This is a genomic window from Desulfobacterales bacterium (assembly GCA_034003325.1).
GTDB lineage: Bacteria > Desulfobacterota > Desulfobacteria > Desulfobacterales > JAFDDL01 > JAVEYW01.
In genome coordinates, this window is sequence record JAVEYW010000016.1 from 1 (window position 1) to 57,671 (window position 57,671).

The 57,671-nt window shown below is 50.8% G+C and carries 53 protein-coding genes and 2 tRNA genes (1 of these 55 running past the window's edge); 18 read left to right on the forward strand and 37 right to left on the reverse strand.

Features of this window, described 5'->3' with window-relative positions:
- From RBT11_15750 to RBT11_15765, 4 genes are all read left to right on the forward strand, one after another.
- The coding region (locus tag RBT11_15750) for a hypothetical protein (protein MDX9788234.1) at window positions 1–384 on the forward strand (384 nt) is incomplete at its 5' end.
- A gap of 87 nt (window positions 385–471) precedes the next feature.
- Window positions 472–2,109, forward strand: a complete 1,638-nt coding sequence (gene hisF, locus RBT11_15755; GenBank protein MDX9788235.1) for an imidazole glycerol phosphate synthase subunit HisF — start codon at window positions 472–474, stop codon at window positions 2,107–2,109.
- Between the two features lie 275 nt (window positions 2,110–2,384).
- On the forward strand, window positions 2,385–3,059 hold the full coding sequence (locus RBT11_15760) for a PTS sugar transporter subunit IIA (protein MDX9788236.1): 675 nt from the start codon (window positions 2,385–2,387) through the stop codon (window positions 3,057–3,059).
- Window positions 3,059–4,798, forward strand: coding sequence for a chloride channel protein (locus tag RBT11_15765; protein MDX9788237.1), 1,740 nt, complete (start codon window positions 3,059–3,061; stop codon window positions 4,796–4,798). Before RBT11_15760 ends, RBT11_15765 begins: the two co-directional genes overlap by 1 nt.
- A gap of 40 nt (window positions 4,799–4,838) precedes the next feature.
- On the opposite strand, the gene murI is transcribed toward RBT11_15765, so the two are convergent.
- From murI to RBT11_15800, 7 genes are all read right to left on the reverse strand, one after another.
- Complete coding sequence (murI, locus tag RBT11_15770; GenBank protein MDX9788238.1) at window positions 4,839–5,618, reverse strand: glutamate racemase; 780 nt, start codon at window positions 5,616–5,618, stop codon at window positions 4,839–4,841.
- Window positions 5,615–6,052 carry a YkgJ family cysteine cluster protein gene (locus RBT11_15775; protein ID MDX9788239.1) on the reverse strand — a complete coding sequence of 146 codons (438 nt, stop codon included), beginning with the start codon at window positions 6,050–6,052 and terminating at the stop codon, window positions 5,615–5,617. Before RBT11_15775 ends, murI begins: the two co-directional genes overlap by 4 nt.
- The gene (gene recR / locus RBT11_15780; GenBank protein MDX9788240.1) at window positions 6,042–6,641 is read right to left on the reverse strand and encodes a recombination mediator RecR; all 600 of its coding nucleotides are present in this window, start codon (window positions 6,639–6,641) and stop codon (window positions 6,042–6,044) included. The genes RBT11_15775 and recR overlap by 11 nt, the downstream gene beginning before the upstream one ends.
- A gap of 75 nt (window positions 6,642–6,716) precedes the next feature.
- On the reverse strand, window positions 6,717–7,031 hold the full coding sequence (locus RBT11_15785) for a YbaB/EbfC family nucleoid-associated protein (protein ID MDX9788241.1): 315 nt from the start codon (window positions 7,029–7,031) through the stop codon (window positions 6,717–6,719).
- A gap of 50 nt (window positions 7,032–7,081) precedes the next feature.
- Entirely contained in the window at window positions 7,082–8,773 is a 1,692-nt protein-coding gene (gene dnaX, locus RBT11_15790) for a DNA polymerase III subunit gamma/tau (GenBank protein MDX9788242.1), read from the reverse strand.
- Between the two features lie 174 nt (window positions 8,774–8,947).
- Window positions 8,948–9,041: transfer RNA gene (locus RBT11_15795), tRNA-Ser, on the reverse strand.
- 38 nt (window positions 9,042–9,079) lie between these two features.
- A tRNA-Ser gene (locus RBT11_15800) sits at window positions 9,080–9,172 on the reverse strand.
- Window positions 9,173–9,418: 246 nt separating this feature from the next.
- On the opposite strand from RBT11_15800, the gene RBT11_15805 reads away from it, so the two are divergent.
- Window positions 9,419–10,735 carry a DUF1015 domain-containing protein gene (locus RBT11_15805; protein ID MDX9788243.1) on the forward strand — a complete coding sequence of 439 codons (1,317 nt, stop codon included), beginning with the start codon at window positions 9,419–9,421 and terminating at the stop codon, window positions 10,733–10,735.
- 132 nt (window positions 10,736–10,867) lie between these two features.
- Here RBT11_15805 and RBT11_15810 read toward each other — a convergent pair whose 3' ends face one another.
- Window positions 10,868–11,593, reverse strand: a complete 726-nt coding sequence (locus RBT11_15810) for a tRNA1(Val) (adenine(37)-N6)-methyltransferase (protein MDX9788244.1) — start codon at window positions 11,591–11,593, stop codon at window positions 10,868–10,870.
- Between the two features lie 99 nt (window positions 11,594–11,692).
- Complete coding sequence (locus RBT11_15815; protein ID MDX9788245.1) at window positions 11,693–12,010, reverse strand: DUF721 domain-containing protein; 318 nt, start codon at window positions 12,008–12,010, stop codon at window positions 11,693–11,695.
- Window positions 12,011–12,456: 446 nt separating this feature from the next.
- Between RBT11_15815 and hflK the strand changes: the two genes are divergently transcribed.
- Window positions 12,457–13,494 carry an FtsH protease activity modulator HflK gene (gene hflK, locus RBT11_15820; GenBank protein ID MDX9788246.1) on the forward strand — a complete coding sequence of 346 codons (1,038 nt, stop codon included), beginning with the start codon at window positions 12,457–12,459 and terminating at the stop codon, window positions 13,492–13,494.
- Window positions 13,491–14,480 carry a protease modulator HflC gene (gene hflC, locus RBT11_15825; GenBank protein ID MDX9788247.1) on the forward strand — a complete coding sequence of 330 codons (990 nt, stop codon included), beginning with the start codon at window positions 13,491–13,493 and terminating at the stop codon, window positions 14,478–14,480. The genes hflK and hflC overlap by 4 nt, the downstream gene beginning before the upstream one ends.
- A gap of 101 nt (window positions 14,481–14,581) precedes the next feature.
- Here the strand turns inward: hflC and RBT11_15830 are convergent, their stop codons facing one another.
- On the reverse strand, window positions 14,582–14,680 hold the full coding sequence (locus RBT11_15830) for an AURKAIP1/COX24 domain-containing protein (GenBank protein MDX9788248.1): 99 nt from the start codon (window positions 14,678–14,680) through the stop codon (window positions 14,582–14,584).
- 131 nt (window positions 14,681–14,811) lie between these two features.
- Here RBT11_15830 and RBT11_15835 point away from each other — a divergent pair, with 131 nt between their 5' ends.
- The 6 genes from RBT11_15835 (at window position 14,812) to RBT11_15860 (ending at window position 20,681) form a co-directional block, all read left to right on the forward strand.
- Window positions 14,812–15,360 carry a hypothetical protein gene (locus RBT11_15835; GenBank protein MDX9788249.1) on the forward strand — a complete coding sequence of 183 codons (549 nt, stop codon included), beginning with the start codon at window positions 14,812–14,814 and terminating at the stop codon, window positions 15,358–15,360.
- A 109-nt stretch (window positions 15,361–15,469) separates the two neighbouring features.
- Window positions 15,470–15,751 carry a zinc ribbon domain-containing protein gene (locus RBT11_15840; GenBank protein MDX9788250.1) on the forward strand — a complete coding sequence of 94 codons (282 nt, stop codon included), beginning with the start codon at window positions 15,470–15,472 and terminating at the stop codon, window positions 15,749–15,751.
- A gap of 257 nt (window positions 15,752–16,008) precedes the next feature.
- Window positions 16,009–16,296: a co-chaperone GroES gene (gene groES / locus RBT11_15845; GenBank protein ID MDX9788251.1), complete on the forward strand. Its 288-nt coding sequence runs from the start codon at window positions 16,009–16,011 to the stop codon at window positions 16,294–16,296.
- Window positions 16,297–16,334: 38 nt separating this feature from the next.
- The gene (gene groL, locus RBT11_15850; GenBank protein MDX9788252.1) at window positions 16,335–17,984 is read left to right on the forward strand and encodes a chaperonin GroEL; all 1,650 of its coding nucleotides are present in this window, start codon (window positions 16,335–16,337) and stop codon (window positions 17,982–17,984) included.
- A 449-nt stretch (window positions 17,985–18,433) separates the two neighbouring features.
- On the forward strand, window positions 18,434–19,345 hold the full coding sequence (locus RBT11_15855; GenBank protein ID MDX9788253.1) for a transporter: 912 nt from the start codon (window positions 18,434–18,436) through the stop codon (window positions 19,343–19,345).
- Window positions 19,346–19,643: 298 nt separating this feature from the next.
- On the forward strand, window positions 19,644–20,681 hold the full coding sequence (locus RBT11_15860; protein MDX9788254.1) for a LysM domain-containing protein: 1,038 nt from the start codon (window positions 19,644–19,646) through the stop codon (window positions 20,679–20,681).
- 117 nt (window positions 20,682–20,798) lie between these two features.
- On the opposite strand, the gene RBT11_15865 is transcribed toward RBT11_15860, so the two are convergent.
- The 21 genes from RBT11_15865 to RBT11_15965 all read right to left on the reverse strand — a co-directional run bounded on the left by RBT11_15865 (window position 20,799) and on the right by RBT11_15965 (window position 48,392).
- Window positions 20,799–21,668, reverse strand: a complete 870-nt coding sequence (locus RBT11_15865) for a thioredoxin domain-containing protein (protein MDX9788255.1) — start codon at window positions 21,666–21,668, stop codon at window positions 20,799–20,801.
- Complete coding sequence (locus RBT11_15870) at window positions 21,661–26,493, reverse strand: PilC/PilY family type IV pilus protein (GenBank protein MDX9788256.1); 4,833 nt, start codon at window positions 26,491–26,493, stop codon at window positions 21,661–21,663. The genes RBT11_15865 and RBT11_15870 overlap by 8 nt, the downstream gene beginning before the upstream one ends.
- A 42-nt stretch (window positions 26,494–26,535) precedes the next feature.
- The gene (locus RBT11_15875; protein MDX9788257.1) at window positions 26,536–27,180 is read right to left on the reverse strand and encodes a pilus assembly PilX N-terminal domain-containing protein; all 645 of its coding nucleotides are present in this window, start codon (window positions 27,178–27,180) and stop codon (window positions 26,536–26,538) included.
- Entirely contained in the window at window positions 27,152–27,559 is a 408-nt protein-coding gene (locus RBT11_15880) for a prepilin-type N-terminal cleavage/methylation domain-containing protein (GenBank protein ID MDX9788258.1), read from the reverse strand. Before RBT11_15880 ends, RBT11_15875 begins: the two co-directional genes overlap by 29 nt.
- Before the next feature lie 52 nt (window positions 27,560–27,611).
- On the reverse strand, window positions 27,612–28,436 hold the full coding sequence (locus tag RBT11_15885) for a prepilin-type N-terminal cleavage/methylation domain-containing protein (GenBank protein ID MDX9788259.1): 825 nt from the start codon (window positions 28,434–28,436) through the stop codon (window positions 27,612–27,614).
- A gap of 125 nt (window positions 28,437–28,561) precedes the next feature.
- Window positions 28,562–29,101, reverse strand: a complete 540-nt coding sequence (locus tag RBT11_15890) for a GspH/FimT family pseudopilin (GenBank protein ID MDX9788260.1) — start codon at window positions 29,099–29,101, stop codon at window positions 28,562–28,564.
- 846 nt (window positions 29,102–29,947) lie between these two features.
- Window positions 29,948–30,601, reverse strand: coding sequence for a response regulator transcription factor (locus RBT11_15895; GenBank protein MDX9788261.1), 654 nt, complete (start codon window positions 30,599–30,601; stop codon window positions 29,948–29,950).
- Window positions 30,598–32,388: a CHASE4 domain-containing protein gene (locus tag RBT11_15900; GenBank protein ID MDX9788262.1), complete on the reverse strand. Its 1,791-nt coding sequence runs from the start codon at window positions 32,386–32,388 to the stop codon at window positions 30,598–30,600. The genes RBT11_15895 and RBT11_15900 overlap by 4 nt, the downstream gene beginning before the upstream one ends.
- Window positions 32,389–32,410: 22 nt before the next feature.
- A complete protein-coding gene (locus tag RBT11_15905) occupies window positions 32,411–34,219 on the reverse strand; it encodes a GspE/PulE family protein (GenBank protein ID MDX9788263.1) in 1,809 nt (602 codons plus the stop codon).
- Between the two features lie 276 nt (window positions 34,220–34,495).
- Window positions 34,496–39,397: a PilC/PilY family type IV pilus protein gene (locus RBT11_15910; protein ID MDX9788264.1), complete on the reverse strand. Its 4,902-nt coding sequence runs from the start codon at window positions 39,395–39,397 to the stop codon at window positions 34,496–34,498.
- Between the two features lies 1 nt (window position 39,398).
- Window positions 39,399–40,031, reverse strand: a complete 633-nt coding sequence (locus tag RBT11_15915; GenBank protein MDX9788265.1) for a pilus assembly PilX N-terminal domain-containing protein — start codon at window positions 40,029–40,031, stop codon at window positions 39,399–39,401.
- A gap of 5 nt (window positions 40,032–40,036) precedes the next feature.
- Entirely contained in the window at window positions 40,037–40,534 is a 498-nt protein-coding gene (locus RBT11_15920) for a prepilin-type N-terminal cleavage/methylation domain-containing protein (protein MDX9788266.1), read from the reverse strand.
- Window positions 40,535–40,540: 6 nt separating this feature from the next.
- Entirely contained in the window at window positions 40,541–41,482 is a 942-nt protein-coding gene (locus RBT11_15925) for a prepilin-type N-terminal cleavage/methylation domain-containing protein (GenBank protein MDX9788267.1), read from the reverse strand.
- A 49-nt stretch (window positions 41,483–41,531) separates the two neighbouring features.
- Window positions 41,532–42,053, reverse strand: a complete 522-nt coding sequence (locus tag RBT11_15930) for a GspH/FimT family pseudopilin (GenBank protein ID MDX9788268.1) — start codon at window positions 42,051–42,053, stop codon at window positions 41,532–41,534.
- Window positions 42,054–42,457: 404 nt separating this feature from the next.
- Entirely contained in the window at window positions 42,458–43,501 is a 1,044-nt protein-coding gene (locus tag RBT11_15935; protein ID MDX9788269.1) for a hypothetical protein, read from the reverse strand.
- Entirely contained in the window at window positions 43,498–45,069 is a 1,572-nt protein-coding gene (locus RBT11_15940) for a prepilin-type N-terminal cleavage/methylation domain-containing protein (protein MDX9788270.1), read from the reverse strand. The genes RBT11_15935 and RBT11_15940 overlap by 4 nt, the downstream gene beginning before the upstream one ends.
- Before the next feature lie 66 nt (window positions 45,070–45,135).
- Entirely contained in the window at window positions 45,136–45,519 is a 384-nt protein-coding gene (locus RBT11_15945) for a hypothetical protein (protein ID MDX9788271.1), read from the reverse strand.
- The gene (locus RBT11_15950) at window positions 45,519–46,019 is read right to left on the reverse strand and encodes a type II secretion system protein (GenBank protein MDX9788272.1); all 501 of its coding nucleotides are present in this window, start codon (window positions 46,017–46,019) and stop codon (window positions 45,519–45,521) included. Before RBT11_15950 ends, RBT11_15945 begins: the two co-directional genes overlap by 1 nt.
- Before the next feature lie 32 nt (window positions 46,020–46,051).
- Complete coding sequence (locus RBT11_15955) at window positions 46,052–46,546, reverse strand: hypothetical protein (protein ID MDX9788273.1); 495 nt, start codon at window positions 46,544–46,546, stop codon at window positions 46,052–46,054.
- A complete protein-coding gene (locus RBT11_15960; GenBank protein MDX9788274.1) occupies window positions 46,533–47,216 on the reverse strand; it encodes a LysM domain-containing protein in 684 nt (227 codons plus the stop codon). The genes RBT11_15955 and RBT11_15960 overlap by 14 nt, the downstream gene beginning before the upstream one ends.
- A 261-nt stretch (window positions 47,217–47,477) precedes the next feature.
- Window positions 47,478–48,392, reverse strand: a complete 915-nt coding sequence (locus tag RBT11_15965) for an alpha/beta hydrolase (protein ID MDX9788275.1) — start codon at window positions 48,390–48,392, stop codon at window positions 47,478–47,480.
- Between the two features lie 232 nt (window positions 48,393–48,624).
- Between RBT11_15965 and RBT11_15970 the strand changes: the two genes are divergently transcribed.
- Complete coding sequence (locus RBT11_15970) at window positions 48,625–48,879, forward strand: cytoplasmic protein (protein MDX9788276.1); 255 nt, start codon at window positions 48,625–48,627, stop codon at window positions 48,877–48,879.
- A gap of 92 nt (window positions 48,880–48,971) precedes the next feature.
- Window positions 48,972–50,168: an aminopeptidase gene (locus RBT11_15975; protein MDX9788277.1), complete on the forward strand. Its 1,197-nt coding sequence runs from the start codon at window positions 48,972–48,974 to the stop codon at window positions 50,166–50,168.
- Here the strand turns inward: RBT11_15975 and RBT11_15980 are convergent.
- Complete coding sequence (locus RBT11_15980; protein ID MDX9788278.1) at window positions 50,165–50,365, reverse strand: hypothetical protein; 201 nt, start codon at window positions 50,363–50,365, stop codon at window positions 50,165–50,167. The genes RBT11_15975 and RBT11_15980 overlap by 4 nt on opposite strands.
- A gap of 305 nt (window positions 50,366–50,670) precedes the next feature.
- Here RBT11_15980 and RBT11_15985 point away from each other — a divergent pair, with 305 nt between their 5' ends.
- Window positions 50,671–51,645 carry a GDP-mannose 4,6-dehydratase gene (locus tag RBT11_15985; GenBank protein ID MDX9788279.1) on the forward strand — a complete coding sequence of 325 codons (975 nt, stop codon included), beginning with the start codon at window positions 50,671–50,673 and terminating at the stop codon, window positions 51,643–51,645.
- Here RBT11_15985 and RBT11_15990 read toward each other — a convergent pair.
- The 4 genes from RBT11_15990 to RBT11_16005 form a co-directional block, all read right to left on the reverse strand.
- Window positions 51,623–52,000: a response regulator gene (locus RBT11_15990; protein ID MDX9788280.1), complete on the reverse strand. Its 378-nt coding sequence runs from the start codon at window positions 51,998–52,000 to the stop codon at window positions 51,623–51,625. The two genes, RBT11_15985 and RBT11_15990, sit on opposite strands and share 23 nt — an antisense overlap.
- A gap of 164 nt (window positions 52,001–52,164) precedes the next feature.
- Window positions 52,165–52,662 (reverse strand): bifunctional nuclease family protein, encoded by a 498-nt coding sequence (locus RBT11_15995; protein ID MDX9788281.1) that lies wholly within the window; start codon window positions 52,660–52,662, stop codon window positions 52,165–52,167.
- Window positions 52,652–54,067: a tRNA (N6-isopentenyl adenosine(37)-C2)-methylthiotransferase MiaB gene (gene miaB / locus RBT11_16000; GenBank protein MDX9788282.1), complete on the reverse strand. Its 1,416-nt coding sequence runs from the start codon at window positions 54,065–54,067 to the stop codon at window positions 52,652–52,654. Before miaB ends, RBT11_15995 begins: the two co-directional genes overlap by 11 nt.
- Window positions 54,064–54,342, reverse strand: a complete 279-nt coding sequence (locus tag RBT11_16005) for a DUF4911 domain-containing protein (protein MDX9788283.1) — start codon at window positions 54,340–54,342, stop codon at window positions 54,064–54,066. The genes miaB and RBT11_16005 overlap by 4 nt, the downstream gene beginning before the upstream one ends.
- A gap of 150 nt (window positions 54,343–54,492) precedes the next feature.
- Here RBT11_16005 and recJ point away from each other — a divergent pair, with 150 nt between their 5' ends.
- A complete protein-coding gene (recJ, locus tag RBT11_16010; protein ID MDX9788284.1) occupies window positions 54,493–56,229 on the forward strand; it encodes a single-stranded-DNA-specific exonuclease RecJ in 1,737 nt (578 codons plus the stop codon).
- Window positions 56,226–57,401: a DUF1343 domain-containing protein gene (locus tag RBT11_16015; protein MDX9788285.1), complete on the forward strand. Its 1,176-nt coding sequence runs from the start codon at window positions 56,226–56,228 to the stop codon at window positions 57,399–57,401. Before recJ ends, RBT11_16015 begins: the two co-directional genes overlap by 4 nt.
- Before the next feature lie 107 nt (window positions 57,402–57,508).
- Here RBT11_16015 and RBT11_16020 read toward each other — a convergent pair whose 3' ends face one another.
- Window positions 57,509–57,671, reverse strand: partial view of a hypothetical protein gene (locus tag RBT11_16020; protein ID MDX9788286.1) — the 3' portion only. The gene runs 116 nt beyond the window's last position; only the last 163 of its 279 coding nucleotides appear in the window; the start codon falls outside the window, past its right edge — the gene reads right to left on this strand; the stop codon is at window positions 57,509–57,511.

Here is a 57,671-nt window from a genome sequence, read left to right on the forward strand (position 1 = left end):
GGGAAAATCCCTCCGGATATTTTGGGCCTACGGGATTTCCCAGCTACTTTGGTTAGTTTCCTATATACATTGCAAAGTGGACAGTTTACTTGCTACAAAAGCGGACATTTCTATTTGTTGCTAACATTAATTTTTCCACACCAACCCATGGATGGCGACATCACCATGAAGCCGCAATGGCTCCTTTTCGCGAATACCGCAACAGGCTTAAAGCAGTGTGAGAGAATGACTATTTCCAAAATCCTGAACCCCCTTACATACGATCACCCCCGCCTTCTCTTGCACACCATTCGGCAAATCCATATCCAGTTGCAGGCCGCTGAAGCCGTGAAGCAAAATCTCAAATCTCCCAACTCTTGTTTTGTTCCCATGAGTGATATATGAAGTCCGGGTTGAGCGGTAGGTCGGGAACAGCCCGCTCAGTGTATTTTGGTTTGAAATTATTGATGATAAAAGAAATAGGGGCACAAAATGATCACCCTTTTGGATTACGGCGCCGGCAATGTCCGCAGTGTCATTAATGCCATCGAAAGCCTTGGCGAACAGGTTAAGATCGTCTCCTCCGCTCAAGATATTGTATCGGCTGAAAAACTGGTATTTCCAGGCGTTGGGGCTTTTGGGAATATGATGCGGATACTGGGGGAAAAAAATTACACGGCGCCGCTGACAGACTATCTGAAATCGGATCGGCCGTTTCTGGGCATCTGCCTGGGCCTTCAAGCCCTTTTTGAAAGCAGCGAGGAAGCCCCGGGGGTTCGGGGATTGGGCATTCTGACAGGCATGGTCAAACGGTTTGCCGTAAATCTGGCCGTTCCTCATATCGGCTGGAACGGGCTCGGTATTCAACAACCCTCACGGCTTTTTAACGGCCTCAATGGAAATGAAAAATTTTATTTTGTGCATTCCTTTCATGTCGTGCCACGGGACGATGCCGTCATATTAACCACTACGGATTACGGAATCCGCTTCGTCAGCGCTGTTCAGCGAAATAATATCATTGCCACCCAGTTTCATCCCGAAAAAAGCGGGGAACCCGGCCTTCAAATCCTGAAAAATTTTATCGAAACCGGCGCCGAAGCCTTCATGCCTGTTCAGGCCGCCACGGAAACCCGGCTGGCCAAACGGGTTATCGCCTGCCTGGATGTGCGGGCCACCGATCAGGGGGATCTGGTGGTTACCAAGGGCGATCAATATGATGTTCGGGAAGGCGGATCCGTACGAAACCTCGGAAAACCGGTGGAACTGGCCAGCCGATATTACCGGGAAGGCGCTGATGAAATCACCTTTTTGAATATCACCGGATTCAGAGATTTTCCGCTAAAAGACATGCCGATGCTTCAGGTATTGGCGCAAACGTCCAAACATGTGTTTGTCCCTCTAACCATCGGCGGGGGTATACGCGATTTCACCGACAAGGAAGGGCGCAAATACACGGCCCTGGAGGTAGCCACGGAATATTTCAGATCCGGTGCGGATAAAATTTCCATCGGCAGCGACGCGGTATATATTGTGGAGCAATATCTGAAAACAGGTAAAAAAACGGGTAAAAGCCCCATTGAAGAGATCTCGCGCGTTTACGGCGCCCAAGCCGTGGTCATTTCCATCGACCCCCGGCGGGTCTATGTCGATACGCCCAAAGCGGTTCCATACAAAATCATTCACACCGATGTGCCGGGCCCCAACGGCGAGCGCTATTGCTGGTATCAGTGCACCGTAAGGGGCGGCCGCGAAGGCCGGAATGTGGATGCCGTCACCCTTGCCCAGGTTTGCGAGACGCTCGGTGCCGGCGAAATTCTGCTGAATTGCATAGACCGTGACGGCACCAACTCGGGCTTTGATATTGAACTGATTAACGCGGTGAAGGCCGCCGTTACCATTCCGGTGATCGCTTCCAGCGGGGCCGGATGCGCCGCGCATTTTCTTGAAGTGTTTATGAAGACAAAGGCTGAATCCGCCCTGGCGGCAGGCATTTTTCACCGTCAGGAAGTTCCCATCAGCGAGGTAAAGGCGTATCTGGCGGGAAAAGTGGAAATTAGAATATCGCCTAACCCGGCAGAGCCGGAAGCTGGGCGGCTGGGCTGCCTGGCAGCTAACGACCTTCTCCAATGATACACGCTTTTTCGTGTATGTTTCTGGTATAGGGTCTAACCCGGCCTAACCGAAAATCGGCAACAGCGGGGTAGGATAACCTCTTGCTTCGATGCGACGCCGTTGCGTGGCGGTTTCGATGAGAAGGACCGATTTGTTCATTTAGTTGCCAATTCAGTTTTTTAACCCCAAAAAATAAGCCGGCCGCCTTGTTTCATCGGGTTAAATAATCTATAGTAATTGCTTTATGAATTAATAAAATTAGGTGTAAGCTAATTATCAATATGAAATTATCTTTGACACAATTGGCGCGCTGCCTGGACTTATCGCCGAGTACCATCGAACGATGGGTATCGCAGGGCCGCATTCCCGTACACATTTCAAATAAGGATTGCATTTTTAATCCATCCGCATTGGGCAAATGGTCTGCTGCTCACAAGGTGAAATTTACGCCACCCCAGGCGTTGCAAGGCGAACCGGTTATTGAGCCAGTTGAAACCTTGATAGGGGCCATGGGTCGCGGCGGCGTTTTTAAAAATATAGAGGGCGATTCGATAGCGTCCATCCTTCAGGCAGCGGTAAACCGGTTGACCGGAATACCTGAAAAATCAAAAGAAGACCTCTTTCAAAAGCTTCTGGAACGGGAACAGTTGACCTCCACCGGTATCGGAAAGGGGGTGGCTATTCCCCATCCCCGCTCGCCCATTGCAGCCATTGAGCACAAATCAATGATCGCCACCTGTTTTTTAAAAACACCTGTGGACTTCAACGCCGTTGACGGCAAACCGGTCTTTGCGCTGTTTGTGCTCATAAGCCAGACCGTTCAACAGCATTTGCATTTATTATCCCGTCTCTCGTTTTGCATTCGAAACGATGCCTTTATCTCTTTTTTGAAAACCCGGCCGGCACCGGAGGCTCTTTTCCCCAAAATCACGGAGCTTGAAATTGAGATGGACCGGACAAACCGCTGATGGACCGCTCTTTCATTAACTTTTTGAATAAATGGCGGTATCCGGCCAGTTGGGCGATTTTCCGTTTCGATGATAGAATCCTGATGATCTTATTGGCCGTTATCGTCGGAACCTGTGCCGGCCTGGCCGCCGTTGCACTCAACCGCTCGCTGCTTTTTCTGTTTGAGCAGCTGAATCACCTGAGGCACTTCTGGTGGGGATTCATTCTGCCGGCTATCGGCGCAGTCCTGTCGACAATCGTCCTTGAAAATATTTTCAAGGAGAGCGCAGGCTATGGTGTGCCGGAGGTCATCTACAGCGTCTCCCGATTCGGCGGTCTGCTGAGACTCCGGTCGAGCTTTTCCCGCCTGATTTCAAGTTGTCTGACTATCGGTAGCGGCGGTTCAGCCGGTCCCGAAGCACCGGTCGTCATCAGCGGCTCCGCCATCGGGTCTAATATCGCCACGTTATTTTCCTTAAACGACCGCCAACGGATCACACTGGTCGGATGCGGCACCGCCGCTGCCATTGGTTCCATTTTTAATGCTCCCATAGCGGGCATGGTCTTTGCGATTGAAGTGATCCTCGGTGACTGGAAGGCCCCAAGCATCATCCCCATTGCCATCGCTTCGGTGGCGGGCACGGAATTAAGCCGCCTGCTGCAGGGCAATCAGATCGCTTTTTCCCATCGCGTCTTTCATTTGGATATGATCGAAAACCTATCCTGCTTCGGTCTTGGCATCTTCTGCGCCGCCGCATCGATTCTGTTGACCCGCGCGCTGGGCATCATGCACCACCGGGCGGAAAAGGTTCAACTCCCCTCATGGTTAAAAGCCGCTGTCGGCGGTTGCGCCGTCGGCCTCATCGGCATTTTTATGCCGCCCGTTCTGGGGGAAGGATACCATTCCATTCGAAGCATGATCATCGGCGCGTTTGAACCGGGGTTGATGTTCGCAGCCATTGCAGTCGGCGCAAAAATCGCCGCAACAAGCTTGACCCTCGGCTCGGGCGGTTCAGGCGGTATTTTCGCCCCCGGCCTTGTCATCGGCAGCATGGTCGGGTTGACTTATCATCGCGCCCTAACCTTTTTATGGCCCTCAGCCGAATGGGTCAATGAAGGCAGTTTTGCACTGCTCGGCATGGCGGGGCTCATCAGCGGAATTTTGCAGGCACCGTTGACGGGAATTTTTCTGATCATCGAAATCACCGGCGGCTATGATGTCATCCTGCCTCTGATCATCGTATCCGCTATTTCAACCTCGCTTTGCCACTATATCGAACCGGCATCCATCTATTTAAAAGGTCTAATCGAAAAGGGGCAATTGTTGCGGCTCGGCACCGATGCCCGCGTGTTGCAGGATTTAAGCATCACCGAGCTGATTGAAAAAGACTGCACCGTGGTCACACCAAACCTGTTACTCAGGGATTTCATTAAAATCATCGAACGGTCTCACCGAAATTATTTTCCGGTCCAAGAAGAAGACACCGGCCTATTTGTCGGTTTGATTCATCTGGACGATATTCGACCCTACCTGTTTAACCGGGGAATGTATGATGTGGTATTGCTAGGGCAAATCATGAGAACGGAGGTGGAGGTGATCAATCCGAATGATGATCTGCCGAATGTATTGAACATTATGGATGAAAAACGCTATTTTTCCATGCCCGTCGTGAAAAACGGGCGTTTTATCGGCATGATTTCAAAGGCCACCCTTCTGGATCAATACCGCAAGGAATTGCGAATACAAACCATCGTTTGATACTTTTTTCATATTTCAACGCGATGGCCAAGGCATCGCATTAAGCCACATCGAGTACCACATGGCCGCCAAAAAAGATCCGGGCGGTTTTTTCATAATGTGCGGTTTTTTCAGACACCATTACCCGCAGGGCGCCTTTTCGATCTGCAGGCTGATTCAATTCGCTTGATGCGTCGATAATTTGTTTTACCTGTAAGGCCAACGGCATGATTCCTGTTACTATTTTAATCCGGGCGCCGGCTTTTCGTGCGAAGGCCCTTTGTAAAAGGGAAAAATGGTTGCACCCCAGGATAAGGGTATCGATTTGCCGGGTAATCAGCGGGTGAAGATGTTTTTTGACCATCATGTGAGTCTCCGGCTTTTGGATCCACCCTTCCTCTACGAGTGCGACGAGCAATGGCGCTGCAACAGCATACACCCGAGCACTGTCACATCTTTTTTGAATCGTTTCCTCAAAAAACCGGCTTTCCACCGTGGCGCGGGTTGCGATCAGACCAAATCCGTTTTTGGAGGAGTCTGCCATCGCCGCGGTTATTGTTGCCTCAGACACGGATAAAACGGGCGTGGCAAAAGTATCTTCAAGGTGCGGCCCTGCCACGCAGGCCACGGTGTGGCCGGCAAGCACCAACAGGTTGGCCCCTGCCTTCAATAAAAACTCGGCGCTTCGCAGTGTATAATCCCGTATTACTGCCGCGGGGCGCGCACCATACGGCATGTGGGCGGTATCTCCGAAATACAACAAATCCTGATTCGGCAGCAACCGTCTGATTTCCCGCGCCACCGTTAACCCGCCGAGCCCCGAATCGATCAACCCAATCATGGTGTCACATCTCTTTGCGCCAGCACCCGCGATACGCAAGCAACAATGGCCTCGTCGGAAAAATCGGTACGCATGCCGGGGCAAGCGCCGGCCATGATCCGCCAGTTTTCCGGCGCCCTGAGGACACTTTCGATAAACGGCCACGCACGGCACATTTTCGGTTTGACGGGGTGTATGCCGCACCCGTCCGCCGTGAGAAATACGCAATACCCGTCTTTCCCTTGCGCAATTACCGGTTTTTTGCCTGAAAAGCGGCAGTATGCGTCGACAAACCGTTCCGGCGGAACGCCGATATATTCGGATATAGCCTGAATGTCTTTTTCCGTGACAAAGGTGCCGCCATAGCCCTTGCAACAGTCGTTACACCGTTGACATTCAAAAATATCCGCCGGGTCCGGCACCTTTTTCTCGAATTCGGGTGCATCAGAAACCATGCCGGGCCTCCATCGCTTTTTTAAGCGTCATCTGATCCACATATTTTAGATCCCCGCCCACCGGAACCCCCGTGGCAATCCGTGTCATCTTGACCGGATACGGCGCCAGCTTTTCAGCAATAAACGTTGCGGTCGTTTCCCCCTCAAGGTTGGTGCCCGTAGCCAGCACGACCTCCCGGACGCCGCCCTCGCGAACCCGATCGATTAATTCCCGAATGCGAATATCATCCGGTCCGACCCCGTCCATGGGCGATAAAACGCCGCACAGCACATGGTACAAACCGCCAAAAGCGCCCGCCTTTTCAATAGAAGCCATGTCCCCTTGTTGTTCCACCACACACAAAAGACCGGCATCGCGACCCGTATCACTGCAAATGCGACATTGCTCGGCATCGCTAAGAGAAAAACACTTTCGACAAAGCCGGATGCGATCCTTTACATCCATGATGCTCTGTGACAGCGCCTCGGCCGCCTCCCTGGAGGAACGAAGGATATGCACGGCCAGCCGCTCGGCCGTTTTTTCGCCGATGCCGGGCAATTTGGAAAAATTTTTGATCAACGCAATCATGGATGGCGGATAATGATTCATTCACCTGCTCCGATAATCATGATAGTTACCCCACGCACGGTTCACCCGCACGCTCTTCGCGCCTAACGATTGGCCTCACATGAGGCCGGGAATATTCAACCCGCCGGTGAGCTGGCTCATCTTCTCAGAAACCATTTCCTGGGACTTCGTCAATGCATCGTTGACCGCCGAGAGAATAAGATCCTGAAGCATTTCAACGTCCTCGGGATCAACCACTTCCTTTTCAATATGGATCGAAACAATCTGCTGGCGCCCATTGGCCACAACTTTGACCATACCGCCGCCGGAAGTTGTTTCCACCGTCATTTGCCCCGCCTCTTCCTGCATTTTAAGCATCTTGGCCTGAAGTTGCTGGGCTTGTTTCATCATTTTTCCCATACCACCCTTCATGAATCCACCTCCTTGTCCCGGCGTTATCCGGGAAATCTATATGCTTCCATCTAACTCATCTTCACATCAACAACCTTGCCGTCAAATATCTCGATCACATCCTGAACCAGTGGGTGACGAAGCGCCTCATTCTTTCGTTGCTGCTCCTCTTCTTTTCCTTCCCGATGGTCCGAAATCTCAATGGCCCCGGAATGAATCGTCACTTGCAAGGGCCGGCCAAAATAGTCGCTGCAAACCTGCGCCAGCGCGCCGCGGCTTTTTTCCCGCTGCACCATATTCAAATTGAATTTGCTGCCCGACACCTCAATCTCAATCGTTGACTTGGAAAGCGTTTTGGCCGCACTGAGGGTCAAATTGGGCGCCAGCATAGGATAATCAATTGAAATCCGACTTAAAATATCCTGCCAAGCCCTGTCAAGAGATTCCGCCGTTTCACCAGTCTCAACCGGTTTGTTTTTCGGGGCGGAAGTCTCGGCGATCTTCTGAGGATAAACAGGCGCACTCGGTTCTTTTAAAGCAGCTGATTTCCCATGAAAACCATTCGGAACATCATCATAAGATGGCGGCGGCACCCCCATTTTATTTCCGGAATCAACAAAAAAATCTTTTCTTAATGCGTCCAGGCCTTCGATAAGATGTTCGATGGGCAATGCCGGTTTAAGAACGCCCAGGCGAATAAAGGCCATTTCCAGGGCAAGGCGAGGTTGCACGGCATACCGAATGGCCTGCTCTTCCCGCATTAACAAGTCCAGTGTCTGGGTTAGCACTGCCGGGGTCACGACCTGAATCTGCCTTCGGGCCATTTCGATTTCCTGATCGGAAAAGCTCACCAATGCCGCCGCATTTTTGGCCACTTTAATCACAAGAAGGTTTCGAAAATGGCCAATCAGATCAGAATAAAGTTTTTTCAGATCCCGGCCACGGCCATGGGCGGTGTCAAGGATATTCAGCAGTTCCGAAACGTTTTGCGTCAACGCGGCAGCGGAAATTTTAAACAAGGTTTCTGTATCCACAGCCCCCAGCAGATCCAGAACATGGTCATGCAAAATCGGCCCGTCCGCGCAAGAAATCATCTGATCCAACAGGCTTAACGCATCGCGCATGCTTCCACCGGACTCCCTGGCGATCACCCAAAGGCTTTCTTCCGGAAATGCGATGGCTTCCGCTGCGCATAGCTTGGCAAGATGGGTCACGACTGCCTGTAAATCAATTCGGCGCAGATCGTGCCGCTGGCACCTTGACAGAATCGTAATCGGTATCTTATGCGGCTCGGTCGTGGCAAAGAAAAACAACACGTGCGCGGGCGGTTCCTCCAGGGTTTTCAGCAGGGCGTTAAACGCGGCCGTGCTCAGCATATGCACTTCATCGATAATATATATTTTGTAAGGGCTGTGCGCCGGCATATATTTGATATTGTCCCGCAGCTCCCTTACCTGATCCACCGAATTATTGGAAGCACCGTCGATCTCAAAAACATCCGTGGAGTTTCCCGCCGTGATTTCCACACATGAACGGCAGGTATTACAGGGGTTCGGGCTCGGCCCCGCTTTACAGTTCATGGCTTTTGCCAAAATCCGCGCGATGGTGGTCTTGCCGGTACCCCTGGGGCCTGAAAACAAAATAGCATGCGCCACCCGGCCGGACGAAATGGCATTAGAAAGCGTTTGGGTCACATGCTCCTGGTGAACCACCGCCTCAAAAGTTTGGGGCCGATACTTTCGAGCAAGCACAAGATAGGACATGGCGCGGGTTCCTTTTTTTATCGATACATCACGATATCAATGTTCGCCTTCCGGGAACAAGCCCCCCGGGTGAACTTGAAAACCATCGGTCTTGATTCGGACAAATGGGGGTAACAACACAAGCGGCGAAACAAGGCGATATGGAAGGAAAGGTATTTAAACACATGAAATACGTGGCGGAGAGAGAGGGATTCGAACCCTCGGTGCCGCTATTAACAGCACACACGATTTCCAGTCGTGCACCTTCGGCCAGCTCGGTCATCTCTCCGTTTTGTCAACGAGTGGGGGGAACATTCAAAAATAACCTGGCGGAGAGGGTGGGATTCGAACCCACGATCCCGTTTTTGACAGGATACCGCTTTTCGAGAGCGGGGCCTTCAGCCGCTCGGCCACCTCTCCTGAACCCTCCTCTACATATCCGTAAAATTGGCTTCATAGCTTCTTTCCCCATAGGTGTCAACTAGGTTCTTTGGGAATTAATGCTATGAATGGTGTGAATTCTGAGAACGCAAAATTTATCGCTTGATCCGAGAACGGCTTTATAGTATCGGTTGGCCCATTCATCGTGAATATAAGCGCCTGTTATTATTTTTATTTATATTTTCATCAATTTTTGATCGGAAATTTGCAAAAAGGATTTATGAAATGGCCAGAATACTTCCTTTCCAGGGAATCCACTACAATCTAAGCAAAATCGGCAATTATGCAAATGTCGCCACACCACCTTACGACGTGATTCCGGAAGCCCAGCGGAATATGTTTCACGAACGCCATCCCAACAATGTGATCCGCCTGATTCTCGGAAAGCCGACCGATGCTGACACCCCGCAAAATAATCCGCATACCCGCGCCGCCGCTTTTTTCAGAGAGTGGTTGGCAAAAAATATCTTGCTGAAATCACCGGAAGCCGCGCTGTACCTGACCGCTGTCGACTTTCCGTTCAAGGGAGAAACCGTTCGGCGTTACGGTCTGACCGCCAAAGTGGCCCTTGAACCGTTTGAGAAAAAAATCATCCTTCCCCACGAACGTACGTTTTCAAAGGTAAAATCCGAACGGCTGGAATTGATAAAATTATGCCACGCCAATTTCAGCCCGATTTTTTCTCTCTACACGGATTCGGAAAACATATTGAACACGCTGGTGGCCGCCGCCGGAAACGTATCACCGGAAATGGATTTCATTGATGACGCCGGCCACAGGCACCTGATGTGGCGCCTAACGGATCCGGAACTTCACCAATCCATTACCACGGTGTTTCACAACAAGCCTTTATTTATCGCGGACGGTCATCATCGATACGAAACCGCGCTCAATTTCCGCAACTGGCTGAAAGACACTCAGCCGGATTTTGATACATCGCATCCGGCCAACTTCATTATGATGTCCTTATCCAGCATCAGTGACCCAGGGCTTGTTATTCTTCCGGCCCACCGCATTTTGACGGCCGTCCCCGCTGAAATACGCGAAACTTTCATCTCAACCGCTGAAAACTATTTTGATATTATTAGCGTGCCCGCCGGTCACGAAGGGCGCGTCGAATTGATGTCACGGCTCGAACCGGAAACAGCAGGGAATCGCTTTGGCGTAGTGATTAAAAACCAGCCCTTGTATTACTTGCTGACGCTCAAACCCGGTGTCATGGACCGGCTCTTTGAGGATGAGCTTCCGCCCGCGCTACGGCACCTGGATGTTACAGTGCTTACCCGCCTTATTTTCATGGAAATTCTAAAATTTGACCAGGAGCGGTTGGATAACGAAAAGGCGATTATGTATTCAAGCACGGAGGACGGTGCCTTCGAGGCGGTTGAAAAGGCGGGACAAGATATCTGTTTTATTCTCAACCCCACGAAAATCAAACAGGTTCGGCAGGTATCGGAACAAGGGTTGATCATGCCGAGGAAATCAACCTATTTTTATCCCAAAGTCATCACCGGCCAGGTCATGAACGACCTGAAGCCCTAACCCGGCAAAGCCGGGAGCTGGGCGGCTGGGATGCTTGGCAGCTAACAACCTTCTCTAATGATACACGCTTTTTCGTGCATGTTTCTAATAAAGGGTCTATGCGGCCGAGCCGGAATCTGCCCCAACCCCTGTTCAGTCATATTGAAACATTTGTCTGGCCGCTTCGGTATAAGCGCCGTCGGTATGATAAAGAATTATCGGCGGCGCCAGCCGGGTGCCGGGTTTGCCACCCTTTTTCCCCTCCACCAGAACCAATTTGGCGGCTTCATTTTCGTAGGATTGGATTGCCTGAAGCGTTTTGGGTTCAATCCCGGCCTTGCGCATCTCGATGATCAAATCGCAAACGCGTTCCGCCGTGTAAATAGACAGGAAGTATCCCCCGGTTCGCAGCATGCGGCGTGCCGTGAGCATCACGTCGGACAACCCCACCCGTATTTCGTGCCGGGCCACCGCACGCTGGTCATTCGGATTGATTCGCCCGGAGCCGGCCCGGTGAAAGGGCGGGTTCACCACAACCAGATCGACGGGACCGCCCGTCATGAAAATCCGAAGTGATTTCATGTCTGCATGCAAAATCGTAATACGATCCGTCATGCGGTTATCCTTCACATTTTCCACCGCCAAGCGCGCCAGCGAACTCTGGACTTCAACACCAAAAACATGAATAGCGGGCTTTCGAAATGCCATAATCAGGGGAATAATGCCGCAGCCGGTGCCCAAATCCAGCACCTTTTCCCCGGGGAGTCTTTTGGAAAAATAGGCCAGAATAACGGCGTCAATGGAATACCGATAGCCATCGGACTCTTGCCTGACCTGAATTCGGCCGTCAAAAAAAGCATCGAATGTAACGAGCGACATGGCCCCTTTCACGGGAAGCATTCACGAAAAAGCGTGTCTATCCGAAGAGGATCGTTGACCGCCGCGCAGCCCGGCTGCCCAGCTTCCGGTTTCCCCGAATTAGCTTCGATGGCGCCCGACTTTGAATTTTATATTCTCCACCAGGGCTATCCCCAGCTTATGATTAATACGCGCAATCATGTCTGGTTTTAAGAACTGCAATTGTTGATGCCAGACCGAATTGGCGACCTCCACCCAAAGCAGCCGGTTCTTGTAAGCAGCCGGCCGGGCATGGCCCGAAATCTGCTCTCCGAGGGCGTCCTCCCAAATCTCCAGGATAAGGGTCAGTTCCCTGCCGCATGTTTGCTTATGCGTTTTAAGTAGCTCCGAGATGATGCCGCCGATATGAACGCACTGTTTTAATGAGGGCCTGACCAACCTTACTCCATAAAAAAAACATTAAATTGTCCTTGACCTTTTTCATCGGCGAGTCCACCGAATTAAAACCATAGACAAGCCTCGGAACCCTTGTCAAGGAAAAGCAAACGCCTCGCGATTTCGCCACCGCGTTGCAACTGCCCAAGACGCCAGGAGCATTTTTCCTTGACTTCAACGGCCTGCTAACTTAGATAATTAAAAATTATTTAAATGTTAATCGGCACGCTGCAATGCATAACCTTTTTATTTCAGAGTGTATGCAACCTATGGCCCCGACGCTGACGGATGCGGAGCGACTTGGTTTTCAGTCGGCTTAACAACCATTCCCATCCGGCCAACTCAATGGTTCGTTCAGTCTTATTTTCGCGTAAACCCCTTTATGTGAAATGTCTGCATACTGCATGAATTTCCGGGGAAACAAAATATATAATTATAGGAAAAACATTATGAACTGGGATTGGGACAAACTTAAAGATCATCAACAACAACAGCACGGCGGCCCCCCGCCCCAATTTGATGAGATATTAAATAAAATTAAAGACATCAAATTTCCAGGCGGCCCGTTATTTATTGTAGTGATCCTTCTCGCGTTTATCTCACTAAGCTGTTTTTTTACAGTGGGCGTGGATGAGGAAGGGGTAGTGCAACGATTCGGTCGCTATGTACGCACCAATCAACCGGGGCTAGGATTTAAACTCCCCATGGGTATTGAAAAAGTCACAAAGGTCAAAGTCCGCTTAGTCTACAAGGCGGAGTTTGAAAGCGGTCCGAGCCAAATGGTGCCCGCCGCCACCCGGTTTTTAGGCGGGGATGACGCGGCCAACCCCACACTGATGCTGACCGGCGACTTAAATGTGGCGGTCGTGCCCTGGATTGTTCAATACCGCATAAAAGAGCCTTACGATTATTTATTCAAGGTAAAAAATGTAGAGGTGCTGCTCTCGGATCTTTCCGAAGCCGCGATGCGGCTTGTCGTTGGAGACCGCAGCATCAACGAGGTGATCACCAAGCGGGACGAAATCGCGATAGAGGCCAAGGAAGTGCTTCAAAGGGAACTCGACAATGCAAACGCCGGCATCGCCATCACCACGATTGAAATGAAAAAAACAAATGTTCCCGATCCCGTACAGCCCTCTTTTAATGAAGTCAATCAGGCGGTTCAGGATAAGGAAACCATGATTTACCAAGCCAAGGAAGATTACAACAAGGCGCTTCCCGAGGCCAGGGGAGAAGCGGAAAGAACGATCAGGGCCGCCGAGGGCTATGCCATGGAGCGTGTCAACCTGGCAAAGGGAGATGCTTCTCGCTTTCTGGCCCTTTACCGTGAATACGCCAAGGCCAAAGACATTACCAAACGAAGGATGTATCTGGAAACGATCGCAGAGGTGTTTCCCGCATTGGGGAAAAAATATATTGTCGACTCGGAGCAAAAAAATTTATTGCCTTTGCTTAACTTAGGAAACGAAAGCGGTGTAACCAAATGAAAACCAAAGGTGCTCTCATAATCATTGGCGCGATTGCCGTTGTTGTTCTATTCTTATCAGCCTTTGTGGTCGATGAAACCGAACAGGTGGTCATCACCCAATTCGGAAAAGTCATCGGTGAGCCGATCACCAGCCCGGGGCTCAAATTTAAAATTCCTTTTATTCAAATAGCGACCTTCTTCCCCAAAAACCTGCAGTCATGGGATGGGGAACCGGGCCAGATACCGACACTGGAAAAAACCTATATTTGGGTCGATGCCTTTGCGCGCTGGAAAATCGTTGACCCCGTTCAATTCTTTGAGACTGTCAACAATTTGAACCGGGCCAAAGGCCGCCTGGATGACATCATCGACCCGGCGGTCAGAAATGCCGTCACCTCGTATCGCCTGATCGAAACAGTCCGAAAAAGCAACCGCGAGCTTGACACCATGGAAGTCGGCGTTGATACGGTCCAAAACGAGGAGGCTTCAACCGATACAAAAGGATTTTCATCCCAGACAGAGAAAATTTCAACTTATATAATTAATACCGGCAGGGAAAAAATCATGCAGATGATTCTTGAACAGGCCCAGCCTAAGTTGAAAGGTTTCGGCATCGAGCTGGTGGACGTTAAAATCAAGCGGATCAATTATGTCGACCAAGTTCGCAAATCGGTCTATGGCCGCATGATTGCGGAACGAAATCAAATCGCTGAAAAATTCCGTTCGGAGGGTCAGGGCGAAGCCAAAAAAATTCTTGGAGAAAAAGAGCGGGATTTAAAAGAGATTACCTCCGAGGCCTACCGCAGGGCGCAGCAAATCAAGGGGAAAGCGGATGCTGAAGCGACACGAATTTTTGCCGACGCATTCGGCGTCGATGCGGATTTTTATTCTTTTTCAAAAACACTGGAAACGTATAAAACCACGATGGATTCCAACAGCTCACTGGTGATCTCGACAGATTCAGATTTTTTCAAATATCTAAAAGGATATTCCCAACAGCCCTAGGCCGATTCGCCAAACCAATGCGGCAAAAAATAAAAAAGCACCCCGCAAGATGTTCTACGGGGTGCTTTTTAATAGTTTTTTTTATCAATTCGGGGAAATATTTATTTGCCCTTTCGCCTCTGATGACGGGTTCGGGCGAGAAGCTTTCGATGCTTGTGTTTTCTCATCTTTTTTTTTCGTTTCTTGATAACGCTGCCCAAATGATCACCTCCAATCGTACGGATTTTAGTTTATCCGGGACGCATAACATCAATTCAGGCTGCTTGTCCACAATTATTTATTTTTTTGCGGGATCATTTGACGAGCGCCCAGCGAATGCTTAAAAAGGAATATGATCTCACCAACCGAACTGCAACGGTTTACACCAGCCCAGATTGCCGTTATCAATGACGCGGCCGCCATGGCTGAGGAACTTGTCAGCAATGCCTACAAAATGTCCGCCAGCCAGTGGCTCCGCCGAAAATATGATTTTAAAACCGTTGCAGATCTTGACCCCGGAGAAATCGTAAACGGCCCATTTGCGCAAATTGTTCGGTATGAAGGTCAGCGAATGGACAGCTTTTTAGGCTCAGCGATATATGATTTCTATAAAATATGCCTTCAGGACCACGCCATTCTCGAGGCGATGCGACACGATAGGGGCATAAAACTTTTTCCTTTTTCCCTGTATATTTTAACCCATGAATTAATTCATGTCGTTCGCTTCAGCAAATTTCTCTGTAACTTCGCGGCCACTGATAATGAACGAATGGCCGAGGAGACCATCGTGCATCAAGAAACGCATGATATGCTCAGCCGCCTGACACTTGACGGCCTGCCCGAAGTGTTTCGTTTTTATAATAAATGGCGACTGCCAATGGAACAGGTCAGCGATTCCTGATCGGTTCCTGCCTTGACAAGTGGGAACCCTGCCATATATTTTTTCCAAACTTCGCTGTTCTTGGGTGTCAGGATTCATATATTTCTTTATTTTCAGGAGGTTTTAGAAAATGCCCATTTATGAGTACGAATGCTGCCAGTGTGGAAAAATCGAAGAGGCGATACAACATTTTTCCGACGCACCATTAACGACGTGCAGGCACTGTTCCGGAAAGCTTTCAAAACTTATTTCCCAAAGCAGCTTCCACCTTAAAGGCAGTGGATGGTTTGCGGACGGGTACGGTGCCAAATCCAAAGAGAAAGATGTCCCGGTAGCAAAAGAGGCGGGAAACACAGGCGCTTGCTCGGGACCGGAAAAATCCGTCGATTCCGGTACCAAGGCGAGTGAATAAACCGATCTTTTTTCCCGCACCACCCTTTACAACCATGAAACTGTGATTATTTTCGGCAGGTAATTAGATTGCTGACGTAAAACACCAACTGCGTTTGATCGGCGGTAGTCGTCACGGAGCGCTTCTCGCGGAAAATGAAGCGGGAGCCTGCCACGCTCCGGCATACCCGGCACCAACTATTGCAATATCATTTTAAAAAAGACCATTTTTATTTATTAGGGCTCGTTTAAACGTAACAGAAAAAGGAGAAAGCGGAAATGAAACTCAGACCATTACAAGATCGAATTCTGGTTAAACGCGTTGAAGAGGAAACAACGACCAAAGGTGGCATTATTATCCCTGATTCAGCCAAGGAAAAACCGGCGGAAGGCAAAATCGTGGCAGTCGGCAACGGAAAAGTCGGGGATGACGGCAAACGAATCCCCGTGGAAGTCAAAAAGGGAGACCTGATTCTGTTCGGAAAATACTCCGGAACCGAAGTAAAAATCGACGGTGAAGAATATCTCATTATGCGCGAAGATGACATTCTCGGCGTAATCGAATAATAATTTTTTTTCAAAATACTAACGGAGGAATGAATAAGATGGCTAAGATAATAAAGTATGACTTGAAAGCGCGCGAAGCAATGCTGAACGGCGTCAGAACATTGGCGGATGCAGTGGTGGTCACCCTTGGACCCAAGGGCAGAAATGTCGTCATCGATAAATCATGGGGCTCGCCGACCGTCACCAAAGACGGCGTCACCGTCGCCAAGGAAATCGAACTGGAAGACAAATTCGAGAACATGGGCGCCCAGATGGTCAAAGAGGTCGCCAGCAAAACCAGTGACATGGCCGGTGACGGCACCACCACCGCGACCGTGCTCGCCCGAGCGATCTATGAAGAAGGCCAGAAATTGGTGGCTGCCGGCAACAACCCCATGGCGATCAAGCGCGGTATCGATAAAGCTATTGAAATCGCCGTCGCCGAGCTGAAGAAACTCAGCAAGCCGACCAAGGACCAACGGGAAATCGCTCAAGTCGGAACCATTTCCGCCAATAACGATGAAACCATCGGGAACATCATCGCAGAGGCCATGAGCAAAGTCGGTAAAGAAGGCGTCATCACCGTCGAAGAAGCCAAGAGCATGGACACCACGCTGGATGTCGTGGAAGGCATGCAGTTCGACCGGGGTTATTTATCCCCTTATTTTGTTACCGATCCGGAAAAAATGGTGGTGTCTCTGGAAGATCCGTTCATTCTGATCAATGAGAAAAAGATCAGCAGCATGAAAGATCTTCTACCCATTCTTGAGCAGGTCGCAAAAATGGGAAAACCGTTGTTGATCGTGGCAGAGGATGTGGACGGTGAAGCCTTGGCGACATTGGTCGTCAATAAACTGCGCGGCACGCTGCATGTCGCGGCGGTTAAAGCCCCCGGTTTCGGCGACAGACGAAAAGCCATGCTCGAAGACATCGCCATTCTGACCGGCGGCCAGGTGGTTTCAGAAGATCTCGGCATCAAACTGGAAAATATTTCGATCAATGATCTTGGCAAGGCAAAGCGCATCACGATCGATAAAGACAACACCACCGTCGTTGACGGCGCCGGCGAGAGAAGCGCCCTGGAAGGCCGCGTCAAACAGATTCGGGCTCAAATCGAAGAGACCACGTCCGACTATGACCGGGAAAAACTTCAGGAGCGGCTGGCCAAATTGATCGGCGGTGTTGCGGTGATCAATGTCGGTGCCGCGACCGAAACCGAAATGAAAGAGAAAAAGGCGCGGGTTGAAGATGCGCTTAATGCTACCCGCGCAGCGGTTGAAGAAGGCATTGTGCCCGGTGGCGGCGTTGCGCTGGTGCGCTGCATCAAAGCCATCGAAAGCGCCGATGTGTCAGCGGAACTGAAAATGGGCGTCAAAGTCGTGATGCGCGCCATTGAAGAGCCGCTTCGCCAGATCGCCAACAATGCCGGTTTTGAGGGAAGCGTTGTCATCGATAAGGTGAAAAACAGTCAAGGCGCGCAGGGCTTTAATGCCGCCACCAACACCTATGAAGATTTGATGGAAGCCGGCGTTATCGATCCGACCAAGGTGGTTCGCTTTGCGCTTCAAAATGCCGGTTCGGTTGCCGGCCTGATGCTGACCACCGAAGCCATGATCGCGGACAAACCCGAAGATAAAGACGCCCCTGCAATGCCGGGCGGCGGCATGGGCGGCATGGGCGGCATGGGCGGCATGGGCGGCATGATGTAAGTCGCTACCGCAACACGTTGTCCTTATGAATCATAAACAAAAGTCCCTTGCGCATTCAGCGTAAGGGACTTTTGTTATCCCCCCTCCCGTTTCTCAAACACTGATTTTTCACACGAAACGCCAAAAAAAACCAATTGTTTATAGCCATTAACGTTGCGACCGGTGTGTGAGATTCAGGTGGTGATCCCCAACGGCCACCATGCACTACGGTTTTACAGGTAAATACGATTACTCTGTGGCGGCCGAGAAATTTTATGGAACTTTGCATTATTTTGTGATTTAGTGGGCCTCACTTTCCGTGGCCTCCCGATTAGCGTTTTTTTTCAGAAGCACCCTAAATTCGCTGTTCATGGAACGCCGCTTTTTCTCGTTGCTTTTCAATGCAACCACAGGGTCACCTATGCGAGCGTCCCCATGGCGCTTGGGACCGGAATTGAGAGGGAATAGCAATGACACGATTCATCGTGGGATGGTTGGTCCTTTTGTGCAGCGTATTGGCACAAAATAACTTTGCTTCGGCTGATAATCACGCGCGTGATTACCTTCCAGCGCCTCCCGGATGTCTCGGCGTATTGCTTTATTATAATCACAGTTGGGCCGACACCTTGTATGGTGATGGGAACAACGTGGCTGACAACTTGGATTTTTCAGGCGATGTGGGCACAGCAAGATTTGTTTATTTCTATATGCTCGGCAGCTTTGAATTTTATTCCAATCTTATAATTCCCTTCGGACACTTAGCATTTGAACTGCCGGGGGAACAAGATTTCTCCGCATCCGGGCTGGCAGACCCAATCCTGCAGTCAGGCGTATGGTTTTATCAGAACAACCAGTCGAAAACCTGGGCCGGAGTCACCACATACGTTTTTCCGCCGCTTGGAAACTACGACAATAAAGGGGTTTTGAGCCTGGGCGCCAACCAATGGCGTTTTCGAGAGGAGTTGAATCTTACTCAGGGATTCTCCGTCCTTCCGGGCCATAACGCCTACTTTGAATTGACGATTGCGGGCGATTTCTTCACGGACAATGATGACTTCGGCCCGGCAAGTCAAAACAGAAGCAAAGATCCCATCCTGACGGTTGAGAGTCATCTAAGCTATGATGTCACCCGCACCCTTTTCGCTTCGACGGACTATTATTACCACCATGGCGGAAAGACAAATATCGAGGGAATCGATCAGCAGGATAACCTAAGCAATCACACACTGGGGGCCTCACTCGCCTACAACCTCACCCCGCGCTTTCAGGTTCTTTTACAGTATTTAAACGACGTTGAGGTCGAAAGCGGCCCAAAGTCCCAAGCCATAATGACCCGGTTCCTCTACATCTGTGACCTGAGCTACTTATTCAGAAGACCTTAACCAGCCAAAAACAAGCGGCCGATCACAAGAGGCCATCACCCCCATTTTTTCCCATACCGCCCTTTACCCCCATGGAATTGTTATATTTTACGGCGTCTATTAAATATTGGTTATAAATTCAAATTATTCACAATTTTTTGGTCCCCGCTTCTTTCCGTCCATCGGGGCATTTTGCAGTAAGGCCTTGACAAGACCCGAACTAGAAGGGTAATAATTCTCAAACAAATAGAATACCTATCGCGTCATCCGCCGTACTTCGGCGACAACGTCAAACCGCGCAACCGAATCGAGGCTCACTATGTTTTCTGTTTTATCTACGATGTTGGTCAGGGTAGCGCTCGTAACGGCAGTTTTATTCGCCATTCCATTGAGTCTTTCAGCACAAACTGCCCGGGAACAAAATAAAATTCCTTATGAAACCGGATTTTACTATACGGTGCAAAAGGGAGATACGCTTTGGGGCATTTCAAAAAAGTTCTTTAAAACCCCGTTTCAGTGGCCGGATCTGTGGCAAAAAAACGACCAGCTGCCGAATCCGCACTGGATTTATCCCGGCCAAACATTGCGGCTGTATCTAAAAGACGGCGTGGTGCAATTCGAAGAGGTGGAAAACATCCCCCAAGATGCGCCTGCCGCCGAACCGGTTCTGCCGCCCTCGTTTGAGTTTGTGCAGATCGATCAGGTCGGATTTATTCGAAAAACACCTGTTGAGCCGCACGGCACGCTGTTCAAATCAAAAGATGATAAAGAAATGATCAGCATGCAGGACATGGTTTACATTCGGCCTGAAAATTCACACGAACTGCTTCCAGGGAAACAGTACATCGTTTACAGAACAATTCCCCCGCTTGAAGATAAAAAATCGCTCGAAACAATCGGATATCAGCATTATATTGTCGGCATCGCCGAAATTACCGGACAGGAACCCGGCCTTGCCGTGGGACGCATCTTGAAAGCATTCCGAGATATCCAGATCGGAGATTTATTGATTCCCTATGAGCCGAAATCGACCACCATCGCTCTAAAAGAGGCCGTACAGGGCCTTGAAGGGCGGCTCATTGCAACAGAGGAACACAATGAACTCATCGGACATAATACATTGGGGTTCATCGATAAAGGCGCAGAGGACGGCGTCGAAGCAGGCCAATCCTATGAACTCTTTTATCGTGAAAAAGCGAGGCACACGATTCAGGGGGAGACGCCTGAAATCCTGCCAGCCATTGAACTCGGCGATTTTCTGGTTCTTCACACCGAGGATACCACCGCCACTGTACTGATTACCCGATCCGACCGCGACATTAAACCCGGTGAGACTTTTCGGGCATCGACTCGTTAATATTGTCGAAAGCTGAGTAAGCAGGCGATTCACCGCTAATGATATAATAGCGCTTCATTGATAGGATCTAAATAGAAAAAGACGCATGGCCGCCCGGTGTCCGTGCCTTTTTCTATTTTAATGTGCTGTTTTTTTCAATTCAGCATCAATCAGTTTTTGGAATCCGTCAAGGGTCCGTTCCGTAAGCTGCCTTCCATTGATAAATACTTTCGGGACCCCCTTGACATCGGCCTGAAGACCGTCATTAATATCCGCCTGAATTCGCCGGAACAAGTCAGGGGCTTTCATCTTTTCTTCAAACTCGGCTCTGTCGAAGCCCAGATCCGCGGCAATAGTTAATATCTTCTCATCGCTGAGACTGTCATATTCATCGAACAGGCGATCATGAAATTCCCAGAATTCCCCAGTGTTGGCCGCCACCTCGGAAGCCGCCGCCGCAACGAGGGCAAATTTGTGCATCTTTAGCGGGAAATGTTTGAAGACCAATTTCACCTTTCCCTTATTTTGCGCAAGTACCTGTTTGAGCAACGGCGCCATTCGTGCACAATAGGGGCATTGAAATTCCGCAAATAAAACAATAGTCACCGGCGCATTCTCCTCTCCCCGCACGGGGGAGCCCTCGATATTGATGAGCTGAATAAACTCAAGCGCCAGAACTTTCACCGTATTGTTTTTTCTATCGGTCAACAACAGCAGATGTTCCTCGGGACCTTCTTGAATTCGATTCACATTGCTTCCGACCACGATCGTATCATTAAGAACACCCTGTGATGAGTAAACGAACAGCTCACCGGCCTCCGTCAGCACAAAAATCCATTTCCCACTCCTGGAAACAGCCACATCCACTGGCGAATGCGTCAATTCCAATGTCTTTTGCACGCGCCATTCAACTTCAGCCCAGCCTAAAGAAAACAGACCCGACACGCTCAAAAAAATAAAAAAGCAGATAACGCTACGCACTTTTCCCCCATTTTTGCGCTTATTCACTTCGCCAACTCATACGACCCGATTTCATCGTCTTGATGGGCAGGGTCGGCCGATTTATTTCAACAATGGCTCCGGTACTGGTCTGAACAAAAGCCGTATCCCCCGATTGTCTACCGACATGCAAGTTGGGTGTAGTGGCAAGTCCTCGACCAATATCAAGCTTATTGATCACGTTCGGCGGATCATCGCCAGACAAACCGATCCCCTCACTAAACACCGGCTGGTACCAGGCCGTGCCGCTCTGATAATAAAGGGCATAAAGATAGGCCTGACCCTCTGGCCGGCAAACATCATCAAATGGCTGATAAGTGGTAAAGGTCAACAGCCCACCCAAAAGCGTGGCTTGACCCAAATTCCGCTCCCGAGGCGCTGAGAAGTTTAAATACCAGCCGTCCGTGCCTGAATAGCCTTTGAACACTTTGTTCTCGTCATAAACACATCCCGTGCCGGCAATATAATCAACCATATCCTTAAAGGTCGTCACACCGGCGGGCAAACACCCGACGCCGCCCCCTTCGCAGGAAAGAAGCGCAGCTTCCGGTTTTTCTGCCTGTTGCACCAATATCTGGTCGATCCGCAACAATTTTCGAGTACCTGGTGCGTCCAGGTCGCTCGGTGGAATCAGTGCATTCGCATTTGTAACCGGGCGCCAGGTAAAATTACCGTTGCAATCCATCGGCTCCTTGATGCCGTAATAGCTCTCCTGGCCGTTGCTGCTGACATCCGTCTTATCATCTTTGTGCATGAATCGGCCCGTACCGAAATAAACCCAAAAACTATCGCCATCCCATCCAACGCTGGGCGCAGCGGAGATCGGCCGGCCGGGCTCAAACATCACACCGGGAGGGCCTAATACGAAAGTAGATTTCCCCCACTCATGCGGGGCGGTCATTCGGCTATCCGCGTTAGTGACCCAGCGATAAAGTTTTCCATCCCAACTGCCGCCCTTAGCCGCCCATTTGCCTTCAATGGTGCCGAAATAGAGCGCATCAACCCGGTAATCGGGCACCAGGTCGTAATCCACGCTGATAATGTCCGATACCATGCCATCTCCAGAGGTCGCTAACACATGGCTGCCGGCCGCTGAACCGGCATCAGGGGGAACCGCCGGAATCCGAAACACCTTTGATCCGGTAGTCAACTTGTCCAGTGGAAACACGCCGATCCGCGGTTTCTGGTTACTTGTTCCTTCACGTCCCCAGTTTAAACCGCCGTCGGAATCCACATCCGTCGGGCCGCTGCCCACGACCAGATACCATTTGGTTACGTTTCCTTCCTTCATGGGAACAACCGCGGGAACAGCCACGGTATGACCCAGTTCCGCACTCGTGGCGGGATCAAAAGTCAATTCACCCAAAAGGACCGGTGGTATTTCAGGATTGGTTATGTCCATCACCACATAGGAAGAAACAAACTGACGGCTATCGGTGATATCACTGGTTGAGACCTTGCCACCTCCAATCCGCATGCCCGCAATCAGGATGGTTCCCCACCCTTCGGGATGGTCCGCGTCAGGGGTAAAAATTCGGACATCAAAGATTCGCGGCTTTAAATCCACGAAATATTTATGAACATAATTTTTTTCGGTAAGGCAACGCAAATGGGGAAGCAAATTATACGGCGCATACGCCCAGAGCTCCGCTCCCAGCAAAGGGGCGTTCGCAACCGCCGCACATCCCGGACTCAGGCAGAACGCTTGGGTGCTCTCATCATAAAACCCGCCGTTTACCGCATGAAGCAACCCGTCGTTTCCACCAAAATAAATAACATTTCGCCGATGTTGATATTTTTCATAAAATTTTGCGTACCCCTCATCCCGATAGAGTAAATGGTAATTATCCATGGGACGGCCCACAGCCGTCGGCGTGGAATGAATAATATCCACCAAACGCCATGTGATATTCGCCGGTGACCCGGTAATGTTAAAATTGGGCGGGGTGGGAACCTGGCGCTTTCGAACCGTGTCGTCAGCCAAATTGTCTTTGCCTCGTATCCAACTGACAATGGCATCCACTCCGGCATCCGTGGCCATGCCAAAATCCAGCGGTACCGCCGGCCGGTTGGGTGCCCCGGCCGCCGGGACCACCGACTGCGCAGCCCAATCCATGGCTGGTACAAAGGGGAGCATCTCATTGGCGTCCGCAGCGCCGTTATTGTTCAGATCGTTCCAGGTAAAGATATAGCGCTTTTTTTCATCCGATATATAGACGGCACGGTTGGCATCAATATCCGCATCACCAATACCGGCCAGCCATTCCGCCGCGGACCACAGATAGTTGACATCATGCAGACTCTTGACCGTTCCGTTGCAAACACCGGCCGCATTCACCTCTCCATAGCAGGCCATGGTAGCGCCATTGGCCTCGTCAAAAAAGAAGACCACCCGCTGATCCGCGTCGGTCAACGCCTTGTCCCCATCATCTTCATACAGCCTACCATAGGCATCCACCAACAGTGCATGAACCTCACCGGTCCAAGTCACTTCCGGCTTTCCACTCGGATCATCCATGTGAGGCCAGAAAATAGCCTGGTAAACGGCCCCTTCGCCCCCGCGCGTCGCCGCGATGACCGAAGCGGCGGAACCGGCAGCAGCTCTTTTCATGACCGTCCTGAGCACGCTCTCGATTTGCTGCTTAAGCTGTGCCGGATCAGCGGCAATAAGCGGCGCCTCACTACCGCCGTTAAACGCCGCATTTTCGAGCAATGTTTTTGGGTTGCATTCTCCAACCCCTTCATCACGAGGCGTTCCGGCCACCACCAAAAACGTCAGAATATTCTGATACAATTCAGACTCGGCATAGGGACTGCCGGAAAAAATATTCCCTTTCCAGGCATAATGGGTCAAATCATCTAGATAGGAGCTGCCGTATAAATCACCGCATCCGGCCGAATTATCAACATCAGGTTCGTCTTTTACGCCGGCGGCACCGGCAAGGTTCACCATAATTGGATTCAAATCAGCCGTGGAAGCGCCGTCCGTAATAAGAAGCAGGTTGTTTTTTTCGCAATATTCGGAGATAGGCGCCGCATCAACGGGAAAATCAGTTGGGTTTAACCGAAGATCCGCCCGTTGCGTATAATAGCCGATGGCATTAAAAACCGCCTCGGCCAGGGGCGTCCAGGACTTAGCCTTAATATTATTGATATTGCTCTTCAATCCGGTGAGATGATCGGCCCCGGCGCCGATGGGTTGAACCAGATACGTGCCGTCCTTATTGTCCGGATCATCGCAGTCATAGGTCACGTAGGGGAAGGGTTTAGCACACTCACTCTTTGACCCGTCATAATTAAATGCCATTGCGCCGATTTTAATTTCCTGACCATATATTTCAAGCAGACCGGATGGAACGGCATCCGTAGCGATACGCGCTTGAAAGGTCGCCAGTGGGGTCCCGAGTTGACCGGCCGCCCCCTGGCTCATGAGCATGGCGGGCAGGTTCCATGTTTCACCGGAGGACATCTGTAAATCGCTGGGATCCACCACCTGAGGAACTTCAATATACCCGCAAAACCGCTCACGAGCTGCAGTGATACACTCATCCAGATTTGTCCAATCCCTTCCCATCGCCACGATTTCGGCATCGCTCTTCCATCCGCCGACCGCGCCGCCACCGTCACACTCCTGGACAACGACCCAGTCTTCTTCTTTCTTGCATTCACTTTTTCCGCTGTTCCAGTTCGTGCAATATTCAATAACGCCGCCGTTGCATCGCTCCCTGGGTTGAAGCGCCCTATCCACGCAGGCGACATCGTGACATACGCCGGGAGGATTCCAGCATTCACCGATAAACCCTTCCAGTGCCGGTGTCGTACCGTTGCCATAGCAGACATAGGCCGCGTTGTCCTTTGTGATGGTCCGTGGGTCGTCCCGGGTATACACATCCGCGCACCAATTTTCAAAATTAAACCCCTGAGCCCCCCCTCCGGGCCAATCCCCCTGCTTGTTCAGATACCAGCAGTCGTGCAAGGAATTAATCAATGCCTGCTTGTCATGTTCACCTGGCTGTTGATACGGATTTTGAGCATCGTATTCCATGCAGTCTATGATGCTTTGCTTGACCTGCCCGAAACCAGTCGGATCCCCCATCATTAAATCAATAGCCGCCTGGCATTTTTCGGGCACAAAACCGTTCTGAGTAATCTGAAAAATGTCGATCAGCGTCGTATCAACGCCGTCCGTGTCGTCATAGTCGGTTCGAATACCCAACACCAGCTTGTAGGCGGTGGCCCCACTCGTAAGACCAACTTCTTTAATGAAACGATTTCCGGAGCAACCCCGGCCTTCTGATTCCAGTTCGCCGGCAGTATATTTTCCACCCGTGAGAATCTGTTTTTGAATGTCGAACTTGGAGGCCGTGGCCCAATTGAGAAAGTTGCCCGTGGCTTTGAAAGCGTCCACCTGAATAATGGTGTCCGCGCCGACCACTTCGGTTCTGGTAACCACGCACACATAGGCATTGCTGTAAGCAGTCGTTCCGGCCGCGCCTGCGCATGCGCCAGCAACAGTCGTTTCAAATCTATTAGAACCGCTGTTGTGCGCATACCAAGAACTTCCGTCAAAATACCCCGAATAAATCACGTTATGATCATAGGTATCATCAAAGCAGACCGTGTCATTCTTCTGATACGCCATATCATACATACTGGCGGAGTTATCGATGATCAACAGCAGGTTCGGGTCCACTCCGGCCGCGAGAAAGGGAGGATCCGCCGTATCCGTGCAATCACACGTATCCGCAATCGCCGCAGCCGGCAAACATGCCATAACCGCCGCCAGCACAATCATTCGAACGCAAATTGATGTGTATTTTTTAAAATAGAACATGTGGCCTCTCCTTTTTTCGCTTTCAGCCGATATGGGTCGGGATCAGGGAATGCAAATCCCTTCAGTTCCGGTAACATGTCGATATTGTGTCCAAACAATGCTCTCGCTTCCGGCATTGCCCACTCGCTGAGTCGCAATATCAAAAATCAGGTGCGTTCCGCCGGAGGCGGATGCTTTTCCCTTTCCTTCATATCCAGCAGGCATTTCCAGCGCGCTGCCCAAAGCGAACCGGGCATTTCCACCAATGGTAAAGTTGGTATGCGGCTCTCCGGCAGCATAACCAACGGGCAGATGAAAATCCCGGGGCCTTTCTCCCACGCCGCCATCTCCAGGCATTTCCACCGAATCATCGCTATTTTGCCAGAAAGCAAGTGTGTTCACGGAAATTAATCCCCCGCGCGTCGCGTTGGTAAACCCGGTGGCGCATGCAATATTTTGCTCCAACAGTTCGGCGGCAAGTTCCGTTGCGCCATCCGCGGCATAAAAGGTTTCCTGGTGAAGGCGGTCGTTTCCGGCAATCTTGCTCTCCGTCGAAGAGGATTGAACGAGAATTTGGCTTAAAAGAGAAAGCACCGCAAGGATAACAATGGCAACGATCAGCGCGGAACCGGTCTCATTATGTTGAAGAAACCCCTGGCTATCGGGATTGCATCGCAAATTAAAAACTATCCGCTTTATAGTAGACATGCGCTACACTCCTATTTTCCCCGTTTTCCGTCCATGTCGTGGTGATGGTAACCGTCTTCACATTTGGAATGGGGGCGCCTGCCGCAGACACATTCCAGGTTACGGTATAGTTGCCGTTCACAAGGGTCGTCGTCGTACCGGGCATCAGCACGGCGTCGTTATAGGCCAGCGCGAGGAGCTTCTCCTGCCGGTCCGCGTTTTCGACGGCAGCGGTTGTCATGCGACGGGCGGCGAAATTGATTTTTGTGGTTGACAGGTTAATACTTAACAGGCCCAAGATGCCCACGGCCAATATAAAAATCGCGATCATGGTTTCAATCAACGTAAAGCCGCCGGCGTTCCCCATGGTTCGTTCTATAATATTCCGTTTTTCAGCCATTATGCTGCGCCAACTCCTTCCGGGCACGATAAGATGCCCTAAACAAGCATTTTCATTCCAATCCCATGTTGCGGCATTTGACCTCGACCGTCATGGGAATACGACGGAAATTATCATTCTGGACCGGCAAAATCACCTCCGGCGCGCCGGGTCGTTGATTCGAATATGACTGGGTGTCCTGATAGCTGATCCCAAAAGCGCTTGCACCCGCGCCGGTACGGGCAACAAGGGAGATTTGAACCGAACGGATAGTGGATGTATCCGCTACAGGGGTACCGATCACCGCACCATTGCCGTCAAGGTAAACAAAATTGAGTGCATCGATACTTGAGGCCATTGGTTGCCCGTTTCTTAATAGATGGCAAGCAGCACCGGTATTGTTCTCGGTGACAAGCCCGTCATTGAGGCCATTCCCGTTCCCGTCATTACTCAAATTATAGGTAATCTGCTCGTTGGGATCGGCCGTACTTTCGTTATACCATTCCGCCTCATCCGGCTCGTCGATCAGCCCGTTGACGTTATTATCAACACCGTCCCCGCCCTCATCCACCACACCGTCTTTATCGTTATCCACGCCATCACTCAGGCCACCCGTAAAGTCCATTGAGAAGCTAATGGTGTGCGCATCCGCCACAGTAATGTCGGCCCCGGCCTTTCCGGTGGGGTCAAGACCGGCCAGCTTGAGCTCCCGGGTCATCAGATACGTCGCCGCCCGAAGGTTTTGCTGCATATCGACCATCTCACGCTGGGTATAGTAAGAGCGCAGCTGTGCCTGGTAAGCCAACGTAATTCCCGCTACGACGATGCCGAACACGGCAATTGAGATGAGCAGTTCAACGATTGTAAAGCCGTTACTGCCTCTGTTTAATCGAAACATATGTCGCACCACTTTCCTGACCCGGCAAAGCCGGAAGCTTGGAAGCTTGAAGTCTGTAAACCAAAAGACCGTCACGACCTTCTACATCCATACACGCTAAAACGTGTATGTGTTTGATAAAGGGTTCATTGTATACTCGTGTGACCGCTTAATAACAAAACAACATTACGCACCGCGCCACCCTGTATGTCAGCCAATGTCACCATGCCACCGGTAAGCATATTGGCTGCATCATTAGGAAATCCTCTCCGGTCGAACCGGAAAGCCGGGTTTCCCGAAAAATTTGCCGCCGTCATGTTCACATTCTTCGGCAGTTGGCCTAAAGCCAATTGCCGTTCATTGCCGTCGCACACCCAATTCAGCGCGTTATCGAGAATGCCGTCCGAATTCGCATCGACGCTGCCTGCGCCATCATCCACAAATACGGTGTAGGAATTGTTGGCGGTATTAAATGCCACCACGATATCCGTATTTTCCTTAACCGCTGCCGTTCTGGCTTGGCGCATCACTGCCATTATATCCCTAGCGCCCCCCCCCAATTGGTGCCGAACGGTCATATTGTTAAAACTAGGAACCGCAACCGCGATCAGCACGCCGAAGATACTGATAACAACCATCAGCTCAATGAGCGTAAATGCATAGCAGTTCTTTACTTTATCAGTCATGTGGGACCCGTCCTTTCCCGTATCTCCCGTATCTTCGGCGGCGGCGCCCTAAGGAACCTTTTAAAAGAACCTGTTCAACGCCATTATGTTCATAACAAAGCATTCGCATCTAAAAAAAGAATCGTCGCATGAAATCAGGTGAGAATCTGGAAAAAACAGCTTGAAGAGAGATTGCAGCTATCTAAATTCTACTGTGTTGAGAAGCACATCTCATTCCATTCACTAACGAAAGCCATCCCAGCGCCCAAAAAGCCGCCATCAAATTGATATGATAAAACATAATGCGTCTTAAAACCAAAATCTCGATGATGGAATCGTACCATGTCAGGGGTCAATGGACCGGTTCTGCCGAAAAACAAGTGCCACTTTTTGTCATTTACGAGTATTTTTGTCAGCCATCGTATCTATTGTCAGGCGATCCCATATCGATCACAACTTTTTGATATCGTTTTGAATATAGTAAAAGCAGCGGGTATCAAGAGCGATGGCCGGTATAAAATTAATTAATAGGCAGGCAATCTGCTTCAACTTCGCTTCGCCGAAGTATTAGTTTATTTTATATGAATTATTACATGTTATTAAGTGGTTTTTTCGTGATAAAAGGGAGCCGGGAGGGCATTCTTGCAATTACAGTTATAGCAGAACCGTCTTTTCAGGTATTAGGTTTTTCCTAAAAAGCATATGCGATTAACCTAATCCGGCAAAGCCGGATTGCTGGGAAGATAGAATGCGGAGATGCAAAAAAGGTATCTCCCACCTTCAGTGAGGATACACGCAAAAGCGTGCATGTTTCTGGTAAAGGGCCGAATCCGGCTAAGCTGGAAGCTGGGCGGCTGGGCTGATAGGCTAAACGTCGGCCGTGGTGAGTCCAACCCTGATAGCGTATTTGGTCAATTCCGCCACGCTGTGCAGACCGAGCTTTTCCATAATGCACTTACGGCGGGCCTCGACGGTTTTGACGCTTACGTTCAAGGCTTCGGCGATTCGACGGGTGGGGTGTCCCTCCGCGATCATCTGCAGGACTTCACGTTCCTTAACGGTGAGGTCTTTTGTCGAGGGGGTCATCTCGGGAGGAACGTGGGGAATACAATCACTGACAATGACGCCAGTCACCTTGGGGCTCAAATATATCTGATTGTCTTCTGCAACCCGAATGGCCTGAATCAACTCTTTAAAGGCGCCTTCTTTCAAAATAAACCCCTTGGCACCGGCTTTGAGCATGCCGAGAACATAGTTCGTGTCCGAATGCATGGACAGGGCGATCACCTTGACCTCCGGAACCGCCTCGATACACAGAATGGTGGCATCCATGCCATTTAAATCGGGCATGCCGATGTCCATGATGATAACATCCGGCCGATGCCGGCGGGCCAGCAATACGGCTTCCCGGCCCGTTTCTGCTTCCGCCACCACTTCCATATACGGCTGGCCCTTGATGAGGCTGCGCAGGCCTTCCCTGACAATTTCGTGATCATCGGCTAAAAGAATGCGTAGTCTCATAACGATGGGCTCCTTTGCGCATCAGGGGGAATATATTTCAATGGCACCGTAAGGCACACCCGGGTACCCTTTCCCGGCGCCGAGTCAAGCTCAAACCGACCGCCGAAATGGTGTATTCGTTCTTTGATGCTGAACAAGCCGAAACCGAGTTCAACATTCACGGCTTCCGGATCGAATCCCACGCCATTGTCCTGAATCATAACCTTCACGGTATCCTCCTCGGCCATCATGGTGATTTGGGCCTCACGGCTGCGGGCATGCTTGATAATATTAAACAGCAATTCGCGTGCGGCCTGAAAAAGCATCACCCGCAATGCCGTTTCCACGGGAATATCAGAATTTACGACATCAAATTTGATTTCAAGGCCGTACTGTCGGCCGAATTTTTCACTCAGCCATTTGAGTGCTGCCGCCAGACCGAATTCGTAAAGAATCGGCGGACTGAGATCAAAGGTCAGGGTTCGGGTGCTCTGAATCGCTGTTTCGATATATTTGCCGATTTGCTCCACATGGGTCAAAGCTCCGGTAGCGGCGGGCAGGGTGGAGGCCAGCTCATCAAGCTTTATTTTCGAAATGGCAAGCGGCTGACCGATGTAATCGTGAAGATCAATGGCTATCTTGCGTCGTTCCCGCTCTTCTGTGAGCAGCAATTCGGATGATAGATGGCGAAGCCTGCGATGGTAATCGGTCAATTTTTTTTCGTAACGCTGACGCTCTTCAATTTCACCCATCAGCCCTTTTTGAATCGAATGTTGCCGGGCAACCAGGCGGTCAAATTCCCTGGACAGCACGCCGATCTCGTCTTTACGCGAACTGTTGTGTGTCAAGGTCAGGTCGTCGGTGTCGCGAATGGCAACGGCATGGCGTGTCAACGATGCAATCGGCCCAATGACCGTCATTTTCAACAGCCATAGCAGAACCAGCACGAGAATGATCGATACAAGAATATCAGATACGGCGCCGTAACGAATGCCGGCAAGCCCTTCTGCCGTAAAATCCCTTGACAGGGTCGCTCGAAGCAACAGCGCGGGGACGCCGTCTATATCCGGAATCGTGGTATAAGCCTGAAGCGTGCCGGTCTTTTCTTGAATAAACATGGGATGTGAGGCATTCATCCGTGTCATCGCCAGCCGGTCATCATCGGTCATCCACGCATCGCCCAATTTCATATACGTGTGATCGACGCGGGTCTGAGAGACCAGGCGTTTTACCAACGCGGGCGATAGCAATTTTCCCATAATCAGCGTACCGACGGCCGGACCCCGGTTCTCGCTGGTAATGACCGGTCGCGAAGAAACCAGCATCGGGCCTTTATCCGTCAAAAAAAGACCGCTCACACCACCGATCGCCTGCGCTTGCTTGAGCAACGAATGGGTTATTGGCAAGCCGGGCCGGTCCAACGGGCGGATCAATATGGGGGTCGCCGAATCGACCGCCACGGCCTTGCCCCAAACCAGATTTCCTTTTAAATCATAATAATGAATCAGATTCAGGTCGTTATCTAAAAACGTCTCTTGTACCAGATTGGACTTGATGTAATCGGCGTTACGGTCCAGCAAAAACGCGTAAGAATCATCCCAGGCTGCCCAATCGTTGGTCAGAATATCCAGGAATTTAATTGAACTCTCCAACGTAGCGATGCAACGAGCCAGCTCCTTTTTGGCAAATGTTTGTTCCAGCGCCAAATAATTGGGATATATGACCCGCCGGTAAATGGTGTAATCCGAAACCGCCAGCAGCAGTGACAAAACCAGCAGACTTCCGGCTATTTTCCATTTTAACGTCATTTACACAACCCTTGCATTCTGCTTATGCTCCCTCCCAGGTAACCCGCAGCACTTCCCGGCTCGTGGTGACGCCAGCCATCATCTTGCGAAGTGCATTTTCACGCAGCGTGATCATGCCTTCGGCCTTGGCGCGCACCTGAATGGCGCTGCTATCGGCAGAGGCCACAGTCAACTTTTTAATTTCCTCGGAAAACGGCAACACTTCAAACACACCGATCCGGCCGTAATAGCCGGTTCCCCGACATTTTTGGCATCCTTTCCCGCGATAGAGCTGAACGGTTTTGTTACCGCTGATGTGAATCCCCATGGTCACCAGCTCGTCGGTCGCCATGGGGTAGACCTCCTTGCACCCGTCACAGATGGTCTTAACGAGCCGCTGAGCAACAATTCCAACCAGGCTCGCCTGAATTAAAAAAGCAGGAATGCCCAGGTCGATCAGACGGGTGATGGCGGACGGGGCATCGTTGGTGTGCAGGGTGGACAATACCAGGTGCCCGGTCAGGGCGGCCTGAACGGCATTTTGCGCGGTCTCGAGATCGCGCATTTCCCCCAGCATGATGACGTCCGGATCCTGCCTCAAAATATTTCTCAAAATCGAATCAAAGGTAATCCCCACGGCCGGCTGCACCGCGATCTGGTTAAAGGATTCATGAATCATTTCTATCGGATCTTCAACTGTCGTTACATTGATCTCCGGAGTCGCTAAAACCCGCAGGGTGGAATAAAGGGTCGTAGATTTACCGCTGCCCGTGGGGCCGCACACCAGAATGATGCCGTGGGGCCGGTCGATAAAGCGATTGTACCGTGCCAGGTCCTTGCCGGAAAACCCCAGTTGCGCCAGATCCTGAAACAAAATATCCGGGTCCATCAACCGCATGACCACCTTTTCGCCGAAAGCCACAGGCACCACCGATACCCGAATTTCCACGGCCTTATCATTCCGCTCGATTTTGATTCGGCCATCCTGCGGTCTTCGTTTTTCCGAAATATCCAAACGGGATAAGCTCTTTATTCGGCTCACAATCGCGGAGTGAACGCTTTTCGGCAGGTGATACGCTGAATGGAGCACCCCGTCGATTCTCATGCGGATCAAAGAGGTCTCGCGCTTGGGTTCGATGTGAATATCACTGGCACGCTGATCAAACGCATAGCCGAAAAGATGTTCGACCGCATTGATGATGTGCCGGTCATTGGAGGGAAGCTCGTCGGAAGATCGAAGCCGCACGTACTGCTCCAGATTTCCCAGATCAATGCCCGGCGCCGAAAACTGATCTTCCGCAGCTGCAATGGATCGCTTGAACCCAAAAAATTCGTTGATAATTTTTACGATATCGGATTTGGGCGATACCACCGCCTGAACCTTCATATGGCTGGCCCTGGAAATATCTTCCATGATCTCGGAATTGAAAGGATTTGACGTGGCAACCGTTAAAGACCCGTCGCTGATGGCGATGGGAAGCACCAAATGCTTCATGGCAAACGATTTGGGAATGGTGGTGGTCACAATATTCAGATCCAGCTTAAGCGGATCGATTTTGAAAAACGGCAGGCCCCACTCCGCCGCAAACGCCTGGAAGATGATGTCCTCGTCAATCCCTTTAAAGGCGTCATCGGCCCGGTGAATATTCAAGGGAGTCAGCAAATCAATGAAGGTAACGGGGTTAAACTCACCGTCCGTGCTCTCATCTTGTCGCTGCTTTTGCTGAAGGTGTTCAAGCCGTCTTCTCAGACTTGACTCCTTCTGGAGAATCTCCTGCGCCTGTTCCGCGGTGATCACCCCACTGTTGAGAAGCGCCTGGCATACACTTTTAGAAGAAAACGGATCTTTCATGGCCGGCTATTATCCCCATGTCCGAATTGATGCCTCATTAAATTATTAGATTAGATATTCAGCATGTTATCATCATATGGACGATAATCAACCTTTTTTATGCTCAAAAAAAAGCCCATCCGGAAAAAATCCTCACCGATGGTGAGATAGTTCTTCCGAATGGGCCTCTATCACGGCAACCATTGGGTGTTATTTTTTGTTCGGATTAAAATTGACATCCACTTTGAACTCAGCCAACCAAACCCCTTTGCCATTGGCTCTATGTCATCGCTTTTCTTAATCAAACCAGTCGACCATTCGACTCTTAAACGGAAAGGCCGGATCAACGTCAGCTTCAATAATCTCGCCGGTACTCATCTGAAGGAATGCCTTTCCGCCTTTTTCCCGCCCGATATGAATACCGCCGATAGGAGGTGGAGCGCCTTCGCCAAGCGCCTTGGTTTCTTCCATAATTTCTCCCGCATTGGGCGGAAGAAGCGGTTTGTAGAAAGCAGTGCCGGTTTCGAAATAAAGACCGTAGAGAATGCTGGTGCCGCCAAAATGGCAGACATCATCACTCGGCGTGTATGCTGGCACAAATACAGCCCCTCCCAAAACGGAAAACTTGCTGATGCAGCGTTCTGACGGCAGGGGGGGGACATCCTCGGATATCTCAAGGTTGCGGCTCCATCCATCAAGCCAGTCATTATCCACATCGACCGTGCCGTCGGGCAAAATCCCGTTGTTCTGGCGCACCAACTTCAATAAATCATCCCAGTTCCCGATTTCGCCCCATGCGCCGCCCCCGTATGCCTCTATTGTCCGGTCTTTCTTCACCCGGTAGAGAGAGGCGTTGAGAAGCTTTTCCGCTCCGATACCCTGGGCCGCTCCGGCAACATATCCGTCAAAGCTATACTCCCGGGCATTGTGGAAAAGCGGATCTTTCATGCCAAAGAGATGTTGGGGGGCCGCATCCGTCTTGTCCGCTTCAGAAACATACCGCCCGGTGCCAAAATAAACCCAGACATTATCATCCATATCAAGGCTCAAAGCCATGGGAGCCGTAATCGGTCCCAGTTTCATCATGGGGCCCGCCGGAAGAGGTTTAAACTCTTCGGCAAGCAGATGATGATGCCAGACGGTCGGGTCATTGGTCACTTCCCACCAGTCCGGATCTCTATCACCATTGGCATTAACCCCGTCCCAATTCTCATAGGTATCGATGGTCCAGGCCTTTCCAGTCCAGGCTGAATGCGGGTCAGCCGGATCCGCCTTGATCGATTCCCCCAGATAAATGGCATTGACCTCAAAGTTAAGCCCCTTGTCCAGAGCCACCGGCGAGTTAACAACGGAATTGTCGCTCAAGGTAAACAGATAATCGTTGCCGCCGGCGCCGGTCGGATCGCCGGTTTTAAGATCCACCACATAAACCCGACCCGGCTGATCGCTGATTCCCTGATAGGCCAAATCCCCTTGGGGGCCGGAGCCGAAAACGGCCAACCACCGCTCGGGCCTGCCCGTGGGTACCCGAACATCATTTTGCTTAAAGTGGTCACCCCCGATTTTGATGATCGAAGGCACGGACCGGCTCATCCCCAGTCCTTCGTAGGTTCTCTCCCACACAAGCTTCGGGCTTGTCGGGTTGGTAATATCCAACAGCGTATAACTCGGCTTAAATGTTTCGGTGTTTCCATCCGCGTCCGCATCGACCGGAATGTCCTTTCCGCCCATATTGAGTCCGAGCAAAAGAAAGGTCCCCCATTCATTCTGGCCCACACCCGCGATCTTGGCATCAAAAATCCGAGGCGTCGAATCCACATAATAACTGTGATAGTAGTCCGGATCCGAAAGCCATTTCAAGTGCGGCAGAACTGCCCGCGGAATATAGCTCCATAACTCATCTCCGATGGTGAACCCTTGGGCACCGTACTTTTCCACCGGTTCCTCAAAGGTATTGGTGCCCCGGTTAAACCGCCATGACGTAAAGGCGTGAAGCATCCCGTCGTTACCACCCGCGTATACCACCGTTTGACGGTTCTTATGTGCTTCAACATAAGCGCCGTAAGACCGGTCGGAATAAATGATATGATACTGCTCGACAGGTTTGCTGACCGAAACCGGCGTTGAGTAGACAATATCTCCCAGTTTCCATTGCTTCCCGTCGATGGCGCGGTTCCGAAGTCCGGGAGCATCGACGCCTCGAACGTAGTTGATCAGCCTTCGGGCCCGAAAATCCAGGTCCGGGCCTAACAGGTTGATATTTGCGTCCGGGAAGAGAGCGATGTCCGCATTGCTGACCCCGAGCATACTCTTGATTGAATCAAGATTACCGTCGGCAAAGGGTATCAGGCTACCGTTCAAAGCGGAAGTCAGAATATTGCGATCCGAACTGTCCGTATCCGCCAAAACCCTACCGGCTTCCCAAATGGGAAGGATATCGTCCATCTCAACCGTAAAATATCCGTCTGCATCTAAATCGGGATATTGCTGCGCAACAGTCACATTATAGCGTCGAACCTTGCTTTCTCCATTGATCAATTTAAAGACGAGAACCTTATCTTCCGACAAGTCAAGCCGTTGATTACCGTTGGTGTCTTCCCGTATCAGTCCCTGGGAATCAACCCACAATGACTGAAGATATCCCATCCAGCGAACCTCATCGGTGCCCGTAGCGGTCACGGGCCTGAAATAGGCTTGAATCAGGGTGCCTTCCCCTTCATTGGTGGTAGCCAGTACCGATGCAGAGGTTCCGGAAGCGGATTTAGCCGCAATTTGTGCAAACGATGCATTGAGCTGCGCTTCCAACCGAAGCGGATTGGTTACATAAAAATAGTTATCCGGAATGCCGTCGTGATTGGTGTCCCACTCTGTTTCAAGATCCGGTATATCATTGTCGTTCTGATCCTTAAACCCGCCATATTTGCCGGCATAAAAGAGTGGATCTTTCAGTAAGGTGGCAGCCGGAGCATTGCCGGTGGTAAAGTTTCTGGTCGTGCTGTTCGGCAGAAACGTGTGGTCTTCCCAGGCACGATCCGCCACCCCCTGGTTCGGTCCAATCCCCGGAGGGGTATCCAAATAAAAGTCCTTATCCTCGTTGTTGGGCTGACTTGCGTTTTTTATTTCCATGTAAACGCCGTCATCGTCCGTTCCCGAAATGATATAGCCGAAATGCTGTTTGGTACTGCCGCCATTCACATTGGCGCTTTCTATGTGAATATCCAAGCTGCCATCCGGTTGTTTCGTATATTCATAAGTGATGATCGCATCCATATCAAAGTCGGACCCCTGCTCGGCATGCTCATAGGATACTCGAAACTTTCCGTGATCAGCACTGAGTTCTTCCACATAAAAGTCCACCATGGCGCATGTCGGCTGAAAATCTTTGACACACTCTCCGGAGTCGGGACGACACGGTTCAACACCCCCGCCACTGGCCGAGTAAATTGATTTGGCAAGCGGCACCAGCGTGACGATCTTCCCATTGGCCATGGGGATTTCTATCCTGGGCAAAGGGGACGCAAGACCTACCGCATAAGTGTCGACCTTTTGATCTCCTTCCACGATATTTAGATCCGTAATCTGGCCGTAATGAGCGACAGAGGCGGCATAATAGCCGCCCGCTTTTGTCGGCTCTTCCGGACATAAGCCCCGAATGCTGGACAAGCCGGCTACGGTTTTTCCGGAACACGCGGTGTCAAAGCTGCCGCCACTCTGACCGATGTAATATTTGTTCCCGCTGATGCCCTCGTTGGCAGAGATGGGGGCAAGGCCGGAAGCCACATTCAACGCGCCGAAATTCTCGACAAAACCATCATTGAAATTGCCGTCAACCCCGGGCAACTGGTTCGTATCATAAGAGGGATTGATATCACTGATAACCAGCATCACCGGTTTGGCGCAAGCCGGATATGTGCCGTAAGGGTCTTGCCACGCTTCCAAAGGAAGATTCAGCCCTCTGTCGTTTCCATCCGAAACCAAAGTGGAAAACCGATTCGTTTTTTCAGCACCGGCGAAATATCGAAGACTTTCATACATCATCTCCGCAACGGGATTTCCCCACATGTAATTTTCGCCTTCATTAATGGGACGGCTGTATATGGTTTGATCCCAATAATGGGTGCCATGATTAAATCCAATGATGCGAAAATTATCGATGGTTTTAACAATTCCCTTAATCGATGCATCCGATTTGTATTTAAACTGGCCGGTATCGGGATTGATTTCATCGGAAATCGGCCCGATATTCTTTCTCAGAGCCCCGCCTGACAGGTGATTCCCATAAGAGGCTGTTAAAAGACCAAAATACATTCGTTCAGATTCCCCATACCGTTGCAATAGACCGGTAGGCTTATAATTGCCATCCGGGTACTGCTTGCAATTTCCTTCCGGACTGGCTGAATCGCATACCAACACACGCACTTCATATTGATGCTCGGGCGCGCCTACCAATGTATCGCCCATAATACCGGTTCCGCTCTCAGCCGACACCCATGTCCAAATACGCTTGTCGCTGTTCAGTTTTACCCGCAATAAGGGGGCGTAAGTTGCAGCACCCGGAGCAACAAGCGAACCGCTGGCGAAAAGATGCCGTTTGCCCGCGGCCGGTAGACTAAAGGGCGTATATTTACTGATATCGTACCCATCCGTTGCAATATCTAAATATTCTTTGCCCCAGCAATGGGCATCATTGGGGATATAGGCTCTTTCCAGCACGGTTCGATCCGCTGTGTCGGTAGAACGATACCCGCCGTAAAGAACTTTTCTGACGGTATCAATACGGGACATGGTCAAATAATTTAAATAATCCCCACTCCAATAGGCACCGGCAGGTTTTTCTTTTCCGTTTATGGTGGGACCGACAGCTTCAAACCGTTTATTGCCGGCGACGTATTCATAATACTTGTAACTGTCAAAATAGCCATAATACTCGATGGCCGGGTTATAGCGTATGTCCAACTGGCCGTCTCCATCAAGGTCCGACGCATCGTTATATGCTTCATAATAAAGTTTATGGTCACGCCCCATAACAAGCATGACCAAGGGAGGAATGCTTTTGGCCCCCACAATGGGCACCGCCTGGTATTGAATCGGCGTAACCGCGTGAGCCGATTGTGACCCCGCGAACATCAAAGAGGCGATCAGGATCGCTCTTACCATCTGAAATGCCTTATTATGGTCTTTCATCGTCTCACCTTTCATTCTACAACCCTCCAGGAATACCCAACAATTTTATATACTTTGACGTAATAGACGCTCTGGCGCCGCCCGAGCCCGCGGCTTGGGTGGTGAACCAATAGGGAATTTCAATGGCCGCCCGTTCCCCAACGCCAGATGCACCAGTACCGAATTCCGCGCCCCCCCCTTTTACCTGCTGAGCCTTTAACCGGTCGAGGTTAATCCCCACATTGCTCGTAACGGTTTGAAGCGTCCCGTCATCCGGGTTCTTCCGACCGCTCTTCATCGTATAAGTAAGGTCGTCTGTCGAATCATACGCGCCATCATAATCATACGCCTCATCCTTCAGAGCGGCGCCGGTCTGCCCCATTGCAAGTTCAAACCTATGGAGAGTGGTCGGCTGCAAGGACACCTCGTCATCATCAAGCACTCGGGACACCCATTTAGCCATGCCATAATTCCCGCTTTCGGCATGATAGAAAACGATCTTATAATTTTTATCATTTCCCGCTATCTTTTGCTCAACCACCGACATGTTGGTGGCGCTGACCCCGATAATCGTAACAAGCGCCAACACCATCATGACGATTAGGATCACGGATCCCTTCTGGTCATAGCGGCCGGCTGTAAATGCGCCCATATCCATCCTCTCTTTCATGCTTTTCAAATGATCTCCGGCACCACTCGCTGCATGGAAACGCTGCGTTGCATGCCGTTTCCGCGCCAAATAATAATCACCGACACGGTCTTGGTGCGCTCGATCAAATCATCCACCGCTACATTCCAGTAAAGCGTGTACTGGCCGCTCGGATCATTTTCGATATGATCAGCGCTTGCCGCGGTCACATCAAAAAGCCCCCGATCCCCCGCACCGCCGTCGCCATCCGTGTCATTCAGGTCCGAATGATTATAGGGAAGCATCATCAGGGTTTCGATTTTATCCATTCCCCAAGTGGAGGCTTCCGTGTATTGCCGGGCGGAGGTATTCCCCTGCATAGCGGAAATCTGCATATTGGCCACGGCGAGAACCCCGATGGAAAAAATCGCAATTCCGATCATCACTTCGACAATTGAAAATCCGTTCCGGTCAAGTCCTATAGACTTCTTTCCTCTCACACCCGGCACACTTTCAACGCCGAAACAAGGTTTGATTATCTTCATGTCCGTTTATCCCCCCATATTTCTGCAAACCACTGATGCGGTGAGCAAGCGCCTTCGGAAGTTGTCATTCGCGACCAGTCTTTTATCCCCGATCACATAAGTTGACTGGTCCACCAAGCTTTCATCCCGGCTCGGACTTCTCACCAGCATCCAGATTTGAACCGCCCGAATCTGCCCGATAGGCACCCGGTCGGCAATGGCAAGGGCCACCCCCCCCGGCGCATCATTCACGTCAATGACCCCATCGGCATTCGTATCCAAACTTGTGTCAAGCCATCTATCATTATCCGTATCGATCGCCCATATCGTCGGCTCCCCGGCATCCTGGATGCCGTTACCATTGGTATCCACAAAATCGAGTCTACCATCATCGTTGTCATCAAAAGCGTAGGCAAAGGCGATGGCCTCCACATTCTCTACGAGCGTATCGGGACCTCCTCCGGCCAGCGTGTCATTCCTTTGCAAAACCGTCGGTTGCGGCGTCCCCCCCGCGGCAACCATATCGGGAACGCCGTCCCCCGCGGCGTCTCCAGCCAGCGCATAGGTAATATCTTCTCCCGGTGAATTCAGCGCCTTATCGCAAAATCCGATCTCGTCCACATCATTGACCACCATGCCGTCCCCGTCATCGTCCACGCCATCATATATATCCATAGTGAACCGAACCTTACCGGATCCCGCCTCAATAATGCCCACTGCTTCTTTAGTCGAAAATTCGAGACGATTATATCCAGCCAGCCGAATTTCGCGGGTTAAATAATATAATCCGGCCCGCAGATTTTCCTGAATATCGACCACCCCCTGCTGAACCGTATAGGCTTTTTGTTGAGAGCTGAAGACGGAGTAAGCCGCTGCCACCACAACAGAGGATATTGCAATCCCAATCAGCAACTCCACCAGCGTAAAACCCCTGCTGCTCACCGCCATCGACTTGACCTTACGTTCCATATGCTTCATCCCTTCCCGAAAAACAGCACGAAACCGCTCAAAATACGGGCTAATTCCAGCTTACGCCGCCGTCCGCGCTTCGTATTATCCGACTACTTCCGGCAAGCGTCAGGTTAACCCCTTGATAGGTATCCCGCGCATTTTTAAGATGGATTTCACCCGCCAAGGTTGAAAATCCCCGGCTGTTAATGGTCACATCGACAACCGGGGCGACCACGCCGAAAAGGTCGATAATTACAATTCCCGCAGGCATGGCAAGATTCATAACCGGGTTATCCCCCCCATCCAGGATTCCCCTGTTAGGCGCATCGGTCGCATTGTCTAAAAAGGATGAACAAACACGCGTGTTTGAATCAAACCGGATAAAAACATCAGCATTGTTTTTGACCGCTTCAAGTCGGGCGGACTGAATCATCGATCTAATATCGAGAACTGATGATTTCAGGCGATAATCCGGAAGCCAACGGTTAAGCCCGGCACCCCCGACGCCCGCTATAATCCCCAGGATAGAGATCACGATCATTACTTCAATGAGCGTGAACCCGTTGTTGCTTTTAAGTAATTTTATCATTTCCATTCTCCGAAGGCTTGAGTTCACCCTGATTCCATACAAAGATGATGCCAACAGTTAACCAACGCATCCATCCAGCAGCCAACCACCTTGAAAAAGTATGTATTTTATCTATTATATTAAATTGTTGAAACACATTAAGGCGTTAGCAGTCTTACCCCTTTTTTGCCCCCCCATGATAGATAAGGCAACGGGTGGTGATACCGGTGGCGGTATTTTCATCTTGGCTATTAATTTATTTAATACTCTTGTTCCTTTGATGGGCGCATCAAAAAGCGAATTCGACGCTTAAATCACCATATCAGGTTGATGGCTTTAATAGCGACTACTCTATATTGTAGTTTAAATTCAATTAATAGGGTGGTTACAAGGCGTTATTTCGCTCCCGGTAATTCTTTTGGAAGTCAGGGTTGGCGCCAGCTTCCGGGAATAACCGATGCGCTCACGACACTGCTGCTCGCATCGTTGAACGCATCCACATACTCTCCCACGAGTTGAACCCCCAGGCAATCGCCGGTGCCCTGAACGCCGCCTTGCCCGGCCAGAACCTGGCCCATGATCGGATGCTGCGGAGTGGATAAGTCGCCTTCGGGTAGGATAATATTGCGGGCATTGGGCGCATACAGCACGCCATGAAGGGTGGCATCGCCGGAAAGGGACACTTGCTCGCCCTCCACGAAAAAAATCCCCTGAAGCCGGCGATTTCCCGAAATAGTGAGATCGCCTCTGACCCAGGTGATATAGGGCTGCGTATCCGCGGGGGAATCCCGCCAGAATCGCTCACGCGTTCTGAAACAGGTGTCAAAAATCTCGTCGTCCAGCGCATCGACGGCCTCGTCCGCCAGAGATTTCAGCGCAATCGGGTTAATTTCCGGCAAAACGGCATCGGCTTGAATCATGGCCGCATCCGGACGTCCCAGCTCATCGAACCCCATCACCGGAACGGCACCTCCCGACAGCGCAATGTCCCCTGACGATATAACGGCGATTTTCGGCGAATGGGCCGCGTGAGCCGCAGACGGGGTGAGCCGAACGCTGCAAGAGAGCTCCTGAAAGGACGTCGCCAGGCTCCCTTCAGAGACAATACGAAGAACGCCGCCCGGTAACCGGGAATCCCACCGGCCGTTCCCATCATTTGTCGCATCATACACGGTGACCGCGTAAGTTCCTTTCAGACCGGTCAAGGATAGCTCGCCGGTGGCTGCGGGCCAGGCTTCGAAATCCTCCCCCCGCCAGAGGGGATTGCCCTGAATCCCGGCAACCGCTATCTTAAGACCCGACTCGGCCAGATAAAATGACTGAACCTGCCTCACTTGGTTGTGCGCAATCAACCGGTTTAAAAAAGCGGTTTTAAGCACCCAAAGGCTCATAACGCCCAGCACACCCAACACCATGAGGCAGAGAACCATCACAGATCCATGTTTATCCGTCATTCGGTCTATCATCATGGGCTCTCCGGCGGCGGAGCATCGGGAATAAATAGGGTGGCGGCTTCCGAGGGAGCGCTGACATTAAATCCGTGGTCCTCCGCCAGAACCGTATACCGGCTGGTTTCCCCGGCCGGGGGGGATGTGTCCGTAAAAAGCAGCGTGTGCGAGGGAATCAGGCCGTTTGAAATGCGCAAATCGTCGCCCAAAACCCCTATTTTGCGAACCACATGAAAACCGGCCAGATCACAGCTCAAGGGCGCTTCCCAAGCCAAAGATACGCTTTCGTCCGCGTTCAACACCGCACTTAACCCGCTTGGCGCAGGCGGAGCAAAAAGATCGCGCACCCGTATCTCGGCAGTCTTTTCTCCGAGCCCCCCATCGTTAACAGCAGCCACGCTCACATAATACACATCGGCGGGAATGGCGCGAACATCCAAGGTAACATTAAGTTCCGAATCGGCCGCCACATCCATGCTATAGCCAAAAGCCTGCGGTGCAACATCAAAAAACACGCGATATCCTGTTACGCAGCAAGTATTTTCGTCTAAACTTTCTCCTTCTGCATCCAATGACACGGGATCCCATGTCAAAGAAATCCGGCAGGGATTATTTTCATCCAACGCGGCGGCTACATTTACATTTTCAGGCAGAGCTGGCAGTGGGCATTCTGATCCGATTCCGATTTGCGAAAGGTTACGCAACCGAACCCGGCAGGTTCTTGTGATCACCCCGCCTTCTGCCATGGCGGTTCCGGGTAACGAGGTGGCATCCGTCTGCCCGGTCAAAGAAACGCGAATACAGCCATCCGCCTCCACGCCCAGTTGCATATCAAGTATATTTTCCGCGACCGGTTGAAACCCGCCCGAATTGACACGTCGTTTCAATACCGGCCGGCCCTTGGTGTGCCGCCTGAATTGCGGGTCATTCACAGCGTTGAACACGGTGTAAGTGACCATGCTGATCTCCCCAATCACGGTTCCCGCCGGAAAATATTTTTCGCATGGCTGATTTCCTAAAAGCGCCGGATCCGTATCAATTTCCAATTCTTTTTTCACGATTCCCGTAACCCGCGCATAGACCGGCTCCTCCCCCAGCCGAAAAATGTCACCCGGCATAAATTGTTCTTTCAATTTGCTTTCGGACAGCACCGTGGTGAGGCGCGTGCCGGAAGCCGGCAAGAAAAGCGTGGTGGGATTGCTATTCGTAGGCACCGTCGAGAGAAAGCTGATCATATCCGGCTCGTTTTCCTCGCCCAACGTGATCTTCGGGTTATGGTCCATTCTCACACGAAGGGGTGAGTTAACGATAAATGCGTCGGGAATCCAGTCTGAAAGATGCTGCACCAGGGTATCGCCGGCGGCATAACAGCCTGCCTCGGTCAACTCCCGCTTCAGGGTATTCATGGCAAAGCGAAGGTTCTGATCCCGTTCCTGAACCAAATATGCCCGTTCATAAGCCCGCTGCTCGGACGCAAAAAACGAATAGAGGCCCCCCGTAAGAATGCTCAAGATGAGCATTGCCACCAGTATTTCAACCAATGTCAGGCCGTTGGATCCGCAGTCGGTAGAGGGCTGTATCTGAGCCATCGTGATTTTTTCCTTAAAGCTTCCCAGCGTCCCGGCTTCAAGTTTTTCGCTTTCGGCGAAGCCGGATTACGGCAAAATGATGGAAGCCAGCTCGACCCGGTGAGCATCACCCTCCCACCAGCTTACGGTTACAGTTATCGTTTTGCGTTGCGGATTGGCTTGCTCCGAAACCCGGACTCGCCGCTGAAACACCATCGACCCGCCCGGCACTCCGGCGCACCCGTTCGGCTCATCGCAATCGAGAATGTCTGAATAGCTGCGCGATATTATCTCTTCCATCTTGTTTTCGGCCAGGTATAGCGCCGCATCAAAATCCCGGGCGAGCTGGTTTGTGCGAAAAATCATTCCCGCCATTTGAATTGTCGCCAACATGCAAAGAGAAAAAAGCCCAAGGGCGAAAACCGCCTCCAAAAGAGAAAAACCGGACTCAGTCATCTGGTTTTGCGGCATCAGTTCGATCTTTCCATTCGAAGTTGGCCCGCGATGGCGGCGGAAATCTTGATGCGCTGATCGCGGGCTTGCGCCAGGGTGATGCTCATCAGCGTTTGCGCACCCGTGGGGCTGAAAATAATTTGGTCCTGCGTAGCGGCAATAATCCGGACACCCGGAAAATAGGCGTCGTTTTGCGGGTCCGAAAATCGCCCCTCTCGGGCTTCCGAATGCCATGCCGTGGATTGACTGGAACGATCCCCGGATTCAAGCCGGTACGTATTTTCATGAACGTCAAATATGATCCGGTGTTGTCGGTTGGTGGCAGCGGCTCTCATTTTCGCGTAAAGCATATCGCAAACAAGCCGCTGCGCGGCATGCTTGAGCCGGTAGCGGGGCAACGTCGTGTGAAAAAACCACGGCAAGACCACTGCGCTCAGGCTTGCCAGAACGGCCAGCGCAATGATCAATTCCAGCATCGTCATGGCGAGCTGGTCGTTTTTTTTCAGAATTGCGCGCATAATCGACAGATTTGCTGCCGTTTACAACTTCATCAGGGGTTAAGTTCAGATAAACACTTCAGCTCTTCCGCAAGATACCGCTTTTTTCGCATCAGATTTCTTCGCAACCGCTCGTCATGAGATCGTTTCGCCAGATGTCGTTCCATTTCGCCGATTTCTATTTTTCTGCTGCTTATTCGCTCCCGCAACCGATCGGTCGGGGATGGAAGGGATGCATCGCGGACGCCGGCCATTCCGCCCGTTGATAATCTTACGCCGGCAGAACCATTTTTAGCAGCATTTTCAGGGGACGGCACGTCACCCCGTTCCTCCTTGATTAGAAGAACAGGGTATGAATTCGATTCCTTCGGGGCAGACACATTGCTGTAAAAAGCCTCCCCTCGGTCATTTTCCCATCGATAGATGTGTTGGCAAAGCGCCGGCCGGCAATCAATCATCACGCTGACAAAAAAGAGCCACGCACTTGCGGCACGGCACCCCGCGGCAATACGGGTGATTGATCGGCAACCCTTATTATTTTTTCCCATTGCCTATTTTAACCACCAGTTTCTGACCGGGCTGAATGGCGTCATTTTCGGAAAGCTTGTTTAAACGCCGCAATTCATCCACCGTCGAATTATAGCGTCTGCTGATACTATACAGGGTTTCCTTGGCGCTAACGACATGATAAACGGGCTTGCTTACGGGCGCGGGACGCTTCTCTGCGCGAACCGGCGCAGGCGCAGGGGCGTCCTTTTTCACGGGCTGCGACGATACCTTTTTCAGCTCCGCCAAATCCCGGGCCAATTTATCCGTCATCATGGTAATGGACGCCTCCATATGCTCAAACCGATCCGCATACCGTTCAGAGATCGCCACTTGCTTTTCAAGTTTACCCACCACCCCGTTAATTTCCGGAATCGTCGCCATTTGCTCTTCCAGTCTCGCCAGTCGCTCTTCTAAAAGCGCAAACTTGGGTTCGGTTTCATCCGTTGCGTCCTTTCGGCTGAAGACAAGAAATATCAGAATGAAAAGGAGCAACAACGCGCCAATGACGATAAAAGGGGTTTCCGCACGGCTGAAAAACTTTTGAGAAACAGAGCGATTACGCCGCTTCGACGATTCGTAAGGGTTGGGTTCAAAATAATTTTCTTCCTCATCGGGTCGCATCATGCCGGGTTCATCATTAAATTCTTTATTAAATTCCTTGTCGATCATCTTATTCTTTCCCGATTAAGTGGCTTATAACACACTGCCTGCGTCTCAGTAACACGAAGGGCCGGCAAGACCGCACATCAATTTTTGATGGAAAGGCGAATCTTCGCCTGTGACTATATGGAGCGAACGCAATCAACTGGGGCGTGAAAATGTGTCTGGTTAATAAAATCAAAACCATATTCGTCATGGGTGTTTTTTCGAATCAGTCGTTTTTCCTATATAGTAACTCTTATAAAAAAGAAAGGGGAAAAATAAAAAGGCTTATGGTAAACCCTTTTTTCCGAAAAACGCATCGAATTCCTTCCAAAAACAGGCCCGAATCGCATCGGTTTCGCATAAAATTTCATGCCGGGCACCCGGCAGAATTGTAAACCGGCAATTCGGCAGGCGTAACGAAATCAAGCGTTGCGCAGACAGGGAAACAATTCGGTCCTTCTGCGCACAGATCATTAACAAGGGCGTTTGTATACGCTCCGCCTCCCCTTTTCGCTTCAACCGGTCAATAGATCGAAACGTGGCTGCCAGCCATGCCCAGGTGACGCTGCCAACAGTCAGGTGAGGGTTCTGCCTCATAATATCCTGCGCCGCCCAAAAGCGCCGGGCATCCGAAGTCAGCGGGTTGTTTTTAAAACGCACCCGTTTTTCGGAATATCCCCCGGCGCCGAAGCAAACCTGTTCGGCGAAACCACCCTGAATGGCAAAGCGGGTGATTACTCTCGCCACAGACGCCGGCAACGGGGAGGTGTGGATATCGATCATCGGGGATATAAGCGCCGCTTTACTAAAGGCATCGGGCTGCGCACGAAAAAATCTTAGCGCGATATGCCCCCCCATGGAGTGAGCCAGAAGAAAGAGGGGCCGATGACCTCGGGGATGAAGGATCTTCCGATAAAAAACCGACAAATCGGCAAGATAATCTTCATAACAGGCTACATACCCCTTGTGGGGGTCTGGAAGCTGGCGTAAAGATCCGCCCTGCCCCCGCCAATCCAGGCTGTAAACATCAAACCCGCGTTCGTTCAATTCCCCGACGGTTTCCAAATGCTTCTCCATAAACTCGGCACGGCCGTTTAAAAGCAACAGGGTTCCCCGGCGCCGCTCGGTTTCGGACGGCCAAAATCCATAACGCAGGGTCATATCGGGAGTCGTTTGAATGGTGGCAAAGGGTGAATTCATTGTGATCAAAGTCTCTTGTTGCAAGTGAACAGGGAATAAGCGCTTTTCGCCCATCCCGTCAAGCAAAAAGCCTTGGCTTGCTTGCCCGTTCGCATTTCACTTTTTTTATGAAGCCCGCTTGACCGGACCGATACGTTACCGTATGGTTCAGGCAATCGTCATACCTTGTCGCGCACCTGAAATATGCCACCAGGTGACAGGGCTTTGAACCATTTACCGCGGATGCAATGACATGGGAATCCACTCTCACACTTTTGTAGAGGAATATGCCGGCCTGGTTGGATTTGGACTGGACCGGCAAACCGATGAAAACACGGTGATTTATTATCTGCAAAAATTCAGCGACGATGCGCTGATCAAGCACCTGATTCCTAAATTGCCGAATCGTGCCCTGGAAGATATTTTCAACCTGATCAACCGAATGCTCAAAGAAAATCTCTCGGAATCCGAATACCACCGGTTCTTTCTAAAGGATGGCATCGAATGATTCAGAAATTGATGATAGTTTATCCATTCGAAAGCGGCAGCTGGCCGAGCGATGGGATTCTCAAATAGGTACATACTAATGGAGGACAATCCATGCTGACGGAAAAACAACTTCAGCGTTATGCGGACGTTTTGCTGTGGGGGCTTCACACCGCCCGTAATGGCCGAATCAAAAAAAATGAGGTCGTTTTAATCCGGTATGATATGCCGGCGATTCGGCTGGCCGAAATTTTGTACGCCAAGCTGCTTGAAATGGGAATTCATCCGATTCAGCGGGCGGGCTTAACGCCGGTTATGGAAAAGCAGTTCTACACATCGGCCAATTCAAAGCAACTCGTCTTTCGCGTACCCGGCGATGATGCCTTGTACCAACATCTCAACGGCAGCATTTTTCTCCATGCCCCGGTGTCTATCACGCACCTTGCGGATACGGATCCGTCAAAAATCGCGAAAGCAACCGTCGCTAAGAAATACCTGAGGGACATTTTAGACAGCCGCGAGGAAAAGGGGCTTTTCAGTTGGACCTTGTGTACGCTGCCCACAGCGGAACTATCCCGTCAGGCGGGCATGGGCATAAAAGCCTACGGCGCTCAAATCGCAAAAGCGTGCTTTCTGGACCGGAAAGACCCTGTCCATCACTGGCGCGAAATTCATCGCGCGGCCGGCGAAATAAAAGATCGGCTCAACCGGCTGGCCATCGACCATTTCCATATCGAGTCAAGCGATGTCGATTTAACGGTCACTCCCGGCGCGAAAAGAAAATGGCTCGGCATTTCAGGGCATAACATACCGAGTTTTGAGCTTTTTCTTTCACCCGATTGGCACGGCACGCACGGCCGCTACTACGCGGACCAACCCTCTTATCGCAGCGGAAACTATGTCCGGGGGGTCCGGCTTGAATTTGCCAATGGAAAAGCCGTCTCCGTCCGCGCCGAGGTGGGTGAGGCGTTCGTCAACCATCAGCTCTCCATGGACAGCGGCGCGTGCCGAATTGGCGAATTCTCATTGACCGATAAACGCTTTTCCCGAATCAATGCCTTTATGGCAAACACCCTTTATGACGAAAATTACGGTGGGAAATTCGGGAATTGCCATATTGCGCTCGGTGCGTCCTATTCTGACTCATTTAACGGCGCCCCCGCCTCTCTTACGCCCGAACTGAAGAAAAAATTGGGTTTCAACCACTCGGCACTTCACTGGGATCTTGTCAATACACAACCCAAACGCGTCACCGCCCATTTGAAATCAGGTGGCAGAACCGTTATTTACGAAAATGGTCTATTTCTTTAAGCGCCCGAACGGCCATCATCACACGGCTCTATGGATTCGGCCAACCTGGCGTGTTCGGCCGTGGTGGACAATTCACATACCGGCAGGGGCAGCACCGTCATCTGCCGGCCGCAACATTTCGGGGGAGAGTCTTTCGAATCGGCAAGCACTTTCCGGCTGCCGCAATTTTCACAGGTAAAGGTCTTCGAGTTGTTCATGGCATCCTCCTTTTTGCGGGTAAATCGGGCACTGCATTCCTTATTGATTAAACCCCGTATCAGCAACATGCACGCTTTTGCGTGTATATTCGCCGAAGGTGAAAGATTGCTTTTATGCATCCCAGCATTCCAGCATCCGGCTTTGCCGGATTAGGAGACACCCGCTTATTTCCTTTTAACTTAGCCTATGGTAATCAACACCGTCGACATAATCAAGGAACAGCGGGAAATATTAATTGCGTATTTTACCCATCTTCAGTAGAAAGTGGCGTTTTTTTGCCCAATGATATGAACAGGAGCTCGGCATGCGTGTTTTAATCACCGGCGGCGCCGGATTTATCGGATCACACCTCACAGAAGCATACTTGAAAAACGGGGACACGGTGTATATCGTTGATAATCTGTCAACCGGCGCCCTGAATAATATAAAATTGTTTCAGAAAGATGTACGATATAAAAACCGGCTTCACATGTACACGGACACCATTTTTAACTACGATCTGATGCTGGAGTTAGTAGGGACTTGCGATGTTGTCTTTCACTTGGCCGCTGCGGTCGGCGTTCGCTACATACTTGACAACCCACTTGAATCCATCAAAGTCAATATTCATGGAACGGAAAACGTACTTGAGCTCTGCGCCAAATTTAAAAAAAAGGTATTGATCGCTTCCTCATCGGAGGTCTACGGAAAGCATACGCATGCGCCCTTGGTCGAAACCGATAATATTATTTATGGGCCGTCTACCAAATTCCGGTGGAGCTATGCAGCCTCAAAATTAATCGATGAATTTACGGCGCTGGCCTATTATCGCACCAAGGGACTCGAAGTGGTCATCGCCCGCCTGTTCAATACGGTAGGGCCCCGCCAAACCGGCGCATACGGGATGGTGTTGCCCAGATTCGTCAGCCAGGCGCTTAAAAACGAGCCGCTCCAAGTGTATGGCGACGGCACACAAACTCGCACCTTCACGTACGTCAAAGACGTGGTTCAGGCACTCATATCGCTTATGGATTCGAACCACACGGCCGGAGAAGTGTTTAATATCGGAGGGGATGAAGAAACCACCATTTTACAGTTGGCTGAAAAAACTATCGCGGCGGCGCAATCCGAGTCGATTATAAAGATTATCCCTTATGATGAGGTGTTCGAAAAAGATTTTGAGGATATGCAGCGGCGGGTGCCGGGCATCGATAAAATACGGAAAGCCGTTGGATTTGAGCCCAAAACGGACCTGGATACGATTCTAAACCAGGTGATCAATTATGCCCGGCAGAATTAGGTCCTACGCCTTCCGGGAAAACCCGCCGAAGATGCGCCAAAAGTTCATATATGGAAAAGGGTTTGGGGAGTATCAAATCAAAATCATGCGTCCCCAAAAGTGCAGGGGTTCCGGACATGGCGATAACGGGGGTCTTTTTTTTATCCGACCTGCGAATATGGTTAACAACCTCGACACCACCAAATCGGGGCATCATCACATCCGTCAAAACGACATCAATATGGAATTGATCAAACAGCGCAACGCCTTGCTCACCACCTACCGCAACCAGCACCTCAAAGCCAAAACGGGTCAATGCCCGATGCAGCATGTCGGTAATGGCTTTCTCATCATCAATAACTAGAACAGTACCCACAATCAGACCACAACAGCATTAGGAAAATATTAACAGCGCAGGGGACGGTTTTTTTCTCGATACAGCGGAATAATACCAATTTTCCCATTTGTCAACTTAAATTTGAGTACTTAAATTTGAGAATTTTTTGGAAAATTCACCACTGAAAACAGATGACCGTTTCGTCAAATTTTATATTTTCCAAAAGCGTCCGGAGAAAGGCTTTCTAAATATTCCGCCCACTTCTTGCCCTCCAGGCTCTTATCGGTCAGCTCGCCTTCCGGCCCCTGTATTTTCGATTTTTCGATCACCTTGTCGTCAATATAAATCGGCGCGCTCAACCGCAGGGCGATGGCGATGGCATCACTGGGTCTTGCATCCATTTCAAATCGCGACGCATCAGAGGCAAAATGAAGGCGGGCAAAAAACGTATTGTCATGAATATCGCAGATTTCTACTTTTAACAAATCGACCTGTACCCGTTCCAGGACATTTTTAAACAGATCATGCGTCATCGGCCTATCAAATTTGATGCTTTGCAGCACCGAGGCGATGGAGGTGGCCTCAAGGAGCCCAATCCAAATGGGGATGACCTCGCCGTCATCCTCCGTTTTAAGAAAAATAATCGGACTGTTCGATGCCGGATCCATGGTCATGCCCGCAACACTGGCTTTATGCAGCATAGCTGTTAACTCCTTTCTTGGGGGACAATGAAAGGTCCGAACCGCAAGGTCTTCCCCACAAAGAATGAGCCATCGCCCTTTCAACTCGAACATCCACCAGAGTTCCGGTCAAGTCAAAACAAGCCGCCTTATCCTCAACGGAAAAATTAACAATTTTATTACCGGTTGTCCGTCCGCTCCATTGCGGGGTCGATGAAATTCCCCACCCCTCAACGCCGCCATGTTGCTTGCTCGGTCCCTCGACCAGAACGCTCACGATGGAACCGACCATCGCCCGGTTCTTTTCGTCGGTAATCCGGCTTTGAAGAGCCAGCAATTCCTGAAGTCTTTCTTTTCTCTCTTCTTCGGGAAGCTTTCCTTTAAAATGGACTGCCGGCGCATGGGGTCGGTCTGAATATATAAATGCAAACACGCTGTCGTATTGAACGGTTTTAATTAAACCAAGGGTATCTTCAAAATCGGCACGCGTTTCACCGGGAAAGCCCACGATAAAATCCGACGAAACCGCGATATCCCGGCACGCGGCACGCAATTTGCGGATTTTCTCCAGATACATTTCCCGCGTGTAGCGACGGTTCATTATCTGCAAAATGCGATTTGACCCCGACTGAACCGGAAGATGAATATGATGGCACAGTTTGTCAAGCCGAGCGAACGCATCCATCAGTTCATCTGAGAGATCCTTGGGATGGCTCGTGGTAAACCGAATTCGAACAAGCCCTTTAATTTCATTGACCTGCGCCAGCAACTCGGGAAAGGAGCATAGCCCCTCTTTTTTTCCGTAACTGTTGACGTTTTGCCCGAGCAGCGTAATTTCGCCGGCGCCGGCCGCGACCAGGGATTTAATCTCCGCCAGTATTTTTTCAGGTTCCCGGCTGGTTTCACGGCCCCGGACAAAGGGGACGACACAATAGGCGCAATAATTATCACATCCCCGCATAATGGTGACAAACCGAGACGGCCGTGCATCAAGGACGCCTCTTTTTTCCGGGGCCTGTTCCATGCACGTTTCAGCCATCTCCAGATCGACGATGCGGCATTTTTTTTCGGCAATTTTCTGAACCATTTCCGGCAGCCGATGAATCGTCCGGGTTCCGAAAACAAGGTCAACATGAGAAACCCGACGAAGAATTTTTTCACCCTCCTGCTGGGCAACACATCCGCCCACGCCGATAATCAGTTCGGGCTTTTTTCCCTTTAACTCCGCCAGCCGCCCCAAAAAACTAAAGGCTTTTTGTTCGGCTTTTTCCCGCACGGAACAGGTGTTGAGCAAAATGACATCCGCCGCCTCAATCGTCTCGGTCCTCTCAAACCCCACCGCACCAAGACTTTGGGCCATCTGATCGGAATCATACACATTCATCTGGCATCCGATGGTCTGAATATATAGGTATTTTTTTTTCATTCACTATTTCTCAAAAGCATTTCACAACGAGTCAACAGCTCGTTTTCTTCTGCTTCTTTCATCGCCGCAATCGGCCGCATCATCGCCTCTTGTTGCATTTCTTCAATTAGCGCATCTGTCTCTGGTTCACATCCGGGCGCCACATAAAGTACCACCAATCCGTCCTTTGAATCCAACGTGCTAAGGCCTGCAATGCCGTCATAGGCTTCCAACAGGAACCGAAGCAGGTAAATCGCCCTGCGATCCATTCGATAGTATCGTTTCAGTGTTTCCATGGCGTGAATAAGCGATTTGTCTCCATCTTTTTTATCAGGGTAACACCATCTTCCTTTTTATTTCAACCTAAATCCTGACCACCCGCCAAAAAGCCCACAGGGAACATTTATGATTGTCGAATTGCCTGTTTTGGGGTATATCGCGGATCTATGAAAGAGCAGTGGCAGATTCTGACGCCGGACAAAGAAACCGTGCGGCACTTGTGTGAGGCCCTCAAATGCCACCCGGTTACGGCGGGTGTTCTGGTAAATCGCAACCTTTCCTCTTTTGCCGACGCGCAGGCCTTCATTCATGCAGCGTTAAAAAATCTTCGCTCACCATTCGGCATCAAGGATATGGACCGGGCCGTCCGCAGAATACACGCCGCGATTGTCCGGAAAGAAAAAATTCATATCTTCGGGGACTACGATGTGGACGGTATCAGCGCAACGGTACTGCTTTATGAGTTTCTACGCGCAGCCGGCGGACTCGTGGACTATTACGTGCCGCATCGGGTCTCTGAAGGATACGGGCTTCGAGAAAAACACATTCACGATTACGTCGCACCCAATCACTATCAACTGCTTATCACAGTGGATTGCGGAATAAGCAGTCACAAAGCGGCCATTGCGGCCAAGCAAGCGGGAATCGATCTGATCATCACGGACCACCACCAAGTTCCGGAAACACTGCCCGATGCCTTCGCCGTGATCAATCCCAAGCGCACGGATTGCACCGCCGGATTCGACGACGCGGCCGGTGTCGGGGTGGTGTATTTCGTTCTCATCTGCCTGCGTAAGTACTTAAGAGACATGGGATTTTGGATGGATCGGCCCGAACCGAACTTAAAAAACGCCTGTGATTTGGTGGCACTGGGAACTGTGGCAGACATTGTCCCCCTTACCGGAGAAAACCGGATTCTCACCAAAATCGGGCTGGAGGTGATCAATGCCGGTCTTCGGCCCGGTATTCAGGCATTGCTCTCGGCTGCGGCCGTTCGCGACCCGGTTGCCAGCGAAGATGATATCTCCTACCGGTTAGCACCCCGCCTCAACGCGGCCGGCAGAATTGATCACGCCCAATGCGCCATCGAACTGCTGACAACCCGGGATTCGGCGCAAGCAAGAACGATCGCCGATACGCTCAATGGGATGAATGCGAAACGGCAATCGATCGAAAAAGATATTTTAAAACAAATTCGAGACCGCCTGCCGTTATCCTATCCGGACTTAACCCAACGCCCCGCCATTATCCTTTCCGACACCCGGTGGCATGAAGGGGTTCTCGGTATCGTTGCAGCCAAGTTGGCCGATCGATACTATCGGCCCGTGATTCTGATTTCCACCCGAAATGGCGCCGGCAAAGGCTCTGCCAGGAGCATTCCCGGGTTCAATCTGTACGAGGGGCTGAAACTGACCGAAAATTACCTGGAAAGCTTTGGTGGACATGCCCGTGCGGCAGGGCTGTCCATCAAGCGGGAAAATATTTCCGGATTCACCCGCGAATTTGAAGCGATTGTTAAAGCCCAAACCGAACTATCGGCGTTTATCCCTGTTCTGACCATTGATCAGGAACTGAGTTTTGATCAGATTTCTCCACGGCTGGCGGATGAACTGGAAAAGTTGCAGCCTTTCGGCGAAGGAACCCCGGAACCCCTTTTTATGTCCCGCAATCTAAAGGTTACCTATTCTCAACTCATCGGCAATGCCCATCGCAGAATGAGCTTAATGCAACCGGGCGCAAAAACCGATCAAGTCATAAGCGCCATACAGTTTAATGTCGATACGGGCTGCGCCTTTCCGGAATATCTGGAAAAAATCGCGTACCGGCTTCGCTGGAACCGGTGGAACGGAAAAAAAACAATGCAAATGCTTATTGAAGCGATTTGTCCCAAGGAAACCGCATGAATCCAACCATTCAAACCGGCCTTGAACACTTCTTGACGGCACCGCCCAAAACAATCCACGGACAGCGCCTGGGGCTTTTGTGCAACCCGGCTTCCGTCAATTCAGCGCTTCAACATGCCCGGGATTTGATTCACCAGCGCTTTCCGGGACAGCTAACCACACTTTTTTCGCCCCAGCACGGCTTTTTTTCCGAAAAACAGGATAACATGATCGAATCGGCAAACCTGCGGGATGAGGCATTGGGTATCCCCGTTTATAGCCTTTACGGAAAAACCCGGAAACCCACCGAGGAAATGTTCGATTCCATCGACACCCTTCTCATCGACTTGCAGGATGCGGGCACACGTGTCTATACGTTCATTTACACCATGAGCTATTGCCTGGAGGCGGCCCGCAAATACGGAAAAACGGTGATTGTGCTTGACCGGCCCAATCCCGTGGGGGGTCTTGCGGTCGAGGGAAATTGCCTTTCAAAGGATTGCGCTTCGTTCGTGGGGCGCTTTCCCATTCCCATGCGACACGGCATGACCATTGGTGAGCTGGCCCGGTTGTTCAACCATGCCTATGGCATCGGCTGCGATCTTTCGGTCATTCCCATAAAAGGGTGGCGCAGGGCCATGTATTTTGAAGACACCGGTCTCCCCTGGGTGGCCCCGTCGCCGAATTTGCCGACGCCGATTTCCGCACTGGTATATCCGGGCCAGGTTATTTGGGAAGGCACCAATATCTCCGAAGGCCGGGGAACCACTCAGCCGTTCGAACTCTTTGGTGCGCCGTTTCTGAATACCGGCAAAATTCTCGATCATATTCAGGAATCAAGTATGCCGGGTGTCATCCTGAGAGCGCTCGGCTTTGAGCCCACCAGCAACAAATGGCAGGGAAGGTTGTGCCGCGGGTTTCAACTCCATGTCACGGACCGGGCGACATTCAGGCCCTACCGAACCACCCTCTTACTCATGCAGACCATTATCGGCCTGCACCGGAAAGATTTTTCATGGAAAGCCCCCCCTTATGAATATGAATATTCCAGGCTTCCCATCGACCTGATTCTCGGGGATTGCCGCATTCGGAAACAAATTGAACGACTAGAGAATATTGATAAAGTAGAAGCATCCTGGATGGGGAAAACGGCTGAATTTCACCAATTACGAGAAACGTATCTACTGTATTGAAACGGATAAACCGGGCATTTTAAGAAGGCATTAAGATTCCGGGCACAAAAAAGCGCCCTGCAATATCTTAAAATAAATGCAGGGCGCTTGATATCGGATAAGGCGATTTATGCCTTGGTTTTCAGTGTTTCAATCTCTTTTTTCAAATCGTCGATCTCTTTTTTATAATTTTCGGGATTGTCGTCACCGGCATCACCCTTGCTTTTTTCATTGCTTTTCCATGTATCTTTCAACTCGTCAAACCCGAGGTACAATGCCAGACCGCCCCCC

What these genes read in the sequence shown, in the direction of transcription:
- RBT11_15915 (MDX9788265.1), bottom strand. Translation starts at nt 40,031, where the DNA reads ATGAAAGAGAGGATGGATATGGGCGCATTTACAGCCGGCCGCTATGAC.
- RBT11_15945 (MDX9788271.1), bottom strand. Translation starts at nt 45,519, where the DNA reads ATGCCGCAAAACCAGATGACTGAGTCCGGTTTTTCTCTTTTGGAGGCG.
- RBT11_15885 (MDX9788259.1), bottom strand. Translation starts at nt 28,436, where the DNA reads ATGTTTCGATTAAACAGAGGCAGTAACGGCTTTACAATCGTTGAACTG.
- miaB (MDX9788282.1), bottom strand. Translation starts at nt 54,067, where the DNA reads ATGAAAAAAAAATACCTATATATTCAGACCATCGGATGCCAGATGAAT.
- RBT11_15900 (MDX9788262.1), bottom strand. Translation starts at nt 32,388, where the DNA reads ATGACGTTAAAATGGAAAATAGCCGGAAGTCTGCTGGTTTTGTCACTG.
- RBT11_15935 (MDX9788269.1), bottom strand. Translation starts at nt 43,501, where the DNA reads ATGATGATAGACCGAATGACGGATAAACATGGATCTGTGATGGTTCTC.
- recR (MDX9788240.1), bottom strand. Translation starts at nt 6,641, where the DNA reads ATGAATCATTATCCGCCATCCATGATTGCGTTGATCAAAAATTTTTCC.
- hflC (MDX9788247.1), top strand. Translation starts at nt 13,491, where the DNA reads ATGAAAACCAAAGGTGCTCTCATAATCATTGGCGCGATTGCCGTTGTT.
- RBT11_15960 (MDX9788274.1), bottom strand. Translation starts at nt 47,216, where the DNA reads ATGATCGACAAGGAATTTAATAAAGAATTTAATGATGAACCCGGCATG.
- RBT11_15835 (MDX9788249.1), top strand. Translation starts at nt 14,812, where the DNA reads ATGATCTCACCAACCGAACTGCAACGGTTTACACCAGCCCAGATTGCC.
- RBT11_15955 (MDX9788273.1), bottom strand. Translation starts at nt 46,546, where the DNA reads ATGGGAAAAAATAATAAGGGTTGCCGATCAATCACCCGTATTGCCGCG.
- RBT11_15880 (MDX9788258.1), bottom strand. Translation starts at nt 27,559, where the DNA reads ATGGCTGAAAAACGGAATATTATAGAACGAACCATGGGGAACGCCGGC.
- RBT11_15765 (MDX9788237.1), top strand. Translation starts at nt 3,059, where the DNA reads ATGGACCGCTCTTTCATTAACTTTTTGAATAAATGGCGGTATCCGGCC.
- RBT11_15965 (MDX9788275.1), bottom strand. Translation starts at nt 48,392, where the DNA reads ATGAATTCACCCTTTGCCACCATTCAAACGACTCCCGATATGACCCTG.
- RBT11_15875 (MDX9788257.1), bottom strand. Translation starts at nt 27,180, where the DNA reads ATGTCTACTATAAAGCGGATAGTTTTTAATTTGCGATGCAATCCCGAT.
- RBT11_15925 (MDX9788267.1), bottom strand. Translation starts at nt 41,482, where the DNA reads ATGGAACGTAAGGTCAAGTCGATGGCGGTGAGCAGCAGGGGTTTTACG.
- RBT11_15895 (MDX9788261.1), bottom strand. Translation starts at nt 30,601, where the DNA reads ATGAGACTACGCATTCTTTTAGCCGATGATCACGAAATTGTCAGGGAA.
- RBT11_15810 (MDX9788244.1), bottom strand. Translation starts at nt 11,593, where the DNA reads ATGTCGCTCGTTACATTCGATGCTTTTTTTGACGGCCGAATTCAGGTC.
- groL (MDX9788252.1), top strand. Translation starts at nt 16,335, where the DNA reads ATGGCTAAGATAATAAAGTATGACTTGAAAGCGCGCGAAGCAATGCTG.
- RBT11_15840 (MDX9788250.1), top strand. Translation starts at nt 15,470, where the DNA reads ATGCCCATTTATGAGTACGAATGCTGCCAGTGTGGAAAAATCGAAGAG.
- RBT11_15905 (MDX9788263.1), bottom strand. Translation starts at nt 34,219, where the DNA reads ATGAAAGATCCGTTTTCTTCTAAAAGTGTATGCCAGGCGCTTCTCAAC.
- hisF (MDX9788235.1), top strand. Translation starts at nt 472, where the DNA reads ATGATCACCCTTTTGGATTACGGCGCCGGCAATGTCCGCAGTGTCATT.
- RBT11_15975 (MDX9788277.1), top strand. Translation starts at nt 48,972, where the DNA reads ATGCTGACGGAAAAACAACTTCAGCGTTATGCGGACGTTTTGCTGTGG.
- RBT11_16005 (MDX9788283.1), bottom strand. Translation starts at nt 54,342, where the DNA reads ATGGAAACACTGAAACGATACTATCGAATGGATCGCAGGGCGATTTAC.
- RBT11_15910 (MDX9788264.1), bottom strand. Translation starts at nt 39,397, where the DNA reads ATGAAAGGTGAGACGATGAAAGACCATAATAAGGCATTTCAGATGGTA.
- RBT11_15805 (MDX9788243.1), top strand. Translation starts at nt 9,419, where the DNA reads ATGGCCAGAATACTTCCTTTCCAGGGAATCCACTACAATCTAAGCAAA.
- RBT11_15855 (MDX9788253.1), top strand. Translation starts at nt 18,434, where the DNA reads ATGACACGATTCATCGTGGGATGGTTGGTCCTTTTGTGCAGCGTATTG.
- RBT11_16015 (MDX9788285.1), top strand. Translation starts at nt 56,226, where the DNA reads ATGAATCCAACCATTCAAACCGGCCTTGAACACTTCTTGACGGCACCG.
- RBT11_15950 (MDX9788272.1), bottom strand. Translation starts at nt 46,019, where the DNA reads ATGCGCGCAATTCTGAAAAAAAACGACCAGCTCGCCATGACGATGCTG.
- RBT11_15785 (MDX9788241.1), bottom strand. Translation starts at nt 7,031, where the DNA reads ATGAAGGGTGGTATGGGAAAAATGATGAAACAAGCCCAGCAACTTCAG.
- RBT11_15775 (MDX9788239.1), bottom strand. Translation starts at nt 6,052, where the DNA reads ATGGTTTCTGATGCACCCGAATTCGAGAAAAAGGTGCCGGACCCGGCG.
- RBT11_15890 (MDX9788260.1), bottom strand. Translation starts at nt 29,101, where the DNA reads ATGACTGATAAAGTAAAGAACTGCTATGCATTTACGCTCATTGAGCTG.
- RBT11_15980 (MDX9788278.1), bottom strand. Translation starts at nt 50,365, where the DNA reads ATGAACAACTCGAAGACCTTTACCTGTGAAAATTGCGGCAGCCGGAAA.
- RBT11_15870 (MDX9788256.1), bottom strand. Translation starts at nt 26,493, where the DNA reads ATGTTCTATTTTAAAAAATACACATCAATTTGCGTTCGAATGATTGTG.
- RBT11_15930 (MDX9788268.1), bottom strand. Translation starts at nt 42,053, where the DNA reads ATGATAAAATTACTTAAAAGCAACAACGGGTTCACGCTCATTGAAGTA.
- RBT11_15985 (MDX9788279.1), top strand. Translation starts at nt 50,671, where the DNA reads ATGCGTGTTTTAATCACCGGCGGCGCCGGATTTATCGGATCACACCTC.
- dnaX (MDX9788242.1), bottom strand. Translation starts at nt 8,773, where the DNA reads ATGTCCTATCTTGTGCTTGCTCGAAAGTATCGGCCCCAAACTTTTGAG.
- RBT11_15920 (MDX9788266.1), bottom strand. Translation starts at nt 40,534, where the DNA reads ATGAAGATAATCAAACCTTGTTTCGGCGTTGAAAGTGTGCCGGGTGTG.
- RBT11_15970 (MDX9788276.1), top strand. Translation starts at nt 48,625, where the DNA reads ATGGGAATCCACTCTCACACTTTTGTAGAGGAATATGCCGGCCTGGTT.
- recJ (MDX9788284.1), top strand. Translation starts at nt 54,493, where the DNA reads ATGAAAGAGCAGTGGCAGATTCTGACGCCGGACAAAGAAACCGTGCGG.
- RBT11_15860 (MDX9788254.1), top strand. Translation starts at nt 19,644, where the DNA reads ATGTTTTCTGTTTTATCTACGATGTTGGTCAGGGTAGCGCTCGTAACG.
- murI (MDX9788238.1), bottom strand. Translation starts at nt 5,618, where the DNA reads ATGATTGGGTTGATCGATTCGGGGCTCGGCGGGTTAACGGTGGCGCGG.
- RBT11_15995 (MDX9788281.1), bottom strand. Translation starts at nt 52,662, where the DNA reads ATGCTGCATAAAGCCAGTGTTGCGGGCATGACCATGGATCCGGCATCG.
- RBT11_15940 (MDX9788270.1), bottom strand. Translation starts at nt 45,069, where the DNA reads ATGGCTCAGATACAGCCCTCTACCGACTGCGGATCCAACGGCCTGACA.
- groES (MDX9788251.1), top strand. Translation starts at nt 16,009, where the DNA reads ATGAAACTCAGACCATTACAAGATCGAATTCTGGTTAAACGCGTTGAA.
- hflK (MDX9788246.1), top strand. Translation starts at nt 12,457, where the DNA reads ATGAACTGGGATTGGGACAAACTTAAAGATCATCAACAACAACAGCAC.